This window comes from Pseudonocardia kunmingensis (assembly GCF_006716445.1).
GTDB classification, from domain to species: Bacteria; Actinomycetota; Actinomycetes; order Mycobacteriales; family Pseudonocardiaceae; genus Pseudonocardia; species Pseudonocardia kunmingensis.
On record NZ_VFPA01000006.1, the window covers coordinates 112392 to 170062 of the forward strand.

Annotated in this window: 47 protein-coding genes and 1 pseudogene (1 of these 48 only partly in view); 28 read left to right on the forward strand and 20 right to left on the reverse strand. The window is 74.4% G+C overall.

Annotated features, from left to right (window positions below):
* Window positions 1-27: 27 nt before the first annotated feature.
* The 8 genes from FB558_RS37155 to FB558_RS37190 all read left to right on the forward strand — a co-directional run bounded on the left by FB558_RS37155 (window position 28) and on the right by FB558_RS37190 (window position 9103).
* Window positions 28-375: a GatB/YqeY domain-containing protein gene (locus FB558_RS37155; RefSeq protein ID WP_142062405.1), complete on the forward strand. Its 348-nt coding sequence runs from the start codon at window positions 28-30 to the stop codon at window positions 373-375.
* Window positions 376-446: 71 nt separating this feature from the next.
* Complete coding sequence (locus FB558_RS37160; RefSeq protein WP_142062408.1) at window positions 447-1730, forward strand: DUF4232 domain-containing protein; 1284 nt, start codon at window positions 447-449, stop codon at window positions 1728-1730.
* Between the two features lie 125 nt (window positions 1731-1855).
* Window positions 1856-3235 (forward strand): extracellular solute-binding protein, encoded by a 1380-nt coding sequence (locus tag FB558_RS37165; RefSeq protein WP_142062411.1) that lies wholly within the window; start codon window positions 1856-1858, stop codon window positions 3233-3235.
* Window positions 3232-4158 (forward strand): carbohydrate ABC transporter permease, encoded by a 927-nt coding sequence (locus FB558_RS37170; protein WP_142062414.1) that lies wholly within the window; start codon window positions 3232-3234, stop codon window positions 4156-4158. Before FB558_RS37165 ends, FB558_RS37170 begins: the two co-directional genes overlap by 4 nt.
* Window positions 4155-5054 carry a carbohydrate ABC transporter permease gene (locus tag FB558_RS37175; RefSeq protein ID WP_142062417.1) on the forward strand — a complete coding sequence of 300 codons (900 nt, stop codon included), beginning with the start codon at window positions 4155-4157 and terminating at the stop codon, window positions 5052-5054. The genes FB558_RS37170 and FB558_RS37175 overlap by 4 nt, the downstream gene beginning before the upstream one ends.
* The gene (locus tag FB558_RS37180; protein ID WP_211367112.1) at window positions 5051-6661 is read left to right on the forward strand and encodes an arylsulfatase; all 1611 of its coding nucleotides are present in this window, start codon (window positions 5051-5053) and stop codon (window positions 6659-6661) included. The genes FB558_RS37175 and FB558_RS37180 overlap by 4 nt, the downstream gene beginning before the upstream one ends.
* Window positions 6662-6680: 19 nt before the next feature.
* Window positions 6681-8168, forward strand: a complete 1488-nt coding sequence (locus tag FB558_RS37185; RefSeq protein ID WP_211367113.1) for a sulfatase family protein — start codon at window positions 6681-6683, stop codon at window positions 8166-8168.
* An 8-nt stretch (window positions 8169-8176) separates the two neighbouring features.
* Window positions 8177-9103: an aminoglycoside phosphotransferase family protein gene (locus tag FB558_RS37190; protein ID WP_142062423.1), complete on the forward strand. Its 927-nt coding sequence runs from the start codon at window positions 8177-8179 to the stop codon at window positions 9101-9103.
* On the opposite strand, the gene FB558_RS37195 is transcribed toward FB558_RS37190, so the two are convergent.
* The 9 genes from FB558_RS37195 to FB558_RS37235 form a co-directional block, all read right to left on the reverse strand.
* On the reverse strand, window positions 9096-10235 hold the full coding sequence (locus FB558_RS37195; RefSeq protein WP_170231734.1) for an ROK family protein: 1140 nt from the start codon (window positions 10233-10235) through the stop codon (window positions 9096-9098). The genes FB558_RS37190 and FB558_RS37195 overlap by 8 nt on opposite strands.
* 125 nt (window positions 10236-10360) lie before the next feature.
* On the reverse strand, window positions 10361-11371 hold the full coding sequence (locus FB558_RS37200) for a Gfo/Idh/MocA family protein (RefSeq protein ID WP_170231735.1): 1011 nt from the start codon (window positions 11369-11371) through the stop codon (window positions 10361-10363).
* A gap of 4 nt (window positions 11372-11375) precedes the next feature.
* A complete protein-coding gene (locus tag FB558_RS37205) occupies window positions 11376-12662 on the reverse strand; it encodes a sulfatase family protein (RefSeq protein WP_170231736.1) in 1287 nt (428 codons plus the stop codon).
* 2 nt (window positions 12663-12664) lie between these two features.
* The gene (locus FB558_RS37210) at window positions 12665-14290 is read right to left on the reverse strand and encodes a type 2 periplasmic-binding domain-containing protein (RefSeq protein WP_142062435.1); all 1626 of its coding nucleotides are present in this window, start codon (window positions 14288-14290) and stop codon (window positions 12665-12667) included.
* A gap of 26 nt (window positions 14291-14316) precedes the next feature.
* Complete coding sequence (locus FB558_RS37215) at window positions 14317-15267, reverse strand: carbohydrate ABC transporter permease (protein ID WP_142062438.1); 951 nt, start codon at window positions 15265-15267, stop codon at window positions 14317-14319.
* Window positions 15264-16151, reverse strand: coding sequence for an ABC transporter permease (locus FB558_RS37220; RefSeq protein WP_142062441.1), 888 nt, complete (start codon window positions 16149-16151; stop codon window positions 15264-15266). The genes FB558_RS37215 and FB558_RS37220 overlap by 4 nt, the downstream gene beginning before the upstream one ends.
* Window positions 16152-16573: 422 nt before the next feature.
* The gene (locus FB558_RS37225) at window positions 16574-18739 is read right to left on the reverse strand and encodes a putative bifunctional diguanylate cyclase/phosphodiesterase (protein ID WP_211367115.1); all 2166 of its coding nucleotides are present in this window, start codon (window positions 18737-18739) and stop codon (window positions 16574-16576) included.
* A 9-nt stretch (window positions 18740-18748) separates the two neighbouring features.
* Complete coding sequence (locus tag FB558_RS37230; RefSeq protein WP_142062444.1) at window positions 18749-19558, reverse strand: SAM-dependent methyltransferase; 810 nt, start codon at window positions 19556-19558, stop codon at window positions 18749-18751.
* A gap of 85 nt (window positions 19559-19643) precedes the next feature.
* Complete coding sequence (locus FB558_RS37235; protein ID WP_142062447.1) at window positions 19644-21062, reverse strand: amidase; 1419 nt, start codon at window positions 21060-21062, stop codon at window positions 19644-19646.
* Window positions 21063-21228: 166 nt separating this feature from the next.
* Here FB558_RS37235 and FB558_RS37240 point away from each other — a divergent pair, with 166 nt between their 5' ends.
* Both FB558_RS37240 and FB558_RS37245 read left to right on the forward strand, forming a co-directional pair.
* Window positions 21229-21702 carry an ATP-binding protein gene (locus tag FB558_RS37240; RefSeq protein ID WP_170231737.1) on the forward strand — a complete coding sequence of 158 codons (474 nt, stop codon included), beginning with the start codon at window positions 21229-21231 and terminating at the stop codon, window positions 21700-21702.
* A gap of 1175 nt (window positions 21703-22877) precedes the next feature.
* A complete protein-coding gene (locus FB558_RS37245; protein ID WP_142062452.1) occupies window positions 22878-23063 on the forward strand; it encodes a hypothetical protein in 186 nt (61 codons plus the stop codon).
* Between the two features lie 31 nt (window positions 23064-23094).
* Here FB558_RS37245 and FB558_RS37250 read toward each other — a convergent pair whose 3' ends face one another.
* A complete protein-coding gene (locus tag FB558_RS37250; RefSeq protein WP_142062455.1) occupies window positions 23095-23973 on the reverse strand; it encodes an alpha/beta fold hydrolase in 879 nt (292 codons plus the stop codon).
* A 68-nt stretch (window positions 23974-24041) separates the two neighbouring features.
* Between FB558_RS37250 and FB558_RS37255 the strand changes: the two genes are divergently transcribed.
* Complete coding sequence (locus FB558_RS37255; RefSeq protein ID WP_246107042.1) at window positions 24042-26006, forward strand: AfsR/SARP family transcriptional regulator; 1965 nt, start codon at window positions 24042-24044, stop codon at window positions 26004-26006.
* A 102-nt stretch (window positions 26007-26108) separates the two neighbouring features.
* On the opposite strand, the gene FB558_RS37260 is transcribed toward FB558_RS37255, so the two are convergent.
* Window positions 26109-27209 (reverse strand): substrate-binding domain-containing protein, encoded by a 1101-nt coding sequence (locus tag FB558_RS37260; protein WP_142062458.1) that lies wholly within the window; start codon window positions 27207-27209, stop codon window positions 26109-26111.
* Window positions 27206-29122: a heparinase II/III domain-containing protein gene (locus FB558_RS37265; protein WP_246107043.1), complete on the reverse strand. Its 1917-nt coding sequence runs from the start codon at window positions 29120-29122 to the stop codon at window positions 27206-27208. Before FB558_RS37265 ends, FB558_RS37260 begins: the two co-directional genes overlap by 4 nt.
* A 103-nt stretch (window positions 29123-29225) precedes the next feature.
* Between FB558_RS37265 and FB558_RS37270 the strand changes: the two genes are divergently transcribed.
* From FB558_RS37270 to FB558_RS37295, 6 genes are read left to right on the forward strand one after another with little or no spacing between them, the layout of a single operon-like run.
* A complete protein-coding gene (locus tag FB558_RS37270) occupies window positions 29226-30542 on the forward strand; it encodes an ABC transporter substrate-binding protein (protein ID WP_142062461.1) in 1317 nt (438 codons plus the stop codon).
* On the forward strand, window positions 30539-31483 hold the full coding sequence (locus FB558_RS37275; protein WP_142062464.1) for a carbohydrate ABC transporter permease: 945 nt from the start codon (window positions 30539-30541) through the stop codon (window positions 31481-31483). Before FB558_RS37270 ends, FB558_RS37275 begins: the two co-directional genes overlap by 4 nt.
* The gene (locus FB558_RS37280) at window positions 31480-32322 is read left to right on the forward strand and encodes a carbohydrate ABC transporter permease (protein WP_142062466.1); all 843 of its coding nucleotides are present in this window, start codon (window positions 31480-31482) and stop codon (window positions 32320-32322) included. The genes FB558_RS37275 and FB558_RS37280 overlap by 4 nt, the downstream gene beginning before the upstream one ends.
* The gene (locus FB558_RS37285; protein ID WP_246107044.1) at window positions 32319-33329 is read left to right on the forward strand and encodes a hydroxyacid dehydrogenase; all 1011 of its coding nucleotides are present in this window, start codon (window positions 32319-32321) and stop codon (window positions 33327-33329) included. Before FB558_RS37280 ends, FB558_RS37285 begins: the two co-directional genes overlap by 4 nt.
* Window positions 33326-35290: a DUF2264 domain-containing protein gene (locus FB558_RS37290; protein WP_142062469.1), complete on the forward strand. Its 1965-nt coding sequence runs from the start codon at window positions 33326-33328 to the stop codon at window positions 35288-35290. Before FB558_RS37285 ends, FB558_RS37290 begins: the two co-directional genes overlap by 4 nt.
* Window positions 35287-35757, forward strand: a complete 471-nt coding sequence (locus tag FB558_RS37295) for an RpiB/LacA/LacB family sugar-phosphate isomerase (protein WP_142062472.1) — start codon at window positions 35287-35289, stop codon at window positions 35755-35757. Before FB558_RS37290 ends, FB558_RS37295 begins: the two co-directional genes overlap by 4 nt.
* A gap of 12 nt (window positions 35758-35769) precedes the next feature.
* Here FB558_RS37295 and FB558_RS37300 read toward each other — a convergent pair whose 3' ends face one another.
* A complete protein-coding gene (locus FB558_RS37300) occupies window positions 35770-36519 on the reverse strand; it encodes an SDR family NAD(P)-dependent oxidoreductase (RefSeq protein WP_142062475.1) in 750 nt (249 codons plus the stop codon).
* Between the two features lie 106 nt (window positions 36520-36625).
* Between FB558_RS37300 and FB558_RS37305 the strand changes: the two genes are divergently transcribed.
* On the forward strand, window positions 36626-38092 hold the full coding sequence (locus FB558_RS37305; protein WP_142062478.1) for an FGGY family carbohydrate kinase: 1467 nt from the start codon (window positions 36626-36628) through the stop codon (window positions 38090-38092).
* 4 nt (window positions 38093-38096) lie between these two features.
* Here the strand turns inward: FB558_RS37305 and FB558_RS37310 are convergent, their stop codons facing one another.
* Window positions 38097-39110, reverse strand: coding sequence for a LacI family DNA-binding transcriptional regulator (locus tag FB558_RS37310; protein WP_170231738.1), 1014 nt, complete (start codon window positions 39108-39110; stop codon window positions 38097-38099).
* A 55-nt stretch (window positions 39111-39165) separates the two neighbouring features.
* Between FB558_RS37310 and FB558_RS37315 the strand changes: the two genes are divergently transcribed.
* Genes FB558_RS37315 through FB558_RS37330 form a run of 4 tightly spaced genes read left to right on the forward strand, consistent with a single transcriptional unit; the run spans window position 39166 to window position 43330 of the window.
* Window positions 39166-40005 carry a Gfo/Idh/MocA family oxidoreductase gene (locus FB558_RS37315; protein ID WP_142062484.1) on the forward strand — a complete coding sequence of 280 codons (840 nt, stop codon included), beginning with the start codon at window positions 39166-39168 and terminating at the stop codon, window positions 40003-40005.
* A gap of 54 nt (window positions 40006-40059) precedes the next feature.
* Window positions 40060-41271: an Nramp family divalent metal transporter gene (locus FB558_RS37320; RefSeq protein ID WP_142062487.1), complete on the forward strand. Its 1212-nt coding sequence runs from the start codon at window positions 40060-40062 to the stop codon at window positions 41269-41271.
* On the forward strand, window positions 41268-42305 hold the full coding sequence (locus FB558_RS37325; RefSeq protein ID WP_142062490.1) for an NAD-dependent epimerase/dehydratase family protein: 1038 nt from the start codon (window positions 41268-41270) through the stop codon (window positions 42303-42305). The genes FB558_RS37320 and FB558_RS37325 overlap by 4 nt, the downstream gene beginning before the upstream one ends.
* The gene (locus tag FB558_RS37330; RefSeq protein WP_142062493.1) at window positions 42305-43330 is read left to right on the forward strand and encodes a dihydrodipicolinate synthase family protein; all 1026 of its coding nucleotides are present in this window, start codon (window positions 42305-42307) and stop codon (window positions 43328-43330) included. The genes FB558_RS37325 and FB558_RS37330 overlap by 1 nt, the downstream gene beginning before the upstream one ends.
* Window positions 43331-43511: 181 nt before the next feature.
* Here FB558_RS37330 and FB558_RS37335 read toward each other — a convergent pair whose 3' ends face one another.
* Window positions 43512-44051 (reverse strand): DUF1360 domain-containing protein, encoded by a 540-nt coding sequence (locus FB558_RS37335; RefSeq protein ID WP_142062496.1) that lies wholly within the window; start codon window positions 44049-44051, stop codon window positions 43512-43514.
* Window positions 44052-44193: 142 nt separating this feature from the next.
* On the opposite strand from FB558_RS37335, the gene FB558_RS37340 reads away from it, so the two are divergent.
* The 3 genes and pseudogenes from FB558_RS37340 (at window position 44194) to FB558_RS37350 (ending at window position 46320) form a co-directional block, all read left to right on the forward strand.
* Entirely contained in the window at window positions 44194-45219 is a 1026-nt protein-coding gene (locus FB558_RS37340; RefSeq protein ID WP_142062499.1) for an SDR family oxidoreductase, read from the forward strand.
* Window positions 45220-45303: 84 nt separating this feature from the next.
* A pseudogene (locus FB558_RS37345) lies at window positions 45304-45694 on the forward strand (four-helix bundle copper-binding protein).
* A 59-nt stretch (window positions 45695-45753) separates the two neighbouring features.
* The gene (locus FB558_RS37350; RefSeq protein ID WP_142062502.1) at window positions 45754-46320 is read left to right on the forward strand and encodes a hemerythrin domain-containing protein; all 567 of its coding nucleotides are present in this window, start codon (window positions 45754-45756) and stop codon (window positions 46318-46320) included.
* Between the two features lie 43 nt (window positions 46321-46363).
* Here the strand turns inward: FB558_RS37350 and FB558_RS37355 are convergent, their stop codons facing one another.
* Complete coding sequence (locus tag FB558_RS37355) at window positions 46364-47044, reverse strand: VOC family protein (protein ID WP_142062505.1); 681 nt, start codon at window positions 47042-47044, stop codon at window positions 46364-46366.
* 125 nt (window positions 47045-47169) lie between these two features.
* Here FB558_RS37355 and FB558_RS37360 point away from each other — a divergent pair, with 125 nt between their 5' ends.
* Window positions 47170-48612, forward strand: a complete 1443-nt coding sequence (locus FB558_RS37360; protein WP_142062508.1) for an APC family permease — start codon at window positions 47170-47172, stop codon at window positions 48610-48612.
* On the forward strand, window positions 48609-49529 hold the full coding sequence (locus FB558_RS43620) for a universal stress protein (protein WP_170231739.1): 921 nt from the start codon (window positions 48609-48611) through the stop codon (window positions 49527-49529). The genes FB558_RS37360 and FB558_RS43620 overlap by 4 nt, the downstream gene beginning before the upstream one ends.
* Before the next feature lie 91 nt (window positions 49530-49620).
* Here FB558_RS43620 and FB558_RS37370 read toward each other — a convergent pair whose 3' ends face one another.
* Genes FB558_RS37370 through FB558_RS37380 form a run of 3 tightly spaced genes read right to left on the reverse strand, consistent with a single transcriptional unit; the run spans window position 49621 to window position 56364 of the window.
* Window positions 49621-50934, reverse strand: coding sequence for an MFS transporter (locus FB558_RS37370; protein WP_142062511.1), 1314 nt, complete (start codon window positions 50932-50934; stop codon window positions 49621-49623).
* A 31-nt stretch (window positions 50935-50965) separates the two neighbouring features.
* A complete protein-coding gene (locus tag FB558_RS37375) occupies window positions 50966-54922 on the reverse strand; it encodes a glycosyl hydrolase family 2 protein (protein WP_142062514.1) in 3957 nt (1318 codons plus the stop codon).
* On the reverse strand, window positions 54919-56364 hold the full coding sequence (locus FB558_RS37380; RefSeq protein WP_142062517.1) for an L-fucose/L-arabinose isomerase family protein: 1446 nt from the start codon (window positions 56362-56364) through the stop codon (window positions 54919-54921). The genes FB558_RS37375 and FB558_RS37380 overlap by 4 nt, the downstream gene beginning before the upstream one ends.
* A gap of 109 nt (window positions 56365-56473) precedes the next feature.
* On the opposite strand from FB558_RS37380, the gene FB558_RS37385 reads away from it, so the two are divergent.
* Complete coding sequence (locus tag FB558_RS37385; protein ID WP_142062520.1) at window positions 56474-57535, forward strand: LacI family DNA-binding transcriptional regulator; 1062 nt, start codon at window positions 56474-56476, stop codon at window positions 57533-57535.
* Here FB558_RS37385 and FB558_RS37390 read toward each other — a convergent pair.
* A protein-coding gene (locus FB558_RS37390; protein WP_142062523.1) for an Lrp/AsnC family transcriptional regulator crosses the window boundary here: on the reverse strand, window positions 57435-57671 show its end. It continues 336 nt past the right edge of the window; 237 of the gene's 573 nt are visible here — the last part of the coding sequence; its start codon lies off the right edge, out of view — the gene reads right to left on this strand; the stop codon is at window positions 57435-57437. The two genes, FB558_RS37385 and FB558_RS37390, sit on opposite strands and share 101 nt — an antisense overlap.

The window sequence follows — 57671 nt, forward strand, 5'->3', positions numbered from 1 at the left end:
TACACCCCTACTGCTACGGTCGGTCGCATGCGTGCGGAGATGCGGGCCGACCTGACGGCGGCCCTCAAGGCCCGGGACCGCGTCGCCGCCGCGGCACTGCGGTCCGTGCTGGCGGCCATCGAGAACGCCGAGGCGGTCCCCGTCGACCCGCGACTGGCGAGCGCGCCCGGCAGCGCGCACGTGGCGGGAGCGGCGAACGGCCCGGGCGCGGCGGAGGCGCGGCGGCGCCACCTCACCGATGCCGACGTGCGGTCGATCGTCGAGGCCGAGGTGCGGGAGCGCGCGCGTGCCGCGGAGGAGTACGAGCGGCTCGGCCGCGACGAACACGCCGGGCGGCTGCGCCTCGAGATCGAGGTCCTGGACCGGTACCGGTAGCGCGCCTGCGGCTCGTCCCCCGTCCCCGCACGGTTACGATCACCGCCACGGCGAGGCGGATCGGGGTGGGCATGCGGACCGTGCGCCCCGGTCTCGTCCTCACCGCTGCCGGCGTGCTGGTGATGGTCCTCGCCGCCGTCGTCGCGTCGCGGTACACCCCGTTCTGGTTCGACCCCGACGAGGGCTGCGCGCTGCTCGGCCGCTGCCCCGGCCCGACCCGCGACGTCGTGCTGGGAGCCACCTGGGTGCTCGAGTGGGCCGGCCTCGGGGTCGTGCTCCTCGGTCTCGTCCGGACCGGGCTGCACCTGCGGACCGTTCCCGCCCCGCCGGTCCCGCGACCGCTGCCCGCGTGGGCGCAGGCGGCCGCGGGGGTGCTCCTCGGCATGCTGGTCTGTGTCGTGCTCGGGTGGTTCGTGCTGGTCGCGGTGCTGCTCTCGGCGCCGGCCGTCCCGGCGGGCCTGTGCCTGTACTGGCTCGCGCAGGCCGCCGCCGTGACGGCGCTGGACCGGCACGTCGGTCCGGCGCACCGCTCGGCGCTGTCCGCATGGTCGGCCGGGCTCGCCGTCAGCGCCCTCGCGGTCGCGGCGCTGGTGGCGACCGCCGTGCTCGCAGGCTCGGTCCGCGCGCTCCCCGTCGTCGGCGGCGCGGCTCTCGCCCTCGGGCTGCTGGTCCGCCGCGCGTGGGCGTGGCGGGCCGGGCTCGCGCCCCCCGGGGGCGGTCCGTGGTCGACCGCAGGTGCTGCGGCCGCCGTCCTCGCCACCACCGGCGCCGTGCTCCTGCTCGGCGACCGGGCCGACCAGCCGCCGGGCGCCGAGCCCCCGCCCGAGCTCGCGGCAGCGGCGCACCCGCCGCCCGCAAGGCCACCTGCTCCCCGGGAGCCGGTCGACGCCGAGCCGGCCCCCGTCGACGCCCCGCCGGCCTGCACGCCGGACGAGCTCACCTGGGGCGCGACGGGGTGGGACGCGGCGATGGGCACCCGGGCCGTGACGATCGTCGCCACCAGTCGCGCCGACCACCCCTGCCACGTCGACGGCTTCGCCGAGATCGTGATCGCGCAGGGTGGCCGACCGCTCCAGCTCGTGGCGCAGCCCGGCGCCCCCACCGGACCCGAGGTCCCGCCGGCCGCCCGCGTCGGGCTGGCCCCGGGCGACGCCGCCGGCTTCCCGCTGGTCTGGAAGGGGTACGGCGCGGCGGCCGACGAGGACTCCCCGCAGGAGCTGACCGTGATCCTTCCGGGTGGTGGATCCAGCGCGGTGCCGCTCGGCGCCGCGCCCGCGCCGTTCGACCTCGTGGACGGCGGCAGCGTCCGGATCGGGCCGTGGCAACCGGTGCGACAGGCCGTGCGGCCGCACTGACGCCCTGAACGCCCGGTCCTGTCCTGCAGGGCGCCGCGACTCGATATGTACGGACAAAGTGTTGACTGCTAGTAACGGGCGGGGTCAGACTCGGCCGGGCGTGCCCCCCAGGCGAGGAGAGGACCATGACCTCAACGGCGAACGTCATGTCGACGATGGACCGGCGGCGGTTCCTGCGGCTCGCGGCCTTGGGGGTGTCGCTGCCGGCCATCGCGGGTGCGAGCGCCTGCGGTGGCGGCGGTACCGGCGCGCTCGGCGGGGGTGGCGGCGCCGGCGGCGAGGTCACGGAGCTGGTCGTACCCACGAATCAGTCCCCGTGGCTGGACGCCTACCGGGCGGTCGCGGCGCAGTACGAGGCGGAGAGCGGCGTGCGCATCACGTTGCGCGAGTTCCCCTACGACGGCCTGCGCACCCAGATGACGAACGCGATCCAGAACCAGAACCTGGTCTTCGACCTCTTCCAGCTCGACGAGCCCTGGACCCACCAGTTCTACGACAACGACTGGGTCGCGCCGCTGGACGAGGTCGACGCGCAGTTCTCGCTCGACCCGGCCGTGCTGACCTACGACGCGCTGCCGTACTGGGACGCGCAGGCCCGCACATCGGACGAGAGCGGGCGCGTCATGGGCCTGCCGCTCAACGGCAACGTGCACCTGCTGATCTACCGGCGCGACCTCTACGAGCAGCTCGGCATCCCGGTTCCCCGGACGTGGGAGGACGCGGTGGCGGCGGGGGAGCGGGCGCAGCAGGCGGGCCTCGCGCGCTACGGCTACGCGACCCGGGGCCAGGCGTCCTCCGGCGGTCAGTCGATCACCTACGACTACATGCCCGTGCTCTACAGCCACGGTGGCACGTGGTTCGCCGACGAGGGCACCGACTGGACCCCCGCGCTCGACTCGCCGGAGGCCCTCGCGGCCACCGAGATGTTCACCCGGCTGCTCGCCCTCGGCCCGGCCGAGCCGCAGACCGTGGGGCAGGCCGAGGTCATCGCCGCCCTGCAGAGCGGCGAGGCGTTGCAGGCACACGTCGTGGCGGCCGCCGCGGCCCAGCTGGAGGACCCGGCGGCGTCGAACGTCGTCGGCAAGCTCGGGTACGCCGTGGTGCCGGCCGGCCCGATCGGCGAGTCGGCCCCGACCAGCGGCACCTGGTCGCTGTGCGTTCCGCGCGGGCTGCCGCCGGAGCGCGCGCAGGCCACCTACCGGTTCATCCGCTGGATGCTCGACAAGCAGCAGCAGACGGTGTTCGGGCAGGAGGGCGGGATCGCCAGCCGGTCGGACGTGCTCGCGGAGCTCGGCGGGGGTGAGGCCCCGTACCTGCGGGCCGTCGCCGACTCCATGCCGTCGGTGCACCGCGCCGTGCGCTACGTCTTCGCGGCGCCGATGCTGGAGGTGACCGAACGGATCCTCAGCGGCATCGGGTCCGGCGCGACACCGGCGCCCGAGGGCATGGCCCAGCTGCAGGAGGAGCTGACCCGGGTCGTCCGCGAGGCGGGGTTCTTGCAGTGACCACCGCCTCCACAGCACGGCGGTCCCGGGCGCGCAGCCCGCTGCACGGTGGCCGGTTCGGCCTGGTCGCCGTGCTGCCCTTCGTCGCGTTCATGCTCCTGTTCGCCGTCTACCCGCTCGTGCAGGTCGTGCGGATGGCGCTGTCGCACGTCGAGGTGCGCAACGGGCAGTTCCTCTGGGACTTCGGCACGCTCGCCAACTTCGCCCGGATGTTCGACGACGCGCTCGCGATGTCGTCGGCGGTCACGACCGCCGTGTTCATCGCCCTGACCGTGCCGCTGACGCTCGTGCTGGGCACCCTGCTGGCCGTCCTGGTGGACCGCTCGGCGCTGTTCGGGCCGATCGCGCGCAACCTCGCGCTGTGGCCCGCCGTCGTCGCCCCGGTGGTCGTGAGCCTGATCTGGCTGCTGATCCTCAGCCCCACCGTGGGCGTGCTGAACAAGGTGCTCGTCGACCTCGGCCTGCCCGCGCAGGGCTGGCTGGGCAGCGAGGTGGGCGCGATGGCCTCGATCATCCTCGTGGACGTGTGGCACTGGACGCCCGTGGTGTTCCTGCTCGTCTACACGGCCCTCAAGGGGATCGACGACCAGATCATCGAGGCCGCGCGCGTCGACGGGGCGAGCGAGCAGCAGATCTTCTGGCGGGTCGTGCTCCCGCTGCTGACCCCCGCCCTCGCCGCGGCGGCGCTGATCCGGCTGGTCATGGGCGTCAAGGCGTTCGACGAGATGTACCTGCTCACCCGCGGCGGGCCGAACGACGCCACCACGCTGGTGAGCCTGCACATCCGCAACGTCTTCTTCGACCGGCTGGAGCTCGGGTACGGGGCGGCGTTCAGCCTGGCGGTGGTGGTGTTCGTCATCGCGGGGCTGCTGGTCGCGGTGCTCGTCCGCCGCACCGTGCGGCAGGGGGGAGCGGCGGCATGAGCACGACGACCCCCGGCGCGATCGCCGAGCCGGTGACGAGCACCGGGACGGCGTCGTCGCCCGCGGCGGGCCGGCCGCGGCGACGGTTCCGCCCCGCTGTCGACCTGCCACTGCTCGCGCTGCTCGCGGTGTTCGTCCTGCCGATCGCCTGGCTGGTGGTGCTGAGCGTGCAGCCGGGGCGGGACATCGTCAGCCCGGACTGGGTGTTCGGGTTCACCCTCGACAACGTCGCGGAGCTGCTCGGCCCGGGCCGCCCGTTCGTCGCGCAGCTGGGCAACAGCCTGCTCATCGTCGCCGGGACGATCGTGCTGTGCCTGGTGGTCGGGTCGGCCACCGGCTACGCGCTCTCGCGGCTGCAGATGGCCCGCTGGGTCACCCTCACCCTCCTCGCGGTCAGCGCGGTCCTCCCGCTGATCCCGCCGATGGCGCTCGTCCCGGGCCTGTACGTCACCCTCAACAGCCTCGGCCTGCTCGGGACGGTGCTGGGTCTCGTCCTGCTGAACACCGTCTTCAACCTGCCGTTCTCGGCCCTGCTCATGAAGGTCTACTTCGACGGCGTGCCCGGCGAGCTCCGCGAGGCCGCGGTCGTGGACGGCGCCTCGGAGCTGCGGGTGTTCCTGCAGGTCATGGTGCCGCTGGCCCGTTCGGGACTCGCTGCCGTCGCGGTGTTCGTCGGCATCATGGCGTGGAACGAGTTCCTGATGGGGCTGGTCATGACCTCCGGCGGGCGCACCTCGCCCCTGACGGTGGGCATCGCGTCGCTGGTGCAGCCCTACGAGGTGGCATGGGGACCGATGGCGGCGGCGGGCACCCTCGCCACCGTGCCGATCATCGTGCTGGCCGTCGTGGCGAACCGCCAGATCATGTCGGGACTCACCGGAGGAGCGGTCAAGTGAACGCGGGCCGCCGCCCGGACGTCGTCGTGATCCTCGCCGACGACATGGGCTTCTCCGACCTGGGCTGCTACGGCGGGGAGATCCGCACGCCGCACACCGACCGGCTGGGCCGGGACGGCGTGCGGCTCTCCGCGTTCTACAACACCGCCCGCTGCAGCCCGTCGCGCGCCTCACTGCTGACGGGGCTGCACCCGCACCAGACCGGCATCGGCATCCTCACCAACGACGACGCCCCGCGCGGCTACCGCGGCACTCTGAACGACCGGTGCGTCACGGCGGCCGAGGTGCTGCGCGCGTCCGGGTACGCCACGTGCCTCACGGGCAAGTGGCACCTGGCGTCGCAGATGCGCGTGCCGAACGACGCGTGGCCGACCCGGCGCGGGTTCGACCGCTTCTTCGGCACGCTGACCGGCTGCGGGAGCTACTACGACCCGGGCACCCTGACCCGCGGGGAGTCCGACGCGAGCGCCGAGGCCCGCGAGCCCGGCTTCCTCTACACCGACGCGATCGCGGACGAAGCCGTCGCGTTCGTCGAAGAGCGGTCGGCGAACGCCCCCGAACAGCCGCTCTTCCTCTACACGGCGTTCACGGCGCCGCACTGGCCGCTGCACGCGCCCGAGCCGGACGTCACCGCGCTCGACGGCGTCTTCGACGAGGGCTGGGACGTGTTGCGGGAGCGCCGGATGAAGCGCCTGGTCGACGAGGGCGTCCTACCGGCCGGGACCGCCCTCAGCGACCGCGACCCGACGCAGCCGGCCTGGGCGGACGCCGAGCACGCCGACTGGCAGGTGCGCCGGATGCAGGTCTACGCCGCGCAGATCGAGCGGATGGACGCCGGCATCGGACGGATCGTGGACGCGCTGGAGCGCACCGGGCGGCTCGACGACGCCGTGGTGGTGGTGCTGTCGGACAACGGCGCCTCCCCCGAGGACCTGCCGAAGGGCGAGGTCGAGAGCTTCCGGCTGCGCACGGACATCGTTCCGAACCGCACCCGGGACGGCCGTGAGCTGCGGGTCGGCAACGATCCGGGGATCGTGCCCGGCCCCGAGGACACCTACTCGAGCTACGGGCGGGCGTGGGCGAACCTGTCGAACACCCCGTTCCGCTTCTACAAGCGCTGGGTGCACGAGGGTGGGATCGCCGCGCCGTTCCTCGTCCACTGGCCCGCGGGCGGCCTGGCCGCGGGGAGCGTGGTGGACCTGCCGGTGCAGCTGGTCGACGTGCTGCCGACGCTGCTCGAGTGCACCGGCGCCGGCTACCCGGGCGGGGACCGGTCGGTGCTCCCGCTCGAGGGGCGCAGCGTCCTGCCGGCCCTGCGCGGCGAGCCGCAGGACCCCGTCCCGCTGTACTGGGAGCACACCGGCAACGCCGCGATCCGCGTCGGACGCTGGAAGCTGGTGCGCGAGCACCCCGGGCCGTGGGAGCTCTACGACCTCGACCTCGATCGCACCGAGCTGCAGGACCTCGCAGGCGAGCACCCGGACCTGGTCGCCGAGCTGTCCGATCGCTGGCAGCGCTGGGCCGACCGCGTCGGCGTGATCCCGTGGGACACCACCCTCGCGATCTACGCCGAGCGCGGCCTCGGCGACGAGGAGGCGGCCGGGTGAGCGCCTCCGGGGAGCGCTAGTGGCCAGCACGGACGCGCGGCGCCCGAACGTGCTCGTCGTCCTCACCGACGACCAGGGACCGTGGGCGATGGGGCACCGCAACCCCGAGCTCGTCACCCCGGCGATCGACGGGCTCGTGGCGAGCGGCACGGAGCTGGACCGGTTCTTCTGCGCCTCGCCGGTCTGCTCACCGGCGCGCGCCTCGCTGCTGACCGGACGCATGCCCTCCGCGCACGGGGTGCACGACTGGATCCGCGGCGAGGCCTACGGCGTGCGGGACGAGGACAGTTACCTCGCCGGGCTCGCGACCACGCCCGAGGTGCTCGCCGCCGCCGGGTGGGAGTGCGGCCACAGCGGCAAGTGGCACCTGGGGACGTCCCGCGAACCGGCGCCGGGCTTCGAGCACTGGTACGCCCACCGCACCGGCGACGGCCGGTACACGGGGGCACCGGTGTGGCGCGACGGCCGCGCCGCCGAGGAACCGCGCTACCTCACCGAGGCGATCACCGACGAGGCGCTCGACTTCCTGCGCGGCAACGCCGGGAGCGAGCGCCCCTTCTACCTGCAGGTCAACTACACCGCCCCGCACAGCCCGTGGGTCGGCCAGCACCCGGCCCGCTACACCGACGTATACGACGGCTGCCGCTTCGCGTCGTGCCCGCGCGAGGAACCGCACCCGTGGTTCAGCTGGGAGCCCGGGCCGGTGTCGGACGCCATGGAGGATCCGGGGCCCAGCCTGCGGGGGTACTTCGCGTCTCTCACGGCCGTCGACGCGGGGGTACGGCGGCTGCTCGACGTCCTCGACGGAACCGGGCTGCGCGACAGCACCTGCGTCGTGTACACCTCCGACAACGGCTTCAGCTGCGGGCACCACGGCATCTGGGGCAAGGGCAACGCCACCTGGCCGCTGAACATGTGGGAGAACTCGGTGCGGGTCCCCTTCGTCGTGAGCATGCCCGGCCGCATCCCGGCCGGCCGCGTGGACGCCGGGCTCGCCGGCGCGTGCGACCTGCACCCGACGATCCTCGACATCGCCGGCGTGGCCGCACCGGAGGACCCGCTGGCGGCCGGGCGCTCCCTGCTGCCGCGACTGCGCGGCGACACCGCCTGCGGCGACGAGGCCGTGGTCGTGTTCGACGAGTACGGCGGCACGCGGATGGTGCGCACGCAGGAGTGGAAGTACGTGGTGCGGCACGGCGACGGCCCCGAGGAGCTCTACCACCTCGTCGACGACCCGGACGAACGGGAGGACCGCGCGGGGGAACCGGGCCGGGCCGCGGTGCGCGATGAGCTGTCGGGCGTGCTGCACGACTGGTTCGCCCGGCACGCCGCGGCCGCGCGGGACGCCTTCGCGCGTCCGGTGTCCGGGCGCGGGCAGATGAGCCCGGTGTGGCGCGGCCGGCCGGACGCCGAGACCTACGCCCGCGCGGCGGGGGAGCGGCGGACGGTGCCGGGCCGGTCGACCGGCGCGCCCGCTCCGCCCGGGCGCTCGGCCCGGCCCGGGTGAGCGCCGCGATGCACGCCGACCAGCTCGAGGTGCCGCCCGAGCTGGTCCGCGCCCTGCTCGACGAGCAGTTCCCCGAGTGGGCGGGGCTGCCGGTCACCGCCGTGGCGGCCGAGGGGACGGTCAACGCGATGTTCCGGGTCGGTGACCGGTTCGCGGCGCGGTTCCCGTTGCAGGCGCGCGACGGCGACGCGGTCGCCCGTGGGCTGCGGGCCGAGGCGGACGCGGCCCGCGAGCTCGCCGCGCACACGCGGTTCCCGGTGCCCGAACCGGTGGCGCTGGGCCGGCCGGGGCACGGGTACCCGCTCCCGTGGTCGGTGCAGACCTGGCTCCCCGGTGCCACCGCCACCCAGGAGGACCCCGGGGCGTCGGAGGCGTTCGCCCACGACCTCGCGGAGCTGATCGCCGACGTTCGCGGCATCGACACCCGGGGCCGGACGTTCAGCGGGCACGCCCGGGGAGGGGAGCTGCGCACCCACGACGAGTGGATGCAGACCTGCTTCCGGCACAGCGAGGGACTGCTCGACGTGCCCCGGCTGCGGCGGCTCTGGGTGCGGCTGCGCGAGCTGCCCCGCACCCCGCCGGACGCGATGACCCACGGGGACCTGATCCCGGGCAACGTGCTGGTGTCGCGGGGACGGCTCGCCGGCGTCATCGACGTCGGCGGGCTGGCCGCGGCCGACCCGGCTCTCGACCTGGTCGCCGCCTGGCACCTGCTCGACGCGGGCCCCCGGGAGCTGCTGCGCGCCGACCTCGGGTGCGACGACCTCGAGTGGGAGCGCGGCGCGGCCTGGGCCTTCGCGCAGGCGATGGGCCTGGTCTGGTACTACGCCGAGAGCAACCCGGTGATGAGCCGGCTCGGCAGGCGCACCCTGGAACGCATCCTCGCCGGGGTGCCGGGTGGCAGCCGACCCGATGAGATCGACTGGCTCATGTGACGTGACAGCTACCGGTTGCTCGCAAGGCCCGGTCCCCCTCGTGCCGCAGGGGCGATGCGAGGTAGTGATCCAACGCGAGCGCTGCTGATGCGTGCGGCCAGTAGTCCGGGCGGCGACGGTCGTGGAAACGAACCTCGGCCTCGCGCCCGACCAGCTCGCGGTAGCGCCTCCGGATGATGTCGATGCAGGTCGAGATCTCGTCAGGGGTGCCCACCCTGCCCCGCACGGTCGTCTCGTCCGCAGCGACAAGGCTCATGATGAGCGGAATCACGCGGCCGAGCTCCTCGGCCCGGGCGTTGCGGAGCTCGCGCAAGCCCTCGGTGTCATCCTCCGGATAGAGGTCGCGCTGCAACGACCCGGGGGGCAGCAGTCCTGACTCGACGGCGCGCCGCAGGAGCGCGTCGTCCGTGCAGGTCGCCTTGACGCAGCCGACCTGTCCGCAGTCGCACGGATACGTGGAGCCCGGGACGACGATGTGCGAGACGAGGCCTCCGGCGCCGGGGCCGTTCCACACCAGGTCACCGCTTCGCATCTGGGCTACGCCGACGGACCGTCCGACCAGCACGGTGAGGACGTCGTCGCCGCCCCCGCCCCACCAGTAGTGCTCGAGCGCCTGCGCGCGGACGTTCGGCTCGACGCGCACCGGGTGGGAGAGGTGCTCGCGCAGGCCCGTGCGCAGCGCATCGGGGTCGACGTCTGCCACCAGCGGTGGCGGTTGACCGTGGTGGAGCTCGGCCCACGGCGTCGTCATCCCGATGCCGGTGACGGCGGCAGTGCCGACCTCCGCCACGACGGCCCCGACCAACTCGGCGGCTTCCTCGATGCGTTCGCGCTGGGTCCTGCCACTGGCGTTCGCCGATCGCCAGGTGACGAGGTCACCGCGCAGCGTGTAGGCCCCGCAGGAAGTGCTCTCCGGGTGCAGATGTCCACCCAGCACCAGTCGTCGTGCAGACGGAACGTCGAGCGGTGTCACCGGCCTGCCCGCCCCGCGCAGTGCCGGAGGCTCCGACTCCGTGAGCGCACCGAGCGCGAGCAACTCCGCCACGGTCTTCGTGATCGTCGTGAAGCTGACGCCGATGGCGGAGGACAACTCCTTTCGACCGAGAGGTCCGTCGCGGACGATCTTGCGCATGATCGCGGATGCTGTCGAGTTGCGTTGACGCACCATGAGTTCGGTGCGCTCGGTGCCAGGAGCCACCGGTCCATCATCGTCGCTCCTCCTGGCGGGCTCGTCGATGCGGCGCGGGTGCTGTGCCCTCACCGCGCCGCGACCGCCCGGCTCGTTGCGTCGAGCGCGAGCCGTGTCGCCGCGAGCCCGTCGCGCCCGGTCGGGAGCGCATGCTCCTCGCCGTGGAGCGCAGCGGCCAGGTCGGCGTACATCCCCTCGAACGACTTCTCGTGCGCCCAGCCGAGCTCGTGCCTACCGTCACCGTCGATGAGCACGAAGTCGCGCTCCTCGCGTCGGTAGCGGATGACGCCGTCGGTCCCGATGACCTCGTAGGTGAAGGTCGGGAGCCTCGACGGCGAGCGGTGACCGTAGGCGAAGCTGATGTCGACCAGCACCCGGGCGCCGCCGCCCGACAGGTGCGTCGTCACGTGCTCGGGCGCGTCCACGCCGTCGATCTCGTCGAACCAGAGGCCGGTCGCGTGGTCGACCTGCAGGTCGCTGTCGAGCCACCAGCGCGCGAGGTCGATCTGGTGCACGCCGCAGTCCACGAGTGGGCCGCCCTCGCGCATCCGCCCGACCCGCCGCTGGTTCACGCCGGTCCGGGCCACCCGGTCCTGGAACGCACCGTGCAGGTCCCACAGGAAGACCATCCGCAGCGCGCGCACCTCGCCCACCGCCCCGGTCGCCACGAGCTCGCGGATCCGCCGCGCCACCGGCGAGTACCGATAGGTGAAGGCGATCCACAGCGGGACACCCGCTGCCTCCATCTGCTCCACCATCGCGAGCGATGTCGCCGCGTCCACAGCGATCGGCTTCTCGCACAGCACCGGGACACCGCGCCGCGCCGCCCACCCGACGTTCTCCGCGTGCACCCCGGCGGGCGAGGTGACGACGAGCGCGTCGAGGTCGGGCATCTCCTCCAACGAGGTGCAGCGCGCGACCCGTGCCGGCACCGGCGCCGCCGCGAGCCGATCGGTCGACACGTCGCACACGCCGACCAGGTCGAGCCGCTCCGCTCCCAGGAGGACCGGGAGATGGCCGTAGCCGGCGACCTCGCCACATCCCACGAGCCCGACCCGCCTGCGCCGCTCCGTCGTCATCCCCTCACCCCGTTCGATCGACGACGAGTGCGGGCGCGTCGCTGACCGGCACCGGCACGGGCCCGTGGCGCAAGGCGTCGTCCGTCGCGAGCATGAACGCGTCCAGCCGCTCGCGGAGGTCGCCGGCGATCTCGGCCGAGCCGGGGTCGTCGACGAGGTTGGTCGTCTCCCCCGGATCGGCCACCAGGTCGTACAGCTCCTCCTGCGGACGCGGGGCCAGGTGCGCGTCGCCCATTCCCCGGCGCGTGGTCGAGGCCTCGAGGTCGGGAGGGAGGGCGAGCAGCGGGCGCGGCTCGAAGTTGTGGATGTACTTGTAGGAGTCGGTCCGGATGGCCCGGATCGGGTCATAGTCGGCGTGGTAGGTCTTCTCGAGGAACACCTCGCGACGTGTCGGCGCGGCGCCGTCGCGCAGGGTGGCCGCGAAACTCACGCCCTGCACGTCGTCCGGCACCGCGACCCCCAGCAGTTCGAGCAGGGTCGGTACCACGTCGACGTGGCTCACCAGTCCCGGCTCGCGTCGCGGACCGGCGGGGCCGAGCCGCGGCGGCATCCGCACCATGAGCGCGACGTGCACCCCCGGGTCGTACAACGTGCTCTTCGCGCGGGGGAACGGCGCGCCGTGATCCGTGGTGAAGACGACGACCGTATCGTCGTCGAGCTCGTTGCGCCGGAGTGCGTCCAGGATGATCCCGAGCCCCCGGTCCGCGACGGTGATCGCACCGCCGAACGCGGCGATGTCCTCGCGCGTGTGCTCGTTGTCGGGCAGGTACCCGGGGACGTCGACGGCGCCGGGCGGGTCGGGCGGATACCGCTCGGCCGGCCAGCCCCGGTGCACCTCGAGCATGCCGCAGACCAGCAGGAACGGGCCGTCTTCGTCCCGTCGTGCATCGAGCCACCGGGCCGCGGCCTCGGCGACGTCGCCGGCATGGTTGCTCGCGCCGAGGTGCTCCCCGAAGCCCAGGCGGCCGTGGTCGCGCGACTCGTGCTGGATGCCGACGAGCACTGTGCGGTACCCCGCGCCACCGAGGTGCATCGGCAGCGGCCGCTCGCCCTCGCCGTACTCCCAGCCGCGGTGTGTCAGCCCCTGGAGGCCGTTGCTGTGCGGGTAGCGCCCGGTCCACAGCGCGCCGCGCGCCGGGCTGCACAACGGGCTGGTGCTGAAGCACCGCTCGAACACGGTGGACTGCTCCGCGAGCGCGTCGGCGTGCGGCGAGTTCACGCCGTACCCGTAGGCCCGCAGGTGTGTCCCGAGGTCGTGCCAGTGCACGACGACGACGTTCGGTCGGCGCATCCTCAGCCGCCGCTCTGCTCGTAGGCTCGGGAAAGCTCGTCGCGCATCTGGTCGCCGCCGTCGCGCTTCCACCGCTTGACGGCTTCGGCCCACGCCGAGACCGGCTCCCGGCCCTGCAGGATGTCGGTCTGCGCACTGTCGAGCGCGCTGCCGATCTGGGACCCCTTGCGGGACTGGGTCTCGCTGAACAGGTTCACCGCCGGGTTGGGGATCGCCGTCGGGACCACGGCCGTCTGTGCGTCGAACTGCGCCCGCGCCACGTCGGGCTTCCCCGGCACGTAGTTCACCCACGGCCCCTCACCGACGTACTTGAGGCCGAGCTGCGTTTCCCGCTGGCCCTTGTCGGTGAGCACGGGGTCACCCTCGACGAGCGTGTGGTGCACGCCCTCGAGGCCGTAGTTCTTGAACTTGTGCTCCGCGCTCCCGAAGGGTGCTGCCAGGTAGTTGAGCACGTCGAGCAGCGCCGCCGCCCGATCGGTCGAGTCGATGCCGATACCGGTCAGGTTGTGCGTCGGCGGTCCGAGCCAGATGGGCGCGGCCCCACCGCCCTCGATCGCGGGGGGCACCACGATGCCCAGCCGCATGTCGCCCGCGGTCGGCATGTTGGCCAGCGTCGACCAGGCGGCGAACGTGCCCTCGAAGAAGCGCGTCGTGCCGCCGACGACCCAGGCCTGACGCTGCTGATTGTCCGACGACGTCGTGTCCGGGTGCACCAGCCCGTCGGCCACGAGCCGGCGGCCCTGCTCCAGCGCCTCCAGCTGCCGCTCGTCCTCGTTCGCGCTCACGAGCGTGCCGCCGGCGCCGAGCTCCCAGGTGTTGGCGATGCCGTGCGCCTGGCGGATCAGCTGCATGGGGACGTTCGACAACGCCCAGGTGTTCCCGCCCGTCAGCTCGCCGAAGATCGTCCGCAGGTCGTCCCAGTTGCCCACGCCGCCGTCGATGCCGCGCTCGTCGAGCACGTCGTCGCGTCGGTAGAGACACGGGCTGCTCTGGGGACCACGTGCGATCGGGACACCGTAGATGCGGCCGCCGTAGACGGCGGAGCGCCAGCTCTCGGTCGGGATGTTGGCGAGGAAGGGGTAGTTCCTGACGGCGTCGCCGCTGAGGAGGTCGGTGAGATCGGCTGCCCGCTCACGCAGCAACGACGGCAGCCCGGGGACTCCGGAGGGGAAGTACGTGAACAGATCCGGGAGCTGGTCACCCGCGACCGTGGTCTGGAACCGTTCGGTGAAGTCACCGCTGGGCACCAGCGCGACCGACAAGGTGAAACCGAGGCGGGCGTTCAGCTCCTGCCAGAACGTGTTCTGGTCCATGGCCGGCGGGATCGGCGTGTTGGTCAGAGCGAAGACAGCGACATCCGCTCCGTCTCCGGGTGGTCCGGTCGTCACTGCGGCGGGGTTCTCCGGGTACCGCAGCGCGGTGTCGCTGACGCCGTTCTCGCCCTTGAGATCGGGCACGAACCCCGTGTACGGGACGTAGTCGGGCAGCACGACGGCGTCGTTCGCCGCCTGCGATCCGATGGCGCCCCTGCCTTCGTTGCTGCAGCCGGTGAGGCCGAGCGCGGCCAGGGCGCCCACGCCGAGCGAGCCCTTCAGCAGACGCCGTCGGCCGATCAGGGGGTGGGACATGCGATTCCTCCTCGTTCGGATGCTGGTCAGCCCTTGACGGCGCCGGTGAGCATGCCCTTGGCGAAATGCCGCTGCAGGAAGGGGTAGACGATGAGCACCGGCACGATCGAGATGACGAGGATCGCCATCTGCAGCGACGTCTGCGGCGGCAGCGCCGTATCCGTGCCGAGGGCCTGCGCACCGATCTGGTTGCCGTCCACCACGTAGGTGCGCAGCACCAGCTGCAGCGGCCATTTCGAGGAGTCGGAGATGTAGAGCATGGCGTTGAAGAACGCGTTCCAGTAGCCCACGCCGTAGAAGAGCCCGACGACGGCCAGCACGGGCTTGGCCAGCGGCAGCCCCATGTGGCGAAAGGTCTGCCATTCCCCCGCACCGTCGATGCGAGCGCTGTCCATGACCTCCTGCGGCAGTCCCACGAAGAAGGCCCGCACCACGATGACGTTGAAGGCCGAGACCGCCGTGGGGATGATCAGTGCCCACAGGCTGTCGAGCAATCCGAGCTGTTGGACGACCAGGTAGCTGGGGATGATGCCGGGACTGAACAGCAAGGTCACCAGTACGAGCAGCAGCAGTTGCCGGTTGCCGATGCTGCCGCGTCGGCTGAGCGCCCACCCGAGCATCGCCGTCAGGGTGAGGCTGATGAGCGTGCCCACTCCGGTCACGAAGACGCTGACGAGCAGAGCTCGGGTGACCACGCCACCGGTGAAGATCGAGCGGTAGGCGGAGAGGTCGATGGCCTCGGGGATCAGCACGAACCCACCGGCCCGGACGACCTGCTCGGGAGTGGCGAGCGAGGTCGAGATGATGCCGAGGAACGGCAGCACCACCAGGAGGCAGGCGGTACCGAGCACGATCGCCTTGATGACGGTCTCGATGGGGCCGGGACGTGGCACGCCGTCGATGAGGGGACTCCTGCGGCGCCTGCGGCGCGTCCGGTCGGATCCGGCATCGGCCGGCTCGGCCTGAACCGCGCTCATGCCCGGTACACCCCTTCCTCGCCGAAGATGTGGGCGACCTTGTTCGCCACCAGCACGAGCACGAGACCCACCAGACCCTTGACGAGCCCGACCGCGGCGGAGACGCCCCAGGCGCCGCCGACGATGCCGTTGTTGTAGACGTAGGTGTCGAGCACCTGCGCGACACCCGGTCCGACCGCTTGTTGCTGCAGGATGAGCTGCTCGAAGCCGACCGACAGCGAGTCGCCGAGCTTGAGGATGAAGAGCAGGATGATGATCGGCCGCATCCCGGGCAGAGTCACGTGCCAGATCTGCCGCATGCGGGTGGCGCCATCCATCGCCGATGCCTCGTAGAGCGAACGGTCGATCTGCGAGAGCACCGCGAGGAACAGGATCGTCGCCCATCCCGTGTCCTTCCAGATGACCTGGGAGGTGATGAGCGCGTAGAAGGCGTCAGGGTTCCCGATGATGTCGAAGGTCTCCCAGCCGTGCGCCCGGAGCCAGTTGTTGAGCAGTCCTGCGCCGCCGAGCATCTGTTGGAAGATCGCCACCACGATGACCCAGGAGAGGAAGTGCGGCAGGTACAGCACGGACTGCACCACCTGCTTCACCCGGTCCGAGACCAGGCTGTTCAGCAGCAGCGCCAGCACGATCGGCGCGGGGAACACGAAAGCCGCCTGCAGCGCGGTGATCAGGAGCGTGTTCCGCAGTGCCTGCAGGAACTCGGGGTCTCCGTTGAACAGGATCGAGAAGTTCTCGAAGCCCACCCACAACGAGCGCCCGATGCCGAGGTAGGGCTGGAAGTCCTGGAACGCGATGACATTGCCACCGAGGGCGACGTACTGGAAGACGACGATGACCGCGATCCCCGGCAGCGCCAGCAGCAGTACGGCGCGGTCCCGCACGAGCCGACGCCACACCGGTGTGGGACGGCGCTGCTGCGAGCTCCCACGGGTCGACCTCGGGTGCTGCCTCCCGGGGCGTCGGATGGTCGTCGTCACGAGGGGACGACCCGAGAACGGGGACAAGCCACGACCGCGTGGTCAGATCCGCTCAGCGTGAGCAACTGCCGACGGGAGGACGTCCCTGTCCTTGGTCCGGCCACTCTCAGCTCCTTCTGCGACGGATGGCCCGCAGAGGGTCACAGTGGGCGAGCTTGTTTGTCAAGGGCGTACGATTAATCCACGGTCGCCGGTGGGCCGAGCCGCGGGGGTAGGCGCGGGATCCCGGGGATGTCCTCCTGACCTGGGGAGATGCTGCTCGTCCGAGGTTCGCATCGCCAGTTCGGAAGGGCCTCTTCAGGCCCGGAGCGCAATCGGTACCGCGGTCAGGTGCCGGTGCGGCCCGCCGTCGGCTCTCCGGCGGACCGGTGTGCGCGCAGCATGCCGGTGATCTCCTCGGCCGGCACGGCCTTGGCGAAGAGCCATCCCTGCCCGACGTCGCAGCCGAGCGCGCGCAGCCGTTCCAACTGGTCGGCCGTCTCGATGCCCTCGGCGGTGACGGTGAGGTCCAGCCCGTGCGCCAGCCCGATCACGGTGGAGACGATCAGCTCGTCGGTGGGGTTCGTCGCGTCGCCGCCGCGCAGCGTCCGGACGAACGAGCCGTCCAGCTTCAGCCCGCGAACGGGCAGCCGGGGCAGCGTGGACAGGTTGGAGTAGCCGGTGCCGAAGTCGTCGACCGCGATCCCGACGCCGAGGTCGTCGAGCGCGCGCAGGGCTTTCAGCGGCCCCGGTTCGTCGCGCATCACGGCCTGCTCGGTGAGCTCGAGCTGCAGCTGTCCCGGCTCCAGCCCGGTGTCGAGGAGGATCGCGGTGACGTCGGCGACGAGGTCGGGATCCTCCAGCTGGCGGGGGGAGAGGTTGACCGACAGCAGCGGCGCCGCCGCACCGAACTCGTCGCGCCACGCCCTTGCCTGCGCGCAGGCGTGCGCCAGCACCCAGCGACCGAGCGTCACGATCGCCCCGGTCTCCTCGGCCAGCTCGATGAACCGGTCGGGTTGCAGCAGGCCGAACGTCGGGTGGTGCCAGCGCACCAGCGCCTCGACCCCGCGGAGCGCGCCGTCGGACAGCGTGACCAGCGGCTGGTAGTGCACCACGAACTCGCCCCGCTCGATCGCCGCGGGCAGCGTGGCGGAGAGGGTGAACCGGGCGATCTCGAGGTCGGTGCGACCCCGGTCGAACACGGCGTAGCGCCCCTTGCCGTCGTGCTTCGCGCGGTAGAGCGTGATGTCGGCAGCCGACATCAGCTCGGCGGGGGTCGTCTCCGCGACCGCCTGCTCCACGACCCCGATGCTGGCGGTGACGCTCAGGTCGCGCCCGCCCAACCGGAACGGCGCCGTCATCGCGGTGATGATCTCCTCGGCGAGGGTGACCACCTCCGCCGACCCGCCGGAGCCGTCGGTCAAGACGACGAACTCGTCGCCCCCCATCCGGGCGAGCAGCCGGTCGGGGCCGCAGCAGTCCGCCAGCCTGCCCGCGACCGCCACCAGCAGCTGGTCGCCGACGTCGTGGCCCAGGCTGTCGTTGACGCGCTTGAACCCGTCCAGGTCGAGCGAGCACAGCCCGACGCGCCGCGACCCCGCGGGGTCGGAGAACGCCTCGGCGAGGCGCCGGGAGAACAGGGTGCGGTTGGGTAGTTCGGTGAGCGGGTCGTGGTAGGCCAGGTGCGCGAGCGTGGCCTGCAGCTGCTGCCGATCTGTGACGTCCTCGAGCATCGCCACCTGGTAGGCGGGAGCGCCGTCGGCGTCGCGCACCAGCGACACGGTCAGGTTGGTCCAGATGATCTCGCCGTCGGCCCGGGAGAAGCGCTTCTCGATCCGGAAGTGGTCCCGCAGGCCCCGCACGAGCTGCTCGTACAGCGGCCACACGCTCGGCGCGTCGTCCGGGTGCACCATCGCGCTGACGTTGCGCCGCGTGAACTCCTCCGCCGTGTAGCCGAACATCCGCACGAGGGCGGGGTTGACCTCCTGGATGTTGCCGTCCAGGTCGCCGATCCCGATGCCGATCGCGGCCTCGGTGAACATCGCCCGCAGCCGCGACTCGCTGGTGGCCAGCCTCGCCTCGGACTCCCGGCGCGCCGCGAGCAACGCGCGGCGGATCGCCTCCTGCTCGTCGACGGTCCGCTCGCACAACGCCTCGGCGTAGCCGGCCGCCAGCGCCCCGAGCGTGGAGCCCAGCCGGCGGGAGAGGTCCGGCGGGGGCGGGTCACCGACCAGCGCAGGCAGCTCCTCGCCGAGCACGGCCAGCGAGCGGCTCAACGTCTCGGTGCCGGTGAAGTGCGCGGCGACCAGCTCGACGCCGATCCGGTGCGCCCGTGCCGGGTCGTGGCTCGCGGCGTCCAGGACGTCGACCAGCCGGTCGGTGAGCCCGGCCAGGTAGTCCGTGAGCTCGTCGGGTCGCAGCGACACGTAGCTGGTGCCGGCGACGGCTGCGGACCAGCGCCGGGCGAAGCGGCGGCGCACGCAGTCGGTGTCGTCCTCCGGACCGATGACCACCTGCGGTCCCTACTCCCGACGCCCCACCGCGGCGAAACCGGTGAACCGTTCGGGGCGGTCGTCCGGATCGGTACCCGGGTCCGGGCGCCACTGCGGCAGGAAGACGACCCCCGGGTCCACCAGCTCGAAGCCCGCGAACAGGGCGGCGACCTCGGTGCGCGAGCGCATCGTCATCGGCGTGCCGGTGCGCTGGTAGAGGGCGGTGTGCGGGCCGGCCTGATCCGGCTGGCCCTCGTGGGTGGCGTGGGAGACGACGAGGTGGCTGCCCGGCGCCAACCGGTCGCGGTAGCGCCGGACGATCGCCTCCGGCTCCGCCTCGCGGGGCACGAAGTGCAGCAGCGCGACCATCAGCAGACCCACCGGCTCGGACAGGTCGAGCAGCCGCGCGGTGCGCGGGTCGCCGAGCACCGCGTCGACGTCGCGCAGGTCGGCCTGGATCACCTCGGTGCGGTCGTTGCCGGCGAGGATCGCCCTGCTGTGCGCGACGGCGACCGGGTCGATGTCGACGTAGACGACGCGGGCCTCCGGCGCCCCCGCCTGCGCCACCTCGTGCACGTTGCCCACGGTCGGGATGCCGGAGCCGATGTCGAGGAACTGCCGGATCCCCCGGTCGAGGAGGAAGGTCACGGCGCGGCGCAGGAAGGCGCGGTTGGCCTGCATGATCTGCGGGAGCTCCGGCCACATCTCGATGGCGCGCTTGGCCATCTCCCGATCCGCCTGGAAGTTGTGCGACCCGCCCAGGTAGAAGTCGTACACGCGCGCGGCGCTGGGCCGTTCGGCGTCCAGATCGCCGGGTGCCCGATCTGCGGACTCCGTCATCGGCTCCTCCCGCGGGTGGCCGGTTCCACGTGGGAACTTACACGGTCGCCCGCCGATGATCTCCCCGACGAGCAGGCGACGGCCCTCACGCCGTCAGGTCCGGGCGCCGCGACCCCACCCCTGTGGCCTGCTCGAAGGCGTGGCCGGCGCGCAGCACGGCCAGCTCGCCGCGGTGCGGGCCCACGATCTGCAGCCCGACCGGGAGCCCGCCGGGGGTGAAGCCGCCGGGGACCGACAGGGCGGGGTGGCCCGTGGCCGACACCAGGTAGGCCGAGCGCATCCAGCCCAGGTAGTCCGGCTGCGGCTCGCCTGCGACGTCCGTGGGGTACTCCTGCTCGATCGGGAACGGGGGCACCTGGCTCACCGGGAGCAGCAGCAGGTCGTAACGGGTGAAGAACTCCCGCATCCGGTGGTAGAGCGCGGCCCGCAGCACCTCGGCCCGGGCGAGATCGGGTCCGGTGAGCGTGCGGCCCTGGTCGATGTTGGCCGCGAGGCTGGCCTTGACCTGGTCGCGGTGCCGGTCGAGCACGGGCCCGAGGGCCAGGTCGAACTGCCAGGCCCGCAGCGTCCGGAACACCTCGTCGGCCCCGGTGAGGTCCGGGCACGCCTCCTCGACGGCGCAGCCGAGGTCGGTGAACGCCGCGATCCGCGGTGCGAGCGCGCCCACGACCGCGGGGTCCACGGGCACCGTGCCGCCCAGGTCGGCCGACCACGCCACGCGCAGGCCCGTCAGATCGCGCTCCAGCGGGCCGGCGAAGACCGAGCCGGGTTCGTCGATCGCGATCGGTGATCGCGGGTCGGGACCCGCGATCACCGAGAGCAGCAGCGCCGCGTCGGCGACCGTGCGCGCCATCGGCCCCTGCACCGCCATCGTCGCCCAGGGCGCCGCGCTCGGGTGGGTGGGGACCCGCCCCGGCGCCGGGCGCAGGCCGACGACGTTGCAGAACGACGCCGGGTTGCGCAGCGAACCGCCCATGTCGCTGCCGTCGGCGAGCGGGTGCAGGCCCGCGGCCAGCGCGGCCGCCGCCCCACCGCTGCTCCCGCCCGGCGTCCGGGTGGCGTCGTAGGGGTTGCGGGTCGCGCCGAACACGGGGTTGAACGTGTGCGAGCCGGCCGCGAACTCGGGCACGTTCGTCTTCCCGATCGTGATCGCGCCCGCCGCGCGGATCCGCTCGACGATCAGTTCGTCGGCGTCGGGGACGTGGTCGCGCAGGAGCGGGGATCCCGACGTCGTGCGGATGCCTGCCGTCAGGTGCGTGTCCTTGTGGGCCACCGGCAGGCCGTGCAGCGGGCCGACCGGCTCGCCGCGGGCCAGCCGCTCGTCCGCGGCGGCGGCCTCGGCGAGCGCGCGCTCGGGCACGAGCGTGACGATCGCGTTCAGCTCCGGGTTCACCCGCTCGATGCGCTCCAGGTGCGCCGCCACGAGCTCGCGGGCCGACACCTCCCGGCGGCGCACCAGGTCGGCCAGCTCACGGGCGGTGCGATAGCAGAGATCGGTGGACACGAACGCTCCCGTCGGTTGTGATCGCGAGATGTCTGACGAGTATCCGCCGATCCTCGCGGCTCCCGCCCGCCCGGTGGGGCTGCCCGTGCCCGGGCGGCGCGGGTGGATGGACGGCACCCCCTCGCCAGCGGTCGCGCGCACCGGCGGGCTTGGCCATGCTGAAGGCGTGACGGGGCCCACGGGGTACTACCGGATCCGGTTCGCGGCCGACCCGGTGCAGTTGATCTTCTTCCGCGGCGGGCTGAACGCCTGGCTGGAGCAGCTCCGGTGGCCGGAGGCCGACCGGGTCGACGTCGTCCTCGCGGTCAGCGAGGCGTGCACGAACGCCGTCGACCACGCGTACGCGGCCGGCGTGCCGGGAGAGGTGGAGGTCGTCGGCCGCCTCGTCGTCGGCGCGTGCGAGCGGCGCATCGTCGTGGTCGTGCGCGACGAGGGCCGGTGGCGCGACCCGGGGGACGGGCCCGGCTACGGGCTGCGGGCCGTCCACGAGTGCATGGACCAGGTCCGGATCCGCCACGACGGCGGCGGGACGGTCGTCACGATGACGAGCAGGCCGGTGCCGCTGCTCGACGGCGTCGCCGACGAACCGGCCGTGGAGCCGGCGGACGAGGACCGGGTCACCCGCCTACGAGCCCACTAGATCCACGGCGGCGAGCGGTGTGAGTGGCATGTTCTCGCGATCGCGCGCACGCACTGCTCGCCGGGGTGATCGCCAGGAGTGGTGTGAGGGCGACAGAACTGACGCCCTCACACCACTCCTGCTGATCATGGCCGTTCCCGCGTTCCGCGGAACGCGCCCGTCCACGTCATGGGTCCTCGGCCGCGGTCGCAGACCCATGGTGTCGATATGGTCAGGGAATCCTTCTGTGGGCGGGCCTTTCCCGGCTCGAGGCCACTGCCGCCCGCCCCGGCCCGGTCTTCGGCGCAGTCACCCGGTTCCCCTGGACCCCGCCCGTCGGCGACGTGGCCGGGTTGGGCCAGGTACCGAATAGCGTGGCCGGCCGGGCGGCCGTTCCCGACATGGCCCAGGCCTGTTCCGGACGAGAACGTCGCTGCCGGGTGGGTGCACACCTGGCTGTGGTCCCGATCCACCCCGCCTGGTGATCATGGGACCGGCCCGGGGCGCATCGAGGCTCATGATCGGCGGAAATGGAAGATGCGCCCCCACGGGCGCGGCCTGGTCCCTGCTTCCTTGACCAAGAACGCTTCGAAGGGGTTCTTGAACGGCACCACAGCCAGATGAGTGGCACCCCGCGGGGACGGGCTCGTCGTGGACCGGCCGGGGCCATGTCGGGAACGGCTGTCAAGGTGACCACGTAACTCGGTAGTTTCGCCAACCCGGCCACCGTCGCCATTGGAGGTCGGGCCGGGCGCGGGCCCGACTGCGAGTGACGCCTCGGCGCGGAGTGGGGCAGCTGGTCCCGAGCCGGGAACGGCGCGCCCACCGCAACCCGCCCCACCCGCCAGGACCCCCCGGGGAGGAGCGGACCCCCCGTGTCCTGCCACGCACCCCGATTCGGCCCACGCACCCCGTCGACGGGGTGCGTGACAGCAGACGGGGTGCGTGAGCGCAGACGGGGGGCGTGGCTCGTGGCCGCCCGCGCACGCACCCCGATTTCGCCCGCGCTACCCGTCGAGGGGAGGCCTCGGCGCAGACGGGGCGCGTGGGGGCAGACGGGGTGCGCCGGCGGGCGCGGACCGGCCCCCGCTGCACGACACGATGGACGTTCGCGGCCACGCTCTGGGTCATTCGGGAGGCGAGGGCAAGCCGTGCTGGCTAGCCTGCGGACCGTCGGTCCGCGGACGATGGAGGTGATGGCGGTCGGCTTCGAGGCACTGATCGTGCTGGCGATCCTGGTGATCATCGGCGGGGTGGTGTACGCCGTCGCGTCGGTGCGGCGGGCGGCGAACCCGCCGCGGGAGCAGCGCCCGGCCGCAGAGGCCGGCGACCCCGGGGGAGCGGTCCCGCGCGAACCCCCGGCGCAGGACGACCGATCCTGACCGCGTGCCGCTGCAGCAGGGTCCGGCGGCGCTACCGGGAGAGCAACCCGCGGAGGATCCCGACGATGTCCGCCGGGGCCTCCTCGGCCATGAAGTGACCGAGGTCGAGGGTCAGGTGCTCGACGCCGGGGGCCCACGCCTTCCAGATCGCGGCCGCGTCGTAGCCGAGGGCGGCACCCCAGTCCTGCTGCACGACGGTCACGGGCATGCCCAGCACGCGCCCGGCGGCGCGGTCGGCGCGGTCGTGCTCGAGGTCGATCCCGGCCGAGGCGCGGTAGTCGGCGACGATCGACGGGACCGCTTCCCGGGACGCCCGCAAGTAGGCTGCGCGGACGTCGGGCGGGATCGCGTCCGGGTGCCGGCTCCAGGCGTCGAGGAAGTACCCGAAGAACTCGTCGCTGCTGCCCTCGATCATCCGCTCGGGCAGGCCCGGTGGCTGTGCCATGAGGTAGAGGTGGAACGCCACCGAGGCATCGACACCGTGGAGGATGTCCCACATGTCCAGGGTGGGCAGGACGTCCAGCGAGGCCAGGTGCGTCACCGCGGTGGGGTGGTCCAGGCCCGCGCGGATCGCGACCAGGGCGCCGCGGTCGTGGCCGGCCAGCGCGAAGCGGTCCGCGCCGAGGTGCCGCGCCACCGCCACGACGTCGGCGGCCATGGTGCGCTTGGAGTAGACCGACGGGTCGGCGGCGGCCGGCTTGTCGCTGGCGCCGTAGCCGCGCAGGTCGGGGCAGATCACCAGGTGGTCGCGGGCCAGGTCGGGGGCGACGTGGCGCCACATGAGGTGGGTCTGGGGGAAGCCGTGCAGCAGGACGACGGGGCTGCCGCTGCCGCCGACCGCGACGTCGAGCAGCACTCCGTCCGCACCGGGCACGCGCTCGTGGCGGAAGCCGGGGATGGTCGGTTCCATGGTTCTCGCTCCTCTCAGCGGGGTGGCACCGATGGTCGACCTCGCCGATCAGCGTTCGATCAGCAGCCGTGACCGCGCCGGTGGTCCGGGTTCTCGGGCCGGTCGAGGTACGCGACCCGCGGGGGCACCGGCTCGACGTCAAGGGGCCGCGGCACCGCGAGGTGCTGGCGCGCCTGGTCGTGGCGCGCGGGCGGGTCGTGCCGGTGCCGGTGCTGGTCGAGGACCTCTGGGGCGCTCATCCGCCGCGTCGCGCGGTCGGGGCGGTGCGCACGTTCGTCTCGGACCTGCGGGCGGCGCTCGACCCGCACCTGAGGTCCGGCGGCGGCGCCCGCTCGATCGTGACCGAGGGGACCGGGTACGCGTTCCGGGCCGCCACCGAGTCCGTGGACGCCTGGCGGTTCGCCGCCGCGGTCGGCACCGCGGACGCGCGCCGCGGCAGGTCGGCCGAGGACCTGCGGTGCGCGCTGGAGCTGTGGCGGGGAACGCCCTACGCCGACTTCCCCGACGCGCACTGGGCCCGGGGCGACCGGGCGCGGCTCACCGAGCTGCGGCTGGCCACCGTCGAGCAGCTCGCCGCGGCGCTCCTCGCCGCCGGCCGGCCCGCCGACGCCGCGGCGGACCTCGACGCGCACGTCACCGAGCACCCATGGCGGGAGGAGGGCTGGCGGCTGCTCGCGCTCGCGCTCTACCGCTGCGACCGCCAGGGTGACGCGCTCGCGGTGCTGCGGCGCGCGGCCACGCTGCTCGCCGAGGAGCTCGGCATCGACCCCGGCCCGGCGCTCGGGCAGCTCCGGACCGACATCCTCCGTCGCGCTCCGCACCTCGACCCGCCGGGCGCGACGCCCGGGGACCCGCCGGGCGCGACGCTCCCGGCGCAGCGGATCCGGGCCGGCGCGGCGGCGGAGTGGGAGCGCAGCACGACCGTGAGCGAGCGCGCCACGCTCGTGTCGACGACCGCGCTGCTGCGCAGCCTCGCGGTGCACGGCGGGCAGCCCGGGTCGGCGATCGCCCAGCACGCGGCCACCGTCGCGGCGGCCGAGGACCTCGGCGACCCCGAGCTCACCGCGCGCATCCTCGCCGCGTACGACGTCCCGAGCGTCTGGTCGCGGGCCGACGACCCGGACGCCTCCGCCGCCGTCGCCGCGGCCGCCGAACGGACCCTGCGGCTGCTGCCGGAAGGGGGTCGGCCGCCGCTGCGGGCGCGCCTGTTGACGAGGATCGCCGTGGAGACCCGCGGCCTGCCCGGCGCCCGCGGACGGGAGGCCGCGGCCGAGGCCGAGGCGCTCGCCCGCGGGTCGGCCGATCCCGCCTTGCTGGTCACCGCGCTCTCGGGCACGTTCTTGCAGACCTTCTCCCGCGCCGGCCTGGCCGCGGAGCGCGACGCGATCGGGCGCGAGATCGTCGGGATCGCCGACGAGCACGACCTGCCGACGTCCGCGGTCCTCGGGCGGATCATCCGCATGCAGGCGCTCAGCGGTCTGGGCGATCTCGACGGCGCCGCCGGGCACGCCGAGGCGCTCGCCGAGCTGGGCGAACGCCTCGACCGTCCCCTCGCCGGCATCTTCGTCGCGTGGTTCCGGGCCATGCGGGCCGTGGAGGACGGGGCCGCCGACGCCGAGGACCGGTACCGCCGTGCGGCGGACGCGCTCGCGGGTGCGGGGATGCCCGGCGTCGAGACCGGGCTGCTCGCGTTCGCCCTCACCTGCCTCCGGCTGCGTCGCGGCGCGCCGCTCGCGCCGCTCGGCGACCTCGGCCCCTACGAGCCGTGGGTGCGCCCGCACCTGCTGCTCGCGCGGCGGCGCCACCAGGAGGCCGAGGCCGCGGTCGGCGCGCTGCCCGACCCACCACCGGGCCACCTGCAGGAAGCGCTGTGGTGGCTGGCCGGCCGCGCGGCGCTGGCCACCGGCGACGCCCGCGTCGCGGCCCGCGCCGAGGCGGCGCTGGCACCCGCCGCGACGGAGCTGGCGGGGGCGAGCAGCGCGATGGTGAGCCTGGGCCCGGTCGCCGACCTCCTGCGCGCACTGCGCGGCTAACAGGCCCGGAGGGCACAACTGGACGTCGCACACCGACTCCGGTGCTGCCACACCGACTGCAACCGGTGTGTGAGCGAGGTGATCGGTGTGTGAGCGCTGCGGTCAGCGCTCCGGGCTCGCGCCGCACGACTCGCGCACCACCAGCTGCGGCCACAGGCTCACCCGGTGCACCGGCCGCGCGCTCGGGTCGGCCACCCGGGCCAGTGCGAGCTCGGCGGCGACCGACCCGAGCCGGTGCTTGTCGGGCCGGACGGCCGTGAGCGGTGGGTCGGAGGCGCTGGCGACCTCGTCGTCGTAGGAGACGACGGCGAGCTCGCCCGGCACTGCGACGTCGCGGTCGCGGGCGCGTTCGAGGATGCCGATGGCCTCGCGGTCGGAGTGCACGAGCAGGGCGCGGACGGCGCCGTCGTGGCACCGGTCGAGGACGTCGTCGAAGGCCTCGGCCCAGCCGGGCTGCCCGTAGCTGGGGACGTCGAGGTCGGGCACCCCGTCCTGCGCGAGTCCCAGCTGCTCGACCGCCGTCCGCCAGCCGCGGCGCACCGCGCGGCTGGTCGGGCTCGGGCGGGCCACGACCAGGCCCACGCGCCGGTGGCCGAGGGTGGCGAGGTGCCGCACGCCGAGTCCCGCGCCGAGGGCGTGGTCGGTGGTGGCGGCGTCCAGGGCGAGGGTCGGCAGCTCGGGCGGGGGCAGCCGTTCGACCAGCGCCACCGGCAGCGGGAGCCCGCCGAGCCACCGCAGGAGCTCCGCGCCCGCCCGCCCCGTCGTGTCGGGGGCGACCAGGAGCGACTGCACGCCGCGCTCCAGCAGCCGCGCGACCTGGCGGCGGTCCTGCGTGGCGTCGTAGCTCGAACCGCGTAGCGCCAGCCGGGAGCCGGCCGCGGCGAGCGCGGTCTGGGCGCCCTGCACGACCGCAGGCCAGTAGTAGTCCACCGAGGGGACGACCATCCCGACGAGCACGCGGGACGCCAGCGGACCGACCGCCGACCGCGGCGGGCCCTGCTCGGACGCGGCGCCGGCGCGCCGGGGCAGGGTGATCCCGCCGTGCACCCGGGTGACGAGGCCGCTGTCGGCGAGCGCGGTGACGTCGCGGCGCAGGGTCACCGGGCTGACGCCCAGCTCGCCGACCAGCTCGGACAGCCGCACCGTGCCGCGGGTGCGGACCGCCGCCAGTATGAGCTCCCGCCGCTCCGCCGAGAGCCTCATCCGCGGTGCTCCGCCGCGATCTCCAGGCGCACGGTGAGCGCGCGGACCGCGGCGCCGGCGCGCAGCGTGAGCCGCGTCAGCCCCTCGCCCCACACCGCGCGCAGGAGCGGGTCGTCGAGCGGGAGGTCCGCCACCTCGGCGGCGGCGAGGGCGGGGTCCCAGGTGAGGACGAGCGGCCGGGTCGCCGGCGCGGTGACGACGGCGCGTCCCCGCTCCACCCGCACGGATCCGGCGAGCACGTGCCGGAGCAGCACGGGGGCCTCGCCCGCCCAGCGGTCCTCGACCAGTGCGTGGGCACCGGGCCCGCGGACCAGCCGGACGGTGCGCTCCCACCGCGCGACGCGGCCCGCGGGGTAGGCCGCGGTGAGGTCGGCGTGCAGCGCCGCCACCGCCGGGCCGAGCTCGGCGCGGACGTCGCAGGCGCGGTGCTCGGCGCCGACCCCCTGCGGGCTGCCCGGATCGGGCACGTTGTGCCAGTCGCTGCCCAGGGGCCAGGCGCGGTAGCGGTCGGGCCCGAAGCTCGCGGCCGTGTAGGTGGGCTGGCCCACGTCGACGACGAGCGGCCGCCCGTCAACGGCCACCCAGAACGTGCCGACGTCGAGGTGGTTGTGCCGCTCGTCGTTGTGCCCGGCCTTCGCGGCCACGGTGAGGCCGTGCGTGCTGCCTCCGTCCTCCCGCGCGACCAGAACCTGTACGCGAGGCAGCCACGCATGGGGCGCGAGCCACGGTGCGCCCGCATCCGCTGCGCCGGCGTGCGCGGTCGTCCACCTCCGGTCGGCGAGGGCCTCCAGCGCGCGGCCCAGCCCGGCCCGCGGGCGCGCCGCCGGACCGGTGCGGCCGCGGGCGAGCGCGTGCCCGCGCACGGCGGCGTCACCCAGGCGGACCCCCCAGCGGAACGGCACGTGCCACGCCTGGTCGGGGGACGGGCGGGCGGGGCAGTCCCCGACGTTGACGTACCAGTCGTCGCCGAGGTGCATCCGGTGCGGGTAGCGGGCGAGCTCGGCGAGCACCGGGAGGTCGCGGGCGTCGAGCGCCTCACCGCCCGCCGCGGCGAGCAGGTCGAGGGCCTCCAGCAACCGGCCGGCCCCGAGCCACCAGTACTGCACGCCCTCGTCGACGCCCCCGTCGTCGGGCTGCACGCGCAGGTAGTGGTCGAGACCCTCGACGACGAGCCGCACCAGCCGGGCGCGCCGCTCCGCGTCGTCCACCACGGCCAGCGTCGCGGTCAGCACCGCGCCGTGGATCCAGGGGTTCCAGTTGTGGGCGTCGCCGTCGCGGCCGATCCAGTGCCAGTCGCGGACGTCCTCGAACGGCCGCAGCACCCGGCGTTCGACCTCCTGGCGCAGGCGCCGTCGCAGCCCCGGCGCGCGCACGTCCAGGTGCGGGCCCAGGGCGTGCTCGGCCCAGGCGACCAGCGCGGCCACCTCGGCCGCGCCGAGGTCGAGGAACGGTCGCCCCGGATCGGGCACGACCTCGCCGCGGGCCGCCGCGCCGCGGTCGTGCGGTGCCCAGCACCACGTGCCGGCCTCGGCGAGGGCGACGAGCCCGTCGACGGCCCCGTCGAGGTGGGGGACCCCACCGGGCGGCGCAGTCGCCTGCGCCGTCTCCCCGGTGAGGACGGCGGCGACGGCCAGGACCGCCACCCGCTCCCGCAGCGCCCGCGCGGGGTCCTCGTAGGCGGTGCGCACCCCGTCGCGGAACGCGCGGGCCCAGTCCGAGGCGAGCAGGACCGGCTGGGGGCGGTCGAGCTCGTGGCGGGCCGCGGCCAGCACGGGCTCCCGGGCGGCCGCGGGCACGGTGTCCCAGGTGGACCGGTCCGCCACGTCCGGAACGGGCAGGCCGGCGGCGATGCGGAGCGTGCCGCTCGCCAGTGCCGGGCCGAGGCGCGCGCGGAGGGCACCGCAGTCGGTCACGATCGCTCCTGATCGATAGTGGACGAAGATGAACGGATTCGTTGACCGGGGAGTGTGCCACGGGATGGAGTGCGGGCCACACCGCGATGTAGGGGAGGAAGCGATGCGGCTTCGCGCTCGGCCCGGCCTGTCCCGGCGCTCGTTCCTGGCGGGCGCCGCGGGCGTCGCCACGACGGGGCTCCTCGCCGGCTGCGGCGGCGCCTCGATCCCGGCCGGCGCCACCCGGGTGACGATCTGGTCCTGGCTGACCGGGATGGACAAGTACGTCGCGGCGTTCAACGCCACCCAGCGCGACGTGCACGTCGAGCTGAGCGTGATCGCCTCGGGTCTGTCCGGCGGGTACGCGCAGCAGACCAACGCGATCCGCGCGCACAACGCGCCGGACATCCTGCACGTCGAGTACCAGGGGCTGCCCCAGATCCTGCTCACCGGCGGGCTGCGCGAGCTCACCACCGACCTCGCGGACCTCGCCGAGGGCTACTCGCCCGCCGCGTGGCGCGGCGTCCGCCCGGACGGCCGCACCTGGGCGGTCCCGATGGACGTCGCGCCGATGGCCTTCTACTACCGCCAGGACCTGTTCGAGCACCACGGCGTCCCGGTCCCCGCGACGTGGGACGAGTTCCGCGGCGCGGCCGAGGCCGTGCGGGCCGCGGACCCGGCCGCGCGGATCACGACCTTCCCGCTCAACGACGGCTCCTTCTTCGCGGGTATGTCGTGGGGGGCCGGTGACCCGTGGTGGCGCATCGAGGACGGAGCCTGGCGCGTCGACGTCGCGGGCGAGGGCACGATGCGCACCGCGCGCTACTGGCAGGACCTCGTGGGCGCCGACCTCGTCGGCAGCGGCGGCACCGGCACGCAGGACTGGATCGCCGCGATGCACGAGGGCCGGCTGTGGGGGCTGCTCGGCGCCTCGTGGAGCGTGGGCACGCTCAACAAGTCCATCCCGCAGGACACGGGACGCTGGGCCGTGACGACGATGCCGACCTGGGGCGACCCACCCGCGAACGGCGTCCAGGGCGGCACCGCGTTCGGCGTCTCGGCCGAGAGCGACGTCCCCGATGCGGCGCTGACGTTCCTGCGCTGGCTCTCGACCGATCCCGAGGTCGCCCGGGTCGGCTCCACCTTCACCTCACCGTTCCCGGCCTACGTCCCGAGCCGCGCGGTCGCCCGCGACGCCTACCGGGGCGGGTACTTCCTCGGCCGCCCGGTCTACGACGTGCTGGGCGAGGCCGCGGACCGGGTGCCCGACTGGACGTGGGGACCGAACGCGCTCGGCCTGTTCTCGACCGTCAAGGACGCCTTCGGCGGGGTGCCGACGGGCGCGACCACGATCCCCGCCGCGATCGAGCACGTGCAGGCCACCGCCGTGGCCGACATGCGCGAGCGCGGCCTGTCCGTCCTCGAGGGGAGCGCCGCATGAGCGTCATCGCACCGGCCCGGCCCACCGGGTCCCCGGCGCCGGACGCGCGCGCGGGCTCGCGCCGCGCCGGCGCACTCGGGCGCCGGACCGGTCTGGCCGGGCTCGTGCTCGCCGCGCCGTTCGCGCTGCTGCTGCTGGGCACCGTGCTGGTGCCGATCGGCTTCGCGCTCTACCTCAGCCTGTTCACCGACCGCCTGTCCGGGCTGGGCTTCGACGGGCCGCAGCAGGTGTTCGTCGCGCTGGGCAACTACCTCGACGTCGCGCTGGACCCGGTCTTCCACGACGGCCTCGGCGTCGTCGCGCTGTACGCCCTCGTGCACGTCCCGATCATGCTCGGGCTGGCGCTCGTGCTGGCGCTGCTGCTCGACTCGGCCCTCGTCGCGCTGCGGCAGGTGTGGTCGCTTGCGGTGTTCCTGCCCTACGCGGTGCCCGGCGTCATCGGCGGGCTGATCTGGGCCTACCTGTACAGCCCCGGCATCGGCCCGCTGAACGACCTGCTCTGGTTCGACCCGCTCGGGTCGAGCGGGGTGCTGGCGTCCGTGGTCAACATCGCGACGTGGCAGTGGGTCGGGTACAACATGATCATCTTCTACACGGCGTTGCAGGCGGTGCCGCGCGACGTCCTGGAGGCCGCGCGCGTCGACGGCGCGGGCGCGCTCCGGCGGGCGGTGTCGATCAAGACGCCGCTGATCCGCCCGACGATCTTCGTCGCGCTGGTGTTCACCGTGATCGGCTCGCTGCAGCTGTTCACCGAGCCCCTCGTGCTCCAGACGTTCACCGGGGCGATCTCCAGCACGTGGACGCCCAGCCTCTACGTCTACGAGTCGGCGTTCGTCGCGGGCGACTACGGGCGGGCCGCCGCCGCGTCCGTGCTGCTCGCGCTGGCATCGGCGCTGCTCTCGGCGCTGGTCATGCGCCTGTCGAACCGGAGGACCCGATGATCGCACCCGCGTGGACCTCCCGCGCCGCCGTCCACGTCCTGCTCGTGGTCGCCGCGCTCTACAGCGTGCTGCCGCTGGTGTGGCTCGTGACGTCCTCGACGAAGTCGCTGGCCGACTTCTCGACGACCAGCGCGTTCGAGTTCGGTGATCCGAACCTCGGGACCAACCTCGCGACGCTGTTCACCCAGGACGGCGGGGTCTTCATGGCCTGGGTGCGCAACTCGCTGCTGTACGCCGGGCTGGGCGCGGTGCTCGGCGCCCTGATCTGCACGGCGTGCGGGTACGCCGTGGCCAAGCTCGACTTCCCCGGGCGCCGCGCGCTGTTCGCCCTGACGCTCACGGGCGTGCTGGTCCCGACCACGGCGCTGGCGCTGCCGCTGTACCTGCTGGCGTCGGAGCTGCGGATCGTCGACACGTTCTGGGCGGTGTTCCTCCCGCTCCTGACCAACCCGTTCGGGGTCTACCTGGCGCGCGTCTACGCGGAGGCGTCGGTGCCCGACGAGGTGCTCGAGGCGGCGCGCATCGACGGCGCGGGGGAGCTGCGCACGTTCGTCCGGGTCGCGCTGCCGATGATGCGCCCGGGACTGGTCACGGTGTTCCTGTTCCAGTTCGTCGGCATCTGGAACAACTTCTTCCTGCCGCTGGTGATGCTCACCGACCCGGACCTGTTCCCGATGAGCCTGGGGCTCTACCAGTGGAGCACCCGTACCGTGCAGTTCCCGCAGTACACGCCGCTGGTGGTCGTCGGGTCGCTGGTCGCGGTGCTCCCGCTGCTGCTCGCGTTCGTGGTGCTGCAACGGCAGTGGCGCTCGGGCCTCGCGGCCGGGAGCGTGAAGTGAGCGGTCCCGAGGCGCTGCTGGTGATGGACGCCGACACCCACCGGCTCCAGTTCGGGGCGGACGAGCTGGCGCGGCTGCGCCGGTCGGCCGTGCTGGGCCGACCGGCGTGGACCGACGAGCTGGAGTCGGCGCCGGTGCGCGCCCGGCTCGCGGAGGTCGAGGTGCTGGTCACCTCGTGGGGCTGCCCGCCGCTCGACGACCGGGTGCTGCGGGCTGCGCCGCGGCTGCGGGCCGTGCTGCACGCCGCGGGCAGCGTGCGCGGGCACGTCGGCGAGGCGGTGCTCGACCGCGGGATCCTCGTCACCACCGCCGCCGACGCCAACGCCGAACCGGTGGCGCAGTACACCCTCGCCGCCGTCCTGTGGGCGCACAAGAAGGTGCCGTTCCTCGCGGCCGACGCGCGCCGGCACCGCGCCGACTGGAGCTACCGGGAGCGGCGCGGCGAGCTGTCCGGGCGCGATCGCACGGTCGTGCTCGTCGGGTTCTCGCGGATCGGGCGGCGGGTCACCCAGCTGCTGCAGGCGGTCGGCGGGGGCCGGGTGCTCGTCGTGGACCCGGTCGTGGACCCGGCGCTCGTGCGTGCGGCCGGCGCCGAGCCCGTCCCGATGGAGCAGGCGCTGGCGCAGGCCGACGTCCTGAGCCTGCACGCGCCGTCGCTGCCCGAGACCCGGCACATGATCGGGGCGGCGCAGCTGGCCGCGCTGCCCACCGGCGCCACGGTCGTCAACACCGCGCGGGGCGCGCTGGTCGACACCGCGGCGCTGGAGCGCGAGTGCGTCGCCGGCCGGCTGCACGCGATCCTCGACGTGACCGACCCGGAGCCGCTGCCCGCGGCGTCGCCGCTCTACGACCTGCCGAACGTGCTGCTGACCCCGCACGTCGCGGGCTCGCTCGGGTCGGAGACCCGGCGGATGTCGGCCGCGGCGCTCGACGAGCTGGAGCGCTACGTCGCCGGCCTGCCCCCGCTCGACCCGGTCACCCGCCCCGCGCTGGCGGTGCAGGCATGACCCCCGTCGCGCCGGACCACGCGCTCTCGCCCCACACCGGCTGGACGCGGGCGCACTGGGCGGACCTCGCGGACCGGATGCTGGCCGCCGTCGACCCGTTCCGCTCCCCGGGCGGGGCCCGGGTCGACCTCCCGGGCCCCGCCAGCCGGTACGGGCCCGCCTCCGACGGGCTGGAGGGTTTCGCCCGCACGTTCCTGCTGGCCGGGTTCCGCGTGGCGGGGGAGCGGGGCGCCGATCCCGAGGGGTTGCTGGAGCGCTACGCACGGGGGCTGGCGGCCGGCACCGACCCGCACTCGCCGGAGGCGTGGCCGCGGCCCGACGAGCTCGGGCAGGCCAAGGTCGAGGCGGCCTCGATCGCCCTGGTCCTGCAGCTCACCCGGCCATGGCTGTGGGACCGGCTCGACGACGGCGTGCGCGAGCGGGTGGTCGCGTGGCTCGCCACGGTGGTGGGGCAGGACTACCCGCCGATCAACTGGGTCTGGTTCCGGGTGGTCGTCGAGTCCTTCCTCCGCGAGGTCGGCGGGCCGTGGTCGCGGGCCGACGTCGAGGAGGACCTCGCGGTCCACGCCTCGTTCCGGCGGCCGGGCGGCTGGCTCTCCGACGGCGCCGAGCGCGCGTTCGACCACTACACCGGGTGGGCCCTGCACCTGTACCCGCTGCTGTGGGCGCACTGGTTCGACGTCGAGGCGCTCTGCCCGCCCGAGCTGCGGCGGCAGTGGGCGGACGACCTGGCGCGCTACCTCGACGACGCCGTGCGGCTCGTCGGGGCCGACGGCGCCCCGCTCGTCCAGGGCCGCAGCCTCGTCTACCGGTTCGCCGCCGCCGCCCCGTTCTGGGTCGGCGCGGTGACCGGGGAGGGCGGGCAGCACCCCGGGCTCGTCCGGCGCGCGGCCAGCGGGATCGCCGGGTACTTCGCGGACCGCGGCGCCTTCGGACCGGACGGGCTGCTGTCGCTGGGCTGGCACGGCGCCTGGCCGCCCATGCGGCAGGCCTACTCCGGACCGGGCTCGCCGTACTGGGCGGCGAAGGGGATGCTCGGACTCGCGCTGGCCGCCGACCACCCGGTGTGGACCGCGCCCGAGCAGCCGCTGCCCGTGGAGTCCGGTGACCAGGCGCGGGTGCTCGAGGCGCCCGGCTGGCTGCTCTCCGCACGCCGCCGCGACGGCATCGCGGTCGTGCTCAACCACGGCACCGACCACGCGCACCCCGGCGACACGCGCGCCGACTCCCCGCTCTACGCCCGCCTCGGCTACTCGACCGCGACCCTGCCGCCGCTGACCGGCGCAGGCGTGACCGACCCGGTGGACAACGCGGTCGTGCTGCTCGACGGGGCCGGACGCGCCACGCACCGCACCGGCTTCCGCACCCTGTACGCCCGGGACCTGGGCGGGGGAGTGCTCGCGGCCGCGTCGGCCGGGCCGGTGCGGTGGGTCGACACCGGCGGGGACGACTCGGCCGACCACGGCTCGGGGCGGACGGGACCGGTCGTGCCCGGCCCGGGCCTGACCGTCGCGTCGGTGCTGCGCGACGGCGTGGAGGTGCGGCTCGCGCGCATCGACGACCACACCGGGGGCAGCTGGGGTCCGCTGCGCCTGGGCGGTTGGCCGGTCGCGCCCGCCGGCGACACGGCGGCCGCCGCGACCGAGGCGACGGCGACCTCGGTGACCGGTCTGCGCTCGTCCGTGCAGGGCCTGTGCGGCTTCACGGAGGCCGCCGTCCACGTCGAACGGGGCACGAGCCCGCTGGGCGAGGTGGCGATCCCGTACCTGCTCACGCCGCCCGGCCTGGCCCCCGGCACGGTGGTCGCGGCCCTGGTGACCCTGGACCGCGCGGGCGAGCCGCCACCCCGGCCGACGGTGACCGCGGAGTACGGCACGGCGACGATCACGTGGCGGGACGGCACGCAGACCCCCGTGGCCCTGCCCCGCCCCTGGTCCGTGGGTGCGAAGCTGGACGCATGAGGATCGCGCTCGGGAACGACCACGCCGGGATCGGGTTGAAGCAGCACGTCGTCGACGTGCTCACCGAGCTCGGGCACGAGATCATCGACCGCGGCGCCCCGGACGACGCCCCCGTCGACTTCCCCGACATCACGTTCGCCACCTGCGACCTCGTCCGGCGCGGTGAGGCCGACCGGGCGGTGCTGGTCTGCGGCACGGGGGTCGGCGCCGTCATCGCGGCCAACAAGATCCCCGGCATCCGCGCCGGGCTCGGGCACGACGTGTACTCCGCCCACCAGGGCGTGGAGCACGACGACACCAACGCGATCGCGATGGGGGCGTGGCTCATCGGGCCTGCGACCGCGCGCGAGGTCCTCGTCGCGTTCCTCGACGCCCGGTTCGACGACGACGAGGACACCCGCCGCCGGGTGGAGAAGCTGGCGCGGATGGAGCTCGACGCGGCCCGCGAGCTCGCCGACCGCGTCTGAGGCGCCCGGCGCTCAGTGGATCGTGTAGCCGCCGTCGACGAGCAGGCTGTGGCCGGTGATCATGGAGGCTGCATCCCCGAGCAGGAACGCGACGGCGCCGACGACGTCGTCGGGCTCGCCGAAGCGCCCCAGGGGGATCCGGCTCAGCAGCTCGTCGGCGCGGGCGCCGGGGGCGAGCGTCGCGGCCGTCAGGTCGGTGCGGACGAACGTCGGCGCCACGTTGTTCACGCGGATGCCGTGCGGCGCCCACTCGAGGGCGAGGTTGCGCGTCAGCTGTGCGACCGCGCCCTTGCTCGCCCCGTAGGTCGCCCGGTCCTCGATGGCCACCGCGCCGGCCTGCGAGCCGATGTTGACGATCGACCCGCGCACACCGCGCGCGACCCAGTCGCGGGCCACCACCTGGCTGACGAAGAACAGCCCCTTGACGTTCGTGTCCTGGACGGCCTCCCAGTCCTCCGGCCGGATGTCGAGCGCGGCCGCTGGGACGTTGACGCCGGCGTTGTTGACCAGGAGGTCGATCCCGCCGACGGACTCCAGCAGCCGCGAGACGGCGTCGGTGGCCTGCGCGACGTCGGCGACGTCGAGCACCACGGGCTCGGTCCCGTGCCGGCGCGCGATCTCCTCGGCGCTCGCCCGGTCGCGCGAGGTCCCGTAGACCGTGGCGCCGAGCTCCTGGAGGCCGTGGGCGATCGCCGCCCCCAGTCCCCGGCCCGCTCCGGTGATCAGGGCGCGTCGCCCGTCGAGCCGGAAGTCGAGGGTCATGAGGTGGTTCCCTTCGCGAGGATGCTGGCGGCGGTGCGGGACTGTATGCGTATCCAACCGATGGTGACAACATCGATGCCGACTCCGGCGGGACGGGAGCCTCGACGTGACGCGTGACCTGGTCGCCGCGCTGGACCTGGGTACGAGCGGGGTCAAGGCCGCGACGTGCGCACCCGGCGGGGAGGTCATCGGCACCGGCTACGCCGCGTACCCCACGGTGCACCCGCAGGCGGCGTGGGCCGAGCAGTCGCCGCTGGACTGGTGGGACGCCGCCCGCCGCGCACTGGCCGCGTGCCCGCGCCGCGCCGAGGTCGGCGCGCTCGTGGCCACCGGGCAGATGCAGGACGTCGTGCTGAGCGACCGCGGCATCCCGCGACGCGCCGCCCTGCTCTACTCCGACCTGCGGGCCGTGGCCGAGCACCGGGAGGCCGAGGAGGTCCTCGGTGCCGGCTGGGCCCGCGCGAGCGGCAACCTTCCCGATGCCTCCTGGCTGGTCGGGAAGCTGCGCTGGCTCGAGGCGCACGAACCGGGGGTGGTGCGTGGTGCGCAGCTGACGCTCGGCCCCGCGGGCTGGCTGCTGCACCGGGCCGGTGGCCGGGCGACCGCGGACGTCACGACCGCGTCGACGACCGGCTTGTTCGACGCCGCCGCCCGCACCTGGTGGGGGCCTGCGCTCGCGCAGGCCGGGCTGGAGCCGGGGCAGCTGCCCGAGCTCGGCGAGGGCGTGGTCGGCGAGCTGTCGGCCGACGCGGGCGCCGAGCTCGGGCTGCCGGCAGGGACGCTGCTGGTGGCCGCGGCGGGGGACGCGGCGACGACGACGGAAGGCGTGGTCGGTGACTCCGCGCGCGCCTACGCCTACCTCGGCACGAGCGGATGGGTCGCGCACCGCGAGGACGCGGGCGACTCCGACCCGGACCCGGCGCTGCACGTGCTGGCCCTCGCCGGCGGCCGCTCCCTGCGGATCGGGCCGCTGCTGAGCGTGGGTGCGGCGGCGGACTGGGCGCTGCGCACCTTCCTGCCCGGCCTCGACCACGACGCGGCGGCGTCCGCGGCCGCTGCCGTCGGGCCGACGCGCGTGCTGGTCCTGCCCAGCCTCGCCGGGGAGCGGTCCCCGGTGCGCGCCCCGCACGCGCGCGCCGCGGTGGTCGGCGCGGACCCGGGCACCGACGGCGTCGTGCTGTACCGCGCGACGCTGGAGGGGGTGGCCCACTCGCTGCGCGCCGTCCTCGACGTGCTCGGCGCCCCGCGGGACGAGGTGCTGCCCGTGGCGGGCGGGGGCGCGCGATCGGTGCTGTGGCGCCAGGTGCTCGCCGACGTCCTCGACATGCGCGTCGCGCCCGTGTCGGGAGACGTCGCAGGCCTCGTCGGCGCGCACCGGGCCGCGGCCCGCGCGATCGGCGCGCCCGAGGTCGCGCCGCTGGCCGAGCGCATCCGGGCCGACGAGGTGGTCGTGCCCGACCTCCCGGCGGCCCGCCACCACGCCCGCCTGCACCCCGTGCACCGCGGGCTGCACGAGGCGCTGCACACGACCTTCACCGCCCTCGCCGCGCAGCCCGGTGAGGGCACCTGCTGAACGCTCAGCGCGGGCGCGGTCCGGTGGAGCCGCGCACCACGAGCCGCGGGGTGAACCGCCGCACCCGTGGGGGGCCTGCCCCGCCCGGCTCCATCGCCAGCTGCAGGGCCGCGGCGCCCATGGACTCCAGGGGCAGCCGCACGGTGGTGAGGGCCGGGGTCACGTCCCGGGCGATCAGGATGTCGTTGAAGCCGGCCACCGACACCGCGCCCGGCACGGCGACGGCCCGCTCGCGCAGGTGCGCGAGCGCCCCGACCGCCATCTGGTCCGCGGTGCCCACCAGCGCGGTGATGTCGGGGTGTTCGGCCAGCAGGTGCCGGGCGCCGTCGCGGCCGCCGTCGCGCGTGGCCGGCCCGTGCCGGACGTGGACGCGGCCGCCTCGGGCCTCGACCGCGGCCCGGAGCCCGGCGACGCGGTCGACGGTGGACGCCAGCTGCGCGACACCGGCCAGGACGCCGACCTCCCGGTGCCCGTGCCCGGTCAGGTGCTCGCCCAGCTCGCGCGCGCCGCGCTCGTTGTCGACGAGGACGCGGTCCACGCCGAGGTCGGGGTGCCCGACGGCGACGACGCGGCCCCCGGTCGTGAGGAACGCGCGCACCCGTTCCTGCAGCCCGTCGCGGTAGCGCTCGTCGCGCAGCTCGCTCCCGGCGACGATCACGACGCCGGTCCGGTGCGTGTGCAGGAGCGTGAGGTACTCGAGCTCCCGGTCGACGTCGCGCCCGGTGTTGCAGATGGTCACGAGCATCCGGTGCTGCGAGGCCAGCTCCTGGATGCCGTCGATGATCTGGGAGAAGTACGGGTCTCCGACGTCGCCCGCGAGCACCCCCACGGTGGCCGAGCTCCCGTGCAGCAGGGCGCGTGCGTGCGCGTTGGGGACGTAGTGCAGCTCGCGGGCGGCCTCCTCCACGCGGGTGCGCAGCTCGGCCCGGACCGTGTAGTCGCTCCCGGACAGCACCCGTGACGCCGTGGGCACGGACACGCCGGCCCGGCGTGCGACATCGCGCAGGTTGACCGCCACGACGAGAAGGATAGGGACCCGCGGTCGCCGGGCCGCGTGATCGAGGGGAGCGGACGTGCGGATCGGGATCGTCGGTGCGGAGAGCAGCCACACCGCGGAGGTGCTGCGGCTGGTCGAGCAGGAGCGGCGGGTCCCCGGCGCGCGGGTGGTCGCGGTGGCCCCGGTGGACGTCGACGCCGCGCCGGGGATCGACCCGGCGCTGCTCGTCGCCTCGCCTGCTGAGCTGGTGGGCGCGGTCGACGCGGTCCTCGTCCTGACCCGCGACGGCGCCGGGCACCGCGGGCTCGCCGAGCCGTTCCTCGCGGCCGGGCTCCCGGTGTGGGTGGACAAGCCGTTCACGACGCGCGTGGAGGACGCGCGGGCGCTGCTCGCCGCGGCCCGGCGAGGCGGGGGAGCGGTGTGGTCGCGCTCGGCGCTGCGCTACCCGGACGGCGTGCGCCGGGCCGCCGACCTCGCCGCGGCCGGTGAGCTGGTGCACCTGCACCTGACCGGCCCCGCCGACCCGGCCGGCCCGTACTCCGGGATCGCGTTCTACGGCGTCCACCTGCTGGAGGCCGCGGTGGAGGTGCTCGGCACCGCGGGTTGGGTGCAGGCGCGGATGGCGGTGACGGCGACCGACGGCGCGGTGGTGGCCACCACAACGCTCGCGGGCACGCCGGTGACCTGCACATTCGTGACGCCGACCGACGCCGGTGCCGTGCCCTTCCACCTGTCGGCCGTGACCGGTCGGGGCGTCGTCGCGAAGGAGCTGGACCTGGGGCGCGACTACCTGCTCCCCGTGGTCAGGGGCTTCCTCGCGGCGTGCGACACGCGGGCGGCCGAGCGGGAGGACGACGACGTGCTGGCGCCCGTCGGGCTGGTGCAGGAGCTGCGCGCGGCCCTCGCGGCGGGTTGACGCGCCCGCACGGGCGCCTCTACGGTCTCGGCACCTCATAGAAAAGGTTTTCTGATGGCCCCTCCCGGAAGTACGCCCACGACGTCGCGCAGGGCGCGGCTCGGGCCCGCGTTCGTCACGGCCGCGCTGGTCTTCGGCCCGGGCAGCATCACCACCGCGAGCTCGATCGGCGCCCAGCACGCCTACCAGCTCGTGTGGGTACCGGTGCTCGCGACGATCCTCATGCTGTGCTTCGTGGACCTCTCGGTCCGCATCGGCCTGACCACCGACCGAGGGCCGGTCGCCACGGTGTCCCGGCGCTTCACCCGGCCGGTCGGCGTGCTGGTGGGCATCGGGTCGTTCCTGGTGACGGCGTCGTTCCAGGCCGGGAACTCGGTCGGAACGGGCGCGGCGGCGAACGTGCTGTTCGGCGGGAACGTCGCGCTGTTCGCCGCCCTGTTCACCGCGCTCGCCATCGGGTTCCTGTGGCTGCCGTCGTTCTACCGCTCGCTCGAGACCCTGATGGTCGCGATCGTCGGCCTGATGCTGGTGGTCTTCGTGGTGACCGCGGTGGTGAGCGGGCCCGACCTCGGGGCGGTGGCGGCCGGGCTCGTCCCGCGCCTGCCGACGGGATCCGCCGCCGTGGTGGTGGGTCTCGCGGCGACCACGTTCTCGGTGGTCGGCGCGTTCTACCAGATCCAGCTCGTCCGGGAGAAGGGCTGGACGGCGGAGAACTACCGCGAGGCCCGCCGCGACGCCGTCCTCGGCACGGTCGTGCTCGGCGTCCTCTCGGTCGTGATCATGCTGGCCGCCGCGGCGGTCCTGCACCCCGAGGGGATCGCCGTGAAGTCCCCGGCGACGATGGCGGCGATCCTGGAGCCCACGATCGGCCCCTGGGCGTCGGGGCTGTTCGCGGTGGGGCTGTGGGCCGCCGCGTTCTCCTCGCTGATCGGCAACAGCACGATCGGTGGCCACATGATCGCCGGGGCGCTCGGCGCGGAGTCCGGCGGGCTCCGCTCCTCCCGGGTGAAGCTGTGCATCACGGCGGTGATGGTCATCGGCGGCGTCGTCGCCGTGGTCTTCGGCGGCATCCCGGTCCAGCTCATCGTCACCGCCCAGGCCGTGACGATCTTCGCCGTCCCGCTCATCGGCGTCGCGCTCGTCGTCCTCGCCCGCCACCCGGACCGCGCCCGCCTGCGGCTCGGCCCGGCGCAACTCGCCCTCGCGATCGCGGGCATCTGCTTCCTGCTCGTGCTCGCCCTGACCTACGTCTGGAACCTCCTGTGAACGACCTGACCCGTGCGCCCGCCGACGAGCCGGCGCTCGAGGAGTTCCTGTCCCGCCCGGCACCGGGCGTCGCCGAGGCGCTGGACGGCGCCGGTGGCGACGTCGTGCTGCTCGGCGCCGGCGGCAAGATCGGGCCCTCGCTGGCCCGGATGGCGCGGCGCGCGCTCGACGACGCCGGGTCGGACGCCCGCGTCGTCGCCGTCTCCCGGTTCTCCGACGCCGCCGTGCGGGCCGGGCTCGAGGACGCGGGCGTGCGGACGGTCGCGGCCGACCTCGCCGACCCCGGCGCCTACGCGGGCCTCCCGGACGCGGCCGCCGTGTTCCACCTCGCGGCGATGAAGTTCGGGACGACGGGCCAGGAGCAGCAGACCTGGTGGTCCAACGCGGCGATCCCCGCGCTCGTCGCGGCTCGCTACCGGGGCGTGCCGACAGTGGTCTACTCCACCGGCAACGTCTACCCGCTCGTGCCGCTCACGGCGGGCGGCGCGGTCGAGAGCGACCCGCCCGCACCGGTGGGGGAGTACGCCCAGTCCTGCCTCGCCCGGGAGCGGATCTTCACCCACGGCGCGCACGCGTGGGGCACCCCGACCGCGGTCTTCCGCCTGAACTACGCCTGCGAGCTGCGCTACGGCGTGATCGCCGACATCGCGGTGAAGCTGGCCGCGGGCGAGCCCGTCGACGTGACCATGCCCGCCGTCAACGTGGCGTGGCAGGGCGACGTGAACGCGTGGGCCCTGCGCAGCCTGACGCTGGCCGGCGTGCCGCCGCACGTGCTCAACGCGACCGGCCCGGAGACCGTGCCGGTGCGGCGGCTGGCGGTGCTGCTCGCCGAGCGGATGGGCGTCACGCCCGAGTTCCGCGGCGTCGAGTCCTCCGACGCGCTCCTGAACGACGCGGGCGAGTGCCACGAGCGGTTCGGCTACCCGACGGTGCCCCTGCGCCGGCTCGTCGACTGGGTGGCCGACTGGGTGGGCCGGGGCGGGCGCCAGCTGGGCAAGGCCACGAAGTTCCAGCAGCGGGAGGGGAGGTTCTGATGGGCGTGGCAGACCGGCTGCGCGACGGCGTCGTCATCCCGGCCCACCCGCTCGCGCTGACCGCGGACGGGGAGGTCGACCTCGCCGCGCAACGGGCCCTCACCCGCTACTACGCCGAGGCGGGGGCGCACGGCGTCGCCGTCGGAGTGCACACCACGCAGTTCCCGCTGCACGCCGACCGCGGGCTGCTGAACGAGGTGTGGCGGCTGGCCGCGGAGGTGGGAGCGGGCCGCCTGCTCGTCGCGGGGATCTGCGGGGACACCGCGGACGCGGTCGCCGAGGCCGAGGCGGCCGCGGCGCTCGGGTACGACGCGGCGCTGCTGTGCCCGTGGGGCATGTCCGAGGTGACCGAGCAGGCCCTGCTGGAGCGGGCCCGCGCGGTGGGCGATGTCCTGCCGACGATCGGCTTCTACCTGCAGGAGAGCGTGGGCGGCCGCGCGCTGTCCCGCGGCTTCTGGCGCGAGCTGTTCGACATCGGGTCGGTGGTGGCCGTCAAGGCCGCACCGTTCGACCGCTACCGCACCAACGACGTCGTCCAGGCCCTGCTCGAGCACGACCGCTGGGCCGAGGTCGCCGTGCTCACCGGCAACGACGACGCGATCGTGCACGACCTGGTCACGCCCGCGCGCCGCACGGTCGGCGGGCGGGACCGCGAGATCCGGGTGACCGGCGGGCTGCTGGGCCAGTGGGCCGTCGGCACCCGCGCTGCGGTGGCGCTGGTCGCCCGGGCGGCGGCCGCACGCGAGGCCGGGGCGGTGCCCGCCGAGCTGCTCGCGACGGCGACCGACCTCGTCGAGGTGAACGCCGCAGTCTTCGACGTCGACCACGGATTCGCCGGGTGCGTGGCCGGGGTCAACGAGGTGCTCCGCCAGCAGGGCCTGCTCGGCTCGGCGCGGTGCCTGGCACCGGAGGAGCGGCTGTCCCCCGGCCAGGCGGAGCGGATCGCCGGGGTCCGGAAGCGGTTCCCCGGGCTGCTGGACGAGGCGTTCGTCGCCGCGCACCGCGACCGCTGGCTCGGCGCCTGACGGCCGTGCCGTGACCGTGCGTTCGGTGCACGGACGGCGACATGGAGCGTGTTGTCCGGTTTGCCAAGTCCCGTGACAGCCGCCCGGCCGACGAACGGCACTTTCGTCTCTACCTAGCCGACGAGAGTGTCGTTCGTCGTCCTGCCCTGGCCCCTCTGGTGATCGAGGACCGGCGCCGCACTCACCCCGCTTCCTGCTGGCCCTTCGCGTACAGGAGGTGCAGGAAGTCGGCCCCGGTGAGCGCGGTGAACGTGCCCGCGACCAGCCGCGTCACCCGCGGGGCGAACACGTGACCGAACGAGAATCCGGTCGCGATCCACAGATCGAGGCAGAACGGGCAGGTCACGAGCTCGCCGATCGCGTGCCGCAGCCCGCTCGCCTTGCTCGCCTCCTCCATGACCTCGGCGGGCCCGCCGGTGCCGGAGTACCGGGCGAAGGGGGCCCGCAGTGGGCTGGTGACCGCGTCCTTGGTGAGGGTCCGCGAGAGCTTGTGGGTGCCTGCGGTGATCAGCAGGAGGTCCCACGCCCCGAAACCGTCGGGGAGCCGGCGTCCGGAGGCCACGGCGAGTCCGGCGGCGCCGGCGACGAGCGCGGCGAAGACCGCCATCACGGCCACGTACCCGCCGAGCGGCCGATCCTCGCCCTGGCGGTAGGCGTTCGCCTCCTCCCGCGCCGTCTGCGTGACGACCCCGTTGTCCAGGGCGCTGTGCGACTGCGTCATCGCTGTCCTTCCGATCTCGCTGTCCTTGTCGGATCCGTCGCAGAGAGCTACCCCCTGCAGCGGCGCCTACCCGGCGCGCCGCGTGGTCGTGCCGTTCCGCGGGCACACCCGGGTGGTGAGGGAGATCAGGAGGAGGTCGACGATGGCGACGACGGGTCGCGACCGGGACGACGGGCGGGCCGGGGTGGCGGTGGTCACCGGCGGCTCGGCGGGCGTCGGGCGCGCCGTGGCGCGGGAGTTCGCCGCCAGGGGCTACGACGTCGCGGTCCTCGCCCGTGGCGAGGACGGGCTGGACGCGGCGGTCGCCGAGGTCGAGCGGGCCGGGCGCCGGGGGCTCGCCCTGCCCACCGACGTGGCCGACGCCGCCGCCGTCGACGCCGTGGCCGCGACCGTCGAGGCGGAGCTCGGGCCGATCGCGGTGTGGGTCAACGACGCCTTCACCGGCTCCATCACCTTCTTCGCCGACCTGGAAGCCGAGGAGTACCGGCGCATCACCGAGGTCACCTACCTGGGCTTCGTCAACGGCACCCGGGCCGCGTTGCGGCACATGACCCCGCGCGGCCGGGGCGTGATCATCCAGGTCGGGTCCGCGCTGGCGTTCCGCGGCCTGCCGCTCCAGTCGGCCTACTGCGGGGCGAAGCACGCCATCCGGGGGTTCACCGAGTCGCTGCGCACCGAGCTGCGGCACCTGGGCTCGCCGATCCAGCTGTGCGAGGTGCACCTGCCCGGCGTCAACACCCCGCAGTTCGACCAGGTGATCCACCGCGGTGTCGAGCACCAGCCGCGCCCGGTGGCCCCGGTCTACCAGCCGGAGGTGGCCGCCCGCGCCATCGCCGAGACCGCGGCGCGGCCCCGGCGCTCGACGTGGGTGGGCGCGTCCACGGTGGGCACGATCCTCGCCAACCGCGTCGCGCCCGGCCTGATGGACCGCTACCTGGCGCGCACGAACGTCGCCGGCCAGCAGGATCCGCAGCACGACCCGCCGCCGCGGCGGGCGAACACCTGGGAGCCGCTACCGGGCGACCTCGGTGCCCACGGCGAGTTCGACGACGAGGCGCACGGCCACAGCCCGCAGGCCTGGCTGACCCGCCACCGCGGCGCGGTCCTGAGCGGCGGGCTCGCGCTCGCCGGGACCGCTGCGCTCATTGTGCGCCGGGGACGGCACTAGTGGTCCCCGGTTGCGGGCCACCGGGGCGGGTACCACCCGGTGCAGCCGACCCGGGAGGAGCCGACCGTGACCCAGGCTGCGGACATGTTGGAGACCTACCCCGCCGACCTCGGGGGCGTCGATCGTGAGGCGCTCGTCGCGTGCATCCGTGCCTGCGTCGACTGCGCGCAGGCGTGCACGGCGTGCGCCGACGCCTGCCTGAGCGAGCAGAACGTCGCGGACCTGCGCACGTGCATCCGCAGCGACCTCGACTGCGCGGACCTGTGTCGGGGTCACCGCACGGGTCCTGTCCCGGCACACCGGCTACGACGCCAACCTCACCCGGTCCGTCGTGCAGGCGTGTGCCGCGGCCTGCAGGTCGTGCGGTGACGAGTGCGCCCACCACGCCGAGATGGGCATGCGGCACTGCGAGGTCTGCGCGCAGGCCTGCCGCCGCTGCGAGCAGGCGTGCAACGCGCTGCTGGCCGGGCTCTGACCGAAGGGTTGACCCCGCGTACCACCGGAACTTCCCGAACACACACGAAGGAGCATGACGTGGCCGAGTCCACCACCCACGCCACAGACGTCGTCGACGAGCTCACCACCGACCACCGCGAGGCGCTCGCCCTCCTCGACCGGATCGCCGCCAGCAGCGACCCCGGCGAGAAGCGCGACCTCGCCGACACCGTCATCGCCGAGGTCGTGCGGCACTCCGTCGCCGAGGAGATGTACGTCTACCCGGCGATGCGCGACCACGTCCCGGACGGGGCGAAGGAGGTCGAGCACGACACGAAGGAGCACAAGGAGCTCGAGGAGACGATGAAGCAGCTCGAGGGGGTCGATGCGGGCGACCCGCGCTTCGACGAGCTCGTGCGCACGATGACCGAGCAGCTGCGCCACCACGCCCACGACGAGGAGAGCGAGCAGTTCCCGCAGCTGCGTGCGGCGGTGCCGCGCGAGGAGCTGGTGCGCCTGCGGGAGAAGGTGGACACCGCGAAGAAGATCGCGCCGACGCGGCCGCACCCGTCCGCGCCGAACGCCGAGATGTTCCACAAGCTCGCCGGGCCGGGAGTGGGGCTTGTCGACCGGCTGCGTGACCGGTTGACGAACCGCAGCACCTGACGCCCCGGCCCGTCGGGGGCGCACGCGAGCCTCCCGCAGGTGCTCAGGCGGCGAGGACCGTCAGCGGCAGGCCCTGCGGGTCGACCAGGTGCAGCTCGTCACCGTCGCGCGTGCACCTCCCCGCCCCGCCGGCCGGCACGCGCTGCGCCACCGCCGCGAGGTCAGGGGCGGTGACGGTCGCCTCCCAGCCGGCAGGCCCGTCCTCGAACCCCGCGGCCCCGGGCAGGACGCCGAGGACGTCGGCGTAGAACCGGCGCGCCGCGTCGGGCCGCCCACTGCGGTGGCGCATCCCCGACGGCGTGCACGGCGTGGCGGGGTCGTGCGTCCAGCCGCCGAACGCGCCGGCCCGCCAGAGCGAGACGACGGCGCCGAACGGGTCGACCAGCGTGGCGAGCCGGCCCTGGTCGGCCACATCGGACGGCGGCAGCACGACCCGCGCGCCGGCTTCCCGCGCCGCCGCGGCCCGCGCGTCGACGTCGTCCGCGGCGAGGTAGCACGCCACGTGCGGCGGCACGCCGGGCGGGTGGAGCGGGTCCGCCAGGTCGCTCACCCCGCCGAGCCACCCGCCGTTCAGGGCGATCTTCGTGGCCTGCCGCCAGTCGTCCGGATCGACGGCGAACGTCCAGCCCAGCGCCGCGGAGAAGAACGCCGCGGTGGCGGGCACGTCCCGCGTCTTGAGGTCGAGCCAGCAGAACGTCCCGGGGGAGCGGGGGCGCGCAGTCACGACGAATGCCTACGTCGACGATGCGCCGGGCAACCCGGATACGCCGCGTCCCGCGTCCCCGGTTGGGGGCTCGCGTTCGGTGCGGTGGCCCGGGATCGTGGTCCGCTCCGGGACGAGGAGGTGGCATGGCCACGCTGCTGCAACAGGCGTTCCGCCGCAAGCCGGTGGCGGACATGGCCGCGGAGACCGGTGCCGACGGGCACGGCGGGGGCCGGCTGGCCCGTTCCATCGGGCTCTTCCCGCTGACCATGATCGGCGTCGGCGCGACGATCGGCACCGGCATCTTCTTCGTCCTGAGCGAGGCCGTCCCGGTGGCGGGGCCTGCGGTCGTCTGGTCGTTCCTGATCGCCGGGGTCGTCGCGGGCCTCACCGCGGTCTGCTACGCCGAGCTCGCGAGCGCCGTCCCGGTGTCGGGGTCGTCGTACTCCTACGCCTACGCGACGCTCGGCGAGGTCGTCGCGATGGCGGTCGCGGCGTGCCTGCTGCTCGAGTACGGAGTGTCCTCGGCCGCGGTCGCCGTGGGCTGGTCGCAGTACCTCAACCAGCTGCTGGGCAACCTGTTCGGGTTCCAGATCCCGGACGCGCTGTCCCAGTCGCCGGAGGGCGGCGGGGTGCTCAACCTGCCCGCTGTCGTCCTGGTGGCGCTGTGCGCGATGCTGCTGGTCCGGGGCGCGAGCGAGTCCGCCACGGCGAACGCGGTCATGGTCGTCATCAAGATCGCCGTGTTGGTGATGTTCGTCGTCATCGGCGTCACCGGGTGGAACAGCGACAACTTCGCCGACTTCGCGCCGTTCGGGATCACGGGCATCACCGGGGCGGCCGGCATCATCTTCTTCGCCTACATCGGCCTCGACGCGGTCTCGACCGCGGGGGAGGAGGTGAAGAACCCCCGCCGGACGATGCCGCTGGCGATCCTCTCGGCGCTGGCCATCGTCACGCTGGTCTACGTGGCGGTGGCGCTGGTGGCGGTCGCCGCCCAGCCGCAGGCCGCCTTCGAGGGCCAGGAGGCCGGGCTCGCGGCCATCCTGCAGGACGTGGTCGGCGCCGACTGGCCGGGAACCGCGCTCGCGGCAGGGGCCATCATCTCGATCTTCAGCGTCACCCTGGTGACGATCTACGGCCAGACCCGCATCCTGTTCGCGATCGGCCGCGACGGGATGCTGCCGCGGTTCTTCCAGCAGGTGAACGCGCGCACCAGCACACCGGTGAACAACACCGTCGTCGTCGCCGTGGCCGTGGCCCTGCTGGCCGGGCTCCTGCCGATCAACTTCCTCGCCGAGATGACGAGCATCGGCACGCTCGTCGCGTTCCTCGTCGTGTCCGTCGGGGTGATCGTCCTGCGGCGCACCGCACCCGACCTGCCCCGCGGCTTCCGCGTCCCCGGCTACCCGGTCACGCCGGTGCTGTCGATCCTGGGCTGCCTCTGGATCATCATCGACCTGCGGCCGATCACGATCGCGGTGTTCGCGATCTGGGTGGCCGTCGTGCTCGTCTGGTACTTCACCTACGGGATCCGGCACTCGCGGCTGCGCAGGCCGACCCCCGAACCGGGCGGGGAGCGGCGGTGACGATCCTGGTGGGGCTGCCCCGCGACGAGCGGGCGGCGGCGGTGGTGGGCCTCGGGGTGGTGCTCGCCCGCTCGCTCGACCAGCCCCTCGTGGTGTGCACGGTGGTGCCGCCGCCGTGGCCGCCGGGGGTGGGCCGGGTGGATGCGGAGTACCAGGCGCACCTCGACCGCGCGGCGCACGAGGCCGTGGAGCGGGCCGAGGCGCTGGTGCCCGCCGACCGCACCGCGGAGTTCGTCGTCGCCCGGGCGCGGTCGACCTCGGCGGGCCTGCTCGACGTCGCCGAGGAGCACGCCGCCCGCCTGCTGGTGCTGGGCTCGTCCACGGCGGGGGTGCTGGGGCGGGTCGCGTTCGGCAGCGTCGCGGAGCGGCTGCTGCACAGCTCACCGGTCCCGGTGGTGCTGGGCCCCCGCGGGTTCCGCTGCCGGCCCGGCGCCACCGTGCGCCGGGTGACGGCCGCCTTCGGCGCCACCGAGGGCGCCGACGAGCTGGTCCTCGCGGTGGCCGGGGTGGCGGCGCGGGCGCAGGCCGCGTTGCGCATCGCATCGTTCGCAGTGCGGCCGCGCACGCCGCTGACCGCCGGGATCGGTTCGCGGGCCGAGGATGCCGTGGCGCAGGGGTGGGCCGCGGACGCCGCGCGGGCCCAGCGGGCCGTGCTCGAGCAGGTCGAGCGGCTGCCGCGCCGTCCGTCCGAGGTGGAGGCTGCGGTGGGGCACGGCCCCGACTGGGCCGCGGCCCTCGAGGACGTCGGCTGGGACGACGGGGACCTGCTGGCCGTCGGCTCCAGCACGGCAGGCCCGCTGGAGCGGGTGTTCCTCGGCTCCCGCTCGTCGCGGATCGTCCGGCACTCCCCGGTGCCGGTGGTGGTGGTGCCGCGCGGCGCGGCGCAGGCCCTGGCGGAGCGCGCGGGGCAGGGGTAGCCCGCCACGTCGCACACCGGCTGCCCACCTCGCACGAGGCCCGAGGCGGGCCCGTGCGGGGTGACCACCGGATGTGCGAACCGACGCCGACCTACGCGGGGGACGTCGCGGGCACGCTGCCGGCGCCGGGCACGATGCCCCGGCTCGCCAGGTGGCGGCTCGTCGCCCAGCCCAGTGCGGTGGCCACCAGGGCGAAGGCCACCAGCAGCCAGAGCAGCAGGTTCGGCGAGGCGGCCAGCATGCTCGGCGTGACCAGCGCGAACAGGGCGAAGACGAAGCGGCCGATGGCGTAGGTGAAGCCTTGGGCGGTGGCGCGGGCCTCGATCGGCAGGCTCTCCTGCGTCCAGACCTTGTAGTTGGCCTCGCCCGACACGTTCACGCCGATGTTGTAGATCACCAGCGCGAGGACGTAGACCAGCAGGACACCGTTGCCGACGCCGGCGACCGCCATCGCCCCGGCCTGCACCAGGCCGCCGACCACGAACACCGGGTTGCGCCACTTCGTGTCGACGATGCGCACGAACAGCAGGGTGAACAGCAGGCCGACGGGGATGAGCGCGACGTTCAGGCCGGTGGCGAGGGTCTGGCCCGCGCCGCCGACGGTGATCAGGAAGTAGGTGCCGAACTGGCCGAAGGTGTTCGCGACCATGCCCCAGAAGATGTAGTAGACGCCGGTGAGCACGATCGGCACGAGCATCGCGCGCGAGGTCATGATCGTCCGCAGCGGCAGGGCGGGGCGGGCGCTCTCGTCGCCGCCGCGACGGGCGACGACGTCGGCCTCGAGCGAGCGCAGGGCCGGGTGGAACCGGCGCACGCCCCACGTCACCAGCGCCACCACCACGAGCTGCGCGAAGATGATCCGGATGCCGGTGATCCCCAGACCGGAGAACGCGAAGCCCAGCAGCTGGGTCGCCGCGATGCCGAGGAACCACATCACCTGCGTGGTGCTGACCAGCCGGCCCTGGGCTCCTTGCGGGGAGCGCTCCGACACCACGGCCACTGACGTCGGGAGGTCGGCGCCTGCGGCGAGGCCCGCGATGACGATGCCGACGAAGAGCATGGTCTGGTCGACCGCCGCGGCCATCACCGCCATGCCCGCGGCGTACAGCAGGATGTAGAAGGTGAAGGCGCGCATGCGCCCCACCAGGTCGGCGACGCGGCCGCCGACGAACGCCCCCGCGGCGATGCTGAGCGTGAGGGCAGCGCTGAGGGCGCCCACGCCCCAGGTGCTCATGCCGAAGTGCTCCTGCAGGACCGCGAGCCCCACGCCGAGCCCGACGATGATCGCCGAGTCCAGGTAGGACGCCATGCCCGCGGAGATCGCGAGGGTCCAGTGCCGGCGGTCGGGCTTGTCGCCGGAGAACAGTGGTGCGATGCCGGGGGCGTCGCGGGGGTCGGAGTTCATCGTTGAACCGTCCTTCGCTGCGGGGGAGTGCTCAGGCGACGTGCACGGTGACCGGCCCGAACAGGCCGGACGCGAGCTGGGTGGGGAAGACCCACGTGGTGGGGGTGGACTCGTGCAGGAACGGGCCGAGGGTGCCCGCGACGGTGATCTCGAGCTCGGCCTGCCCGCCGGCCGGGGGCAGCGCGAACCGGAACGGCGCGCAGAACGCCTCGCCGACCGGCGTGCCGTTGACGCGGACGTCCACGCTGCCGCGCAGGTCGCCCAGGTCGAGGGTGCAGGGGCGGCCCGCGGGCAGGTCGACCGTGCGCCGGTAGCGGACCGCGCCGCTCCAGGCTCCGAGCCCGATCCCCCGCCAGTCGCCGAGCGCGATCGGTGCCGGCTCGTGGCGGACGAGCGCGGGGCCCGCCCACGCCGCTCCGCCGCGCCGGACCGCGGTCGGCTCGGTGCGCACCACGAGCGTTGCGGGCGCGGGCAGCGGGGCGTCGAGCGTGATCACGCCCTTCTCCACGGGCACGGGGACGCCCTCGAGCGCGCACTCGGCGTCGAGCAGCAGCGGCAGCGCGACCTCGCGGGTGCCCGCGGGCAGCGCCACGCGGAACTCCTGACGGGCGGGCGCGGCCGAGTCGGTCACGTGGACGTCCAGGACGGGCTCGCCGACCTGCGGCGGGCCGTTCAGCCAGTCCGCGCCGGGCAGCGGGTGCGGGCGGGTGACGGCGTGCGCCGGTTCCAGCGGCGACCACTGGCGTGCGCTGGTGCGGGTGCCGCCCCGGCGCCCGGCGGTGGCCGTGGTCCAGCCGGTGCCGCCGCTGACGAGCGTGCGCGTGCCGGCCGCGCCGGTGACCGCGAGGTCGACGACGACGACGTCGTCCGGGTCGGTGGTGGCGAGCGCGACCGTGAGGGTCTCGCCGCCCCGCACCCGGCCGGTGAGGTCGTGGCCGAAGAACGCCGGGTTCGCGCCGCGCTCCGACTCGTAGTACTCGACCTTCTCCTGCCGGGCCAGCGGCGTCCCGTCGACGAGCACGGTGGCGGCCGCCGCCGACCCGACCACGAGCCGGGCGGATCGCACCTCGCCCGCGTCGGGCACGGTCGCCTCGAAGACGACGGTGCCGTCGGCCGGGCCGGGCAGGTCCGCGGCCATGTACTCCGGCTGCGGCGGGCAGCCGCCGGGCGGCGCGAGGGCGAGGGCGGACCCGAGGGGCGCGTTCCCGCCCATCAGGTCGACCGTGCGGGAGGCGCCCAGCCGGTACTCGACGATGTTGACCTCGCGGTCGACGTCGACGGCGTACGCGGTCACGTACGTCTCCCCGGCCGGTGCGGGCAGCCGCTGCCCGTTCCACCACACCTGCGCCGGGGCGCTGGTGGTGAGCACCAGGTCGGCGGGCCCGCGGTGGCCGGTCACGAGGAGCGCGCGCACGACGACCTGCCGACCCTCCCCCGGGTCCTGCGCGAGCACGTGCTCCACCGGGACCCGGCCCTTGGTACCGAGCGCTCCGGCGTGGTCGCGGCGCACACCGCGGCTCGCCGAGTACTCGTGCCGGCTCCAGCCCGCGCCCGTGGCGAGCGCCGCTCCGGCGGCCACCTCCAAGCACTGCGCGGGGTCGAGCGGCGGGGGCAGGTCGGTGGGTGCCGCCGGCCGGTGCACGAGGACACGCTGGCCGAACGTCGCGGTCGTCTCCCGCCACGCGGGGTCGGGCTCCTCCCGGGCCGCGAGGGTCCACACCTGCAGCTCGGACAGGTCGGCCCCGACCGGGCGGGCGAGGTCGCCCCAGGTGTTGTCCAGGGTGGGGACGAGCTCGCCGCTCCAGCCGTCGCTGATGTCGAGCACATCGCCCGCCGCCGCGGTGGGCACCGCTGCGACGGACGGTCCGGCCGGGCCCTCCTGCCAGCTGAGCAGGACCATCGGCGCCCCGCCGGTCTCGACCGTGATCGTCGAGGTGCCGTCGGCGACCGCGACGGGAGCCGGGTGCCGCTCGCCGGTGGCGGGGTTCCAGACCTGCGCCCGGGCGACCTCGGCGCGGACGGTCACCCGGTGTCGGCGCGTGTAGCGGGAGCGGTCGAACCCGACGGTGCTCGGGCGGCCCTGGGGGTCTGCCCGCCGCGGGTGGTCGCTCGCGTCCGGGTAGGCGCCGCCGACCAGCGCGACGGCCGTGTCGCCCTGGCGGCGCACCAGCAGCGGCATGTCGGACCGCGCGTACCGGCCGTCGGCGGGCAGGGTCGCGACCGCGGCCGGCACGTCGTCCACGACCGTGCAGCGGTCGTGGTCGAGCACCGCCGCGACGGCCGCGTCGTCCCCGCCGCGACCCGTGGCCCACCCCGGGCGCTCCCCGACGACGACCACGCCCCCGCCCGCGTCCATGAACCGCACGAGCGCCCGCGCGCTCGCCTCCTCGAGGAAAGGGGCCGACGGGACCACGACGGTCGAGTAGGCCTGCTCCCGGATCCGCAGGCGGCCCTCGGTGGCGTCGCCCCGCTGCAGGGAGGCGTCGTCGAGCACGTCGAAGGCGATCCCGGCCGCGTCCAGGGCGCTCGGCTCGACGTGGAACCAGTCGTTCGTGCCGCACAGCTCCCGGTAGACGGCCTGCGTGCGCGCGACGTCGGAGAACGCGCCGGCGAACGTGGACCGCGTGCCGGGGAAGTGGTCGATCGCGACGTCGAGCGGGATCGCGGCCTGCATCGTCGCGGTCGGGTGCAGCACCGCGACGTCGGCCTCGAAGCGACCCCACGACATCAGGGCGGCCACCCGCGCGACGGCCCGGGCGAACGCCGGGTAGTGCCGCCAGTAGGGCTGGCGCCAGTCGGTGGACGGGGGCGCCCACTCGAACCAGCCGCCGACCGTGGAGTAGTAGCTCGCGTGCGGGTTGTAGAGGGTGGCGCCGCTGCGCAGGAACGGCAGCAGCCAGTCCCAGGTGTCCTCAAGGGTGCCGCCCCAGCCCGACGAGTGGAACGCCTCGATCCACACGCGGTCGTGGCCGTAGAGGTGGGCCATCGAGCTGTGGACCTTGGCGTCGCCCTCGTGGTCGGAGCCGACGGCGGAGAACCAGCGGTGGGTGCGGAAGTAGTCGGTGTAGATCTGCGTGGACTGGGCGGGCAGCCCGGCCCGAGCCGGGTTCGACTGGTCGGCGCCGAGCAGCAGGCCGTGCTCGGCGTGCCACCGCGCGAGCGGCCGGAACAGGGCGTCCTCGGTGAGCGCGGCGCGCACGGCGTAGTAGTCGGAGCGGACCTTCGCCGCCTCCACGTCACCGGCACCGAACAGGGCAGGGAGGTGGTCGAGCAGGTCGTAGCCGCAGCGGGCGGCGAACTCCGCGGCGAACCGCGGCGTCCAGGCGTTGGTGGCGGGCAGCTCGTCCTGGAAGCTGCCGACGACGACGTCGCCCAGGTATTCCGGCACCCGGCGCGCGAACTCCCGGTGGACGGTGTCGAGGAGCAGATCGACCGCGGCGGGGTCCAGGTAGTCGAACGCCGTCGGGTGCGCGGTGACGAGCAGCAGCTCGGTCGCGCCGGTGTCGACCGCGCCGTCGGCCCCGACCTCCACGCGCCTGCCGTCGGCGGTGTAGGCGGCGACGGGTTCGGCGTCCCCTGGCACGGCGACGCGACCGCCGCGGACCGGCGTGGTGGCGGCGCGCAGCGTGCGACCGGTGGCCCACGGGTGCTCGTGGGTGATCCGGCCCTGGATGTTGGCCCCGGAGAACCCGATCTGGTCGTAGAACCACAGGCGCATGCCCAGCGACCGCGCCGCCGCGCAGGCGTCGCGGAAGCGGTCCCACCACGCCTCGGAGAACCACGGCGGGTCGTCGGCCACCGCGCCGAACAGTGGCCCCGCCGGCGCCAGGTTGATCACGACGAGGTCGTCGACGCCGCCCTCGTGGAAGCGGCGCATCTGCCACTCGAGGCGCTCGCGCGTGACGGGCTCGCCGCTCCACCACCACAGCGGCGTCGGGCCGAACCCCGGCGGCGGGGTGTCGAAGAGGGCCTCGAGCTCAGGCGTCACGGCCGGACCTCGACCAGCTCGAGGCCCTTGAGCTCGGCGAACGCGCGCAGGTCGGCCACACGGTGGCCGGTGCCGAGCGCCCAGTGGTGGTGGACGCCGGTGGCGCTCCAGGCGTCCACCCAGTCGCCGGGGTGGCAGCCGAAGTCGACGCGGGATGTGGTGTTGCCGATCTGCAGCAGCGGGCCGGGCACCGTCTCGCCCTCGGCCGCGACCAGCCGGTAGCGGCCGTCCCGGGTCTGCGCGACGCCGAGCAGCGTCACCGGCCCGTGCGCGACGTCGAACTCGACGGAGACGCCGTGGCCGCGCTTGCCATGGTAGACGCCGAGGCCGCGCAGCAGCGGCCGGGCCGAGCTGATCGCGAGGTGGGCGGGGCCGTCGTGGCCCATCTCGACGACGTCGTCGGTGAGGTCGAGCGCCTGCAGTTCGGTGAAGGAACCGCCGGCGCCGAGCCGGTCGAGGACCAGCATCGCCAGGGAGGTGCGCAGCTCGTACTCGCCGACGGCCGGCACGCCGCGGGCGGTGAGCAGCGAGGCGCCGAGGATCAGGCCCGCCGCGAGCCGCTCGTGCAGCTCGCCGTCGAGGCCCCGGTGGTAGTAGGCGAGCGAGTCGAGGTCGAAGTCGGCGACCAGCCGGTCCAGCCCGACCGAGACCCTCGCCGCCCACGTGAGGTCGTCGGCCTGCACCGTGGCGTCCAGGTCGAACACCTCGCGGGCCAGCGCGGCGCGGGCCGCCGCCTCGCCGTCGCCGACCTGGGCGACCCGGACCCGCAGGTCGTCGACCTCCAGCACCTCGACGTGCCCGCCGAACTGGCTGGTGACCATCGTGAGGTCGGTGGAGACGTCGAGCATGCCGGGGTAGAGGTGGCCCATCAGCCCGTGCCGCGTTCGGGTCAGCGCCGCCGACAGCCCGGCCGCGACGACCCAGCGCGCGATCTTCGCCCAGGCCCGCTCCTCCTCCAGGTGGCCCGACACCGAGCGGAAGGCCAGGCCGAGGCGCTCGAACAGGTTCGCGATCTCGGGCAGCGGGCAGGCGCCGCAGTAGGCGAGCCACTGCCCGGTGTCGAAGCTCGCGTGGTCCATCCGCTCGGTGGGTTGCAGGTTGAGCACCAGGACCGGGGCACCGGCGCGCTGCGCGATGGGCGCGACCATCGACGAGGTCAGGTACGTCGGGACGTACAGCACGACGATGTCGCAGCCGGCGATCCGCAGCTCCTCGGCGACGCGGGCGGCGTCCGTGGCGTCGGAGACGAACCCGGTGTCGACGACGTCGGCGGACAGCGCCGCGAGCCGCTCGGCCACGCGCGCGGCACCGCGGCGCAGCTGGGGCAGGAGGTCGGGGAACTGCGGCCAGTAGGCACCCAGGCCCCCCGCCACCAGCCCGACCTTGGGGCGGCGGGCGGCCACCCGCTCGAGGGTCCCCGGCCGGTCGTCGGTCGCGGTCATCGTGGCGCTCCTCACGTCGTCGTGGGCGGGACCGTATCTCGGATTTAAACGTTCTAACAACCCCGTTTCTGCGGTCGGGAACCGGGGGAGCGGTCCGTACACTCACGGGGTGGGGAGAGCACCCGGAGCGGAGACGGACGACGCGTTCTCCGATCGCCCCAGGTCAACGGGGCCGGCGCGGCTCGCGGACGTCGCGCTCGCGGCCGGCGTGTCCGTCGCCACGGTGTCCAACGTGCTCAACTGGCCGGGGAAGGTCGGCGCGGCCACCACCGAGCGGGTCCGGCAGGCCATGGAGGCGCTGGACTACGTGCCCCACGAGGGTGCAGCGCGGCTGCGCCGCGGGAGCAGCCGCTCGATCGGGCTGGTGCTGCCCGACGTGGCGAACGCCTTCTACGCCCACATGGCCCGAGGGGCCGCCGACGCCGCCTTCGACCACCGCTACACGCTGATCCTCTGCGACAGCGCCGACGACGCGGAACGCGAGGAGGGCTACCTCGCGATGCTCGCCGAGCAACGGGCCGCCGGCGCCGTCGTCGCCCCGCTCGGGGCCGACACCGCCCGGCTGCTGCGGCTACGCAGGCGCGGGGTCCGCCTGGCCGTGGTCGACCGCGCCGAACCGACCACGCAGAGCTGCTCGGTGTCGGTGGACGACGTGCGCGGCGGACGGCTGGCCGTGGAGCACCTGCTCGCACTGGGGCACCGCGACATCGCGCTGGTCAACGGCGCGCTGTCCATCCGGCAGTGCGCCGACCGGTACGAGGGCGCCCGGCAGGCGGTCGCCCACCGTCCGGACGTGCGGCTGCGGCAGGTGAACGTGGACACGATGGACGCCGCGTCCGGGCGTGCCGCCACCGCCGGGCTGTCCGGCGCGGCCGCACCGACCGCGGTGTTCGGCACGAACGACCAGCTGGCGATCGGCGTCACGCAGGCGCTGCTCGGGGGCGGGCGGCGGGTCCCGGACGACGTCGCGGTCGTGGGCTACGGCGACCTCGAGATCGCGCCGTACGGCCCCGTTCCCCTGACCACGGTGGCGCAGCCGGTCTACGAGCTCGGCCGCGCCGCCGTCGAGCTCATGCTCGACGAGATCGACCAGGGCGACCGGCACGTGCACCGCGCGAAGGTCTTCGCCCCGGAGCTGGTGGTCCGGCAGTCGGCGCCCGCTCCTCGGTGACCGGCTCCGTGATGCGCTCGAGCAGCGGCGTCATCCGGTAGTCGACGAGCCGGCGCATCACGAGCGAGGTCGTGGTGCGCTCGACCCCCTCGGTGGCGAGCAGCAGGCCCGCGATCCGGTAGAGGTCGTCGGCGTC

Coding starts and splice junctions, on each gene's coding strand:
- FB558_RS37230 (WP_142062444.1), bottom strand. CDS start 19,558: ATGACGGAGTCCGCAGATCGGGCACCCGGCGATCTGGACGCCGAACGG.
- FB558_RS37210 (WP_142062435.1), bottom strand. CDS start 14,290: ATGTCCCACCCCCTGATCGGCCGACGGCGTCTGCTGAAGGGCTCGCTC.
- FB558_RS37380 (WP_142062517.1), bottom strand. CDS start 56,364: ATGACCGCGACCGACGACCGGCCGGGGACCCTCGAGCGGGTGGCCGCC.
- FB558_RS37290 (WP_142062469.1), top strand. CDS start 33,326: ATGACCCCCGTCGCGCCGGACCACGCGCTCTCGCCCCACACCGGCTGG.
- FB558_RS37340 (WP_142062499.1), top strand. CDS start 44,194: ATGGCGACGACGGGTCGCGACCGGGACGACGGGCGGGCCGGGGTGGCG.
- FB558_RS37205 (WP_170231736.1), bottom strand. CDS start 12,662: ATGCGCCGACCGAACGTCGTCGTCGTGCACTGGCACGACCTCGGGACA.
- FB558_RS37330 (WP_142062493.1), top strand. CDS start 42,305: ATGGGCGTGGCAGACCGGCTGCGCGACGGCGTCGTCATCCCGGCCCAC.
- FB558_RS37175 (WP_142062417.1), top strand. CDS start 4,155: ATGAGCACGACGACCCCCGGCGCGATCGCCGAGCCGGTGACGAGCACC.
- FB558_RS37295 (WP_142062472.1), top strand. CDS start 35,287: ATGAGGATCGCGCTCGGGAACGACCACGCCGGGATCGGGTTGAAGCAG.
- FB558_RS37360 (WP_142062508.1), top strand. CDS start 47,170: ATGGCCACGCTGCTGCAACAGGCGTTCCGCCGCAAGCCGGTGGCGGAC.
- FB558_RS37275 (WP_142062464.1), top strand. CDS start 30,539: ATGAGCGTCATCGCACCGGCCCGGCCCACCGGGTCCCCGGCGCCGGAC.
- FB558_RS37280 (WP_142062466.1), top strand. CDS start 31,480: ATGATCGCACCCGCGTGGACCTCCCGCGCCGCCGTCCACGTCCTGCTC.
- FB558_RS37195 (WP_170231734.1), bottom strand. CDS start 10,235: ATGCGCAAGATCGTCCGCGACGGACCTCTCGGTCGAAAGGAGTTGTCC.
- FB558_RS37160 (WP_142062408.1), top strand. CDS start 447: ATGCGGACCGTGCGCCCCGGTCTCGTCCTCACCGCTGCCGGCGTGCTG.
- FB558_RS37300 (WP_142062475.1), bottom strand. CDS start 36,519: ATGACCCTCGACTTCCGGCTCGACGGGCGACGCGCCCTGATCACCGGA.
- FB558_RS37270 (WP_142062461.1), top strand. CDS start 29,226: ATGCGGCTTCGCGCTCGGCCCGGCCTGTCCCGGCGCTCGTTCCTGGCG.
- FB558_RS37335 (WP_142062496.1), bottom strand. CDS start 44,051: ATGACGCAGTCGCACAGCGCCCTGGACAACGGGGTCGTCACGCAGACG.
- FB558_RS37250 (WP_142062455.1), bottom strand. CDS start 23,973: ATGGAACCGACCATCCCCGGCTTCCGCCACGAGCGCGTGCCCGGTGCG.
- FB558_RS37215 (WP_142062438.1), bottom strand. CDS start 15,267: ATGAGCGCGGTTCAGGCCGAGCCGGCCGATGCCGGATCCGACCGGACG.
- FB558_RS37155 (WP_142062405.1), top strand. CDS start 28: ATGCGTGCGGAGATGCGGGCCGACCTGACGGCGGCCCTCAAGGCCCGG.
- FB558_RS37190 (WP_142062423.1), top strand. CDS start 8,177: ATGCACGCCGACCAGCTCGAGGTGCCGCCCGAGCTGGTCCGCGCCCTG.
- FB558_RS37245 (WP_142062452.1), top strand. CDS start 22,878: ATGGCGGTCGGCTTCGAGGCACTGATCGTGCTGGCGATCCTGGTGATC.
- FB558_RS37320 (WP_142062487.1), top strand. CDS start 40,060: ATGGCCCCTCCCGGAAGTACGCCCACGACGTCGCGCAGGGCGCGGCTC.
- FB558_RS37200 (WP_170231735.1), bottom strand. CDS start 11,371: ATGACGACGGAGCGGCGCAGGCGGGTCGGGCTCGTGGGATGTGGCGAG.
- FB558_RS37370 (WP_142062511.1), bottom strand. CDS start 50,934: ATGAACTCCGACCCCCGCGACGCCCCCGGCATCGCACCACTGTTCTCC.
- FB558_RS37260 (WP_142062458.1), bottom strand. CDS start 27,209: ATGAGGCTCTCGGCGGAGCGGCGGGAGCTCATACTGGCGGCGGTCCGC.
- FB558_RS37165 (WP_142062411.1), top strand. CDS start 1,856: ATGACCTCAACGGCGAACGTCATGTCGACGATGGACCGGCGGCGGTTC.